The organism is Cloacibacillus sp., assembly GCF_020860125.1.
Classification (GTDB): domain Bacteria; phylum Synergistota; class Synergistia; order Synergistales; family Synergistaceae; genus Cloacibacillus.
Map to the genome: position 1 here is coordinate 1 of NZ_JAJBUX010000007.1, position 52,180 is coordinate 52,180.

Below are 52,180 nucleotides of genomic sequence, written 5' to 3' on the forward strand. Positions count from 1 at the left end.
CCGACACTTTCGGCCCACTCAAAAGTCATAAAGCCACCACCTTTCTATGAAGTTTATCCCAGTTTGGTACTATTTAAAATAGGACGAAATGGGATTAATTATCTTCCCGTTTTGGATACACGGGACTTTAGGCCTATTGATATTTTCCCAATTTGGTAATATATTTTATTTGTTGAAGGAGGTGATGTTATGGATGGTCTTAAAAAAATGAGAATAGCCAATAACTTATCTTGCCAAGCCCTTGGTTCCCAAATTGGAGTAGGCGCAAATACTATTTCACGTTGGGAAAGAGGGCAAAGGAGCCCTGATGTCGAAATGCTTGTGAGGCTATCTCAAATTTTTCATTGTACTGTTGACGACCTACTAAACCCTACGCCACCCCTGCCCCAAGTGGAGCAGGGGGAGACGGCAACGGCATAGAGGAGGCCAGGCGGCTGCAGGCGGCGTTTTCTTCTTTCCGCTTCGGAGTGGAAGAGGCTCTTGATCTGGGAGAGGACGGGCGGTTTGACGATCCGCTGACAAGGGAGAGTGCAATAAATTTGTACAATGCTCTTGAAGAAGCCCTCAAGTAGTTGGCAGAGCGTCGCTCTTTGACAAATGAATATTGGCGACAAGATTAAGTGACAGGAAGGTGTGATTGGCTATGGCGTTGAAGGTATCTCTGGAAATTGCCAATAACTCTTCTTCTCTATGTGTACAGAGGAGGATTTCAGTTTTCGGTATGCTGGCTATTGATACTGCTGAGGAGGAAGCGCTTGAGTTGTTTCGTCTCTCTTGGGAGAGGGTAGTCACTCCGATTCAGAGAGGACTAGGCTTGATAGATGACGCCGCGGACCTTTTACCAGAGGACGACGAGGATTTTGAACTTTTTTAGGAAGCTCTCCGGTAATGATCTGAGGGATAACGGCCGCATTGACGCCCCAGAGGTGCGGGCGAAGATTGAAAGGGGGATTCACGTTTTACAGGAGGCGCTTGTTTAAAGGCGCGCTGAACCTTGAAAACTCAATATGGGAGGCAAGCTTTTTGTAGAAGGAGGCGTAAGTATGGGCAGGGCCCGCATCGAGGAATACAAAGTAAATGTCTTTTTCCCCTCGATTGAGGATCGTCGTAACGAGGATCCCGGACAGGCAGCAATCAGGGAGGCCAATCTGAGAAGGGCCCGCGCCTGGTTTGATTCGCTGTTCGATATGTACTATGAGAGCTGTACTTGCAGGAGTAAAAAGGAGGTTGGTTTATGAAACTATCGTGGTACTTGGTATTTATTGCAGTAGTTTTTGTGTTTTTTCATGGCTTGGGAAGAGGGGAGGCAAAGCGTGCTGATGCACTAAAGAAAAATTTTTTCTACGACAAGTCGTATGCTGAAATGTATCGTCATCTTATCCACCTCGGCATGAATGAATTAACGAAAGACAAGAAACAGAACGCTTAGCTACCTACGCTAAGAGCTAAGCGTTTCACCAGCACCATGACAATCGAATACCGGGCATATGAAATTTTTTGAAATAAGGATGTGGTTTACGTGGAGTCCATGAAAGAGACGGAAAAATCTTTTCCTCCCAATGTAATGGCCATAAGTCTTATAACTATGGCGATTACTGGAGTCTGCCATATGATGTTTTCCGCAGTCTGCCTTGTTTTAGCTGTTGCTGCTGCAAAAGGATGGTTGGCGGCTTTTCTCTACGCTGCAAGTCTCATGAATTTTATGTTCGCGGTGATACACCTGGGCAATCCTTTAACCGGCTTGTCCGGCATCCGCAACACAGGAGTCAAGAAATAAGCAGCCTAATTCTGTAAGTCTGAATTTGTTGGGGTCTGGCGGAACAAGTGCTGTGTGTTGAAAAAACACTCGCGAGCCTGTTGTCGCGCCGCCTATTTGTTTTGCTTCTCAAGGTTCAATTTTCTGCATTACGGGAAGGTCGTCTATGAGAGAGCATCGCTTGAGATTTTGTATACTGACCCTAACGTCAAAATCTTCTGCGTCTGAAGTCTTTGCTAGGACTCGGGTGTCAAAAAACATAACTAATGGCGTAGGGGCGTATGGCATAAACGGGGCTTTTGTCGTTGCTCTCCGTGCATCTTTATACACCTTGTTTAGTAGCTGCGCATCCAATGGTGATAAGTCTTTTATTATCGAGATAAATGCCGTCCTGGGTTCCGGTTTATTTGGATTAAGCTCATTCGCTAACAGATTTGCCCATAAATCCCTTAGCGAAGGATCTTCTTCAAGCGACGCCCACTCTATCCAAGGTAGGCCAAGTTTTAATGTGCATGCACGCTGACTTTCCAGTGAAATGCTGGCCGCTCGCAGTTTTTCTTGAGATGCCTTGCATGCCGCGAGCAAGCATTCAGCTTGGCGGCTCGCCACGTATGCCGGAATTTGCGGGAAAATGAGAGATAGTCCAGCATACACACCCCCGCAGATTTCTTTCATTACAGAATAGCTATCTTTGATTGGCCCAATATGATTATCAGCCATGTTGGTATTCACCTCTCTAGTGTGTGCCTGTGCCCGATATTCGATTGTCATGGTGGGGTGGTGCATCAATTATATCAGCACTATAACAACTTAAGGAGGTGGTAAGGAAATGGAAACACTTGAAACCAAGCTCGAATATCTGATCGAGCTACTTGAGAAAGAGCGCAGCGGCACGCGCCGATTCCTCACGAAAGAGGAGGCCGCCGAGTACATGGGGATGAGCTCTTATACGCTGGATGAATACCAGCGGCTGGGTAAACTGAAAATCCCCTCTGTGAAGATCGGCAAAATGGTGAGATATGACTTGAAAGACATAGAACGGTATTGCGACGAGCTGCCGCGGCGAGAAAGGAAGGAGGCATAGCCATGAAATCATATTGGTACTGGATATTTATCTCTCTGGTCTTTGCGTTCTTTTACGGTCTGGGGCGTTTGGAAGCGCGGCGCAGAGAGATGGAGCGGATCGAGCTTCGCGAGTGCGCGGCCAGGGAGGAGCGGCGGCGGTGCTGGAATCAGGAGGGCGAGTGATGGAGCAATTTGCGCAGAGCGAGTTTTTCTTTTACCACATCGCGCCTAACCTAACGCTGACCAAATTTGTGTTTTTCTTTGGGATCTTCGGGCTGGTCGGCGTGGTGGCGCAGTCGGTGCGGATTGGGCTGGAAGCGGAGGAGAGAGAGGAGCTTGAGCGTGGGGAAAAGGTACATCTACCGAGGTAAAGAGCTGTTCGTCGCGGACCTCCTCACCGGTTGTTTTAGAACCGTATGGGTTTCGAGTTCGGGCGAAATTCATATCGTCAAAGTACGGGAGCTGCCATTACGACGAACAGTTAAGACGGCGCAGCGAGATTTAGATCGCTTTGCTGAGAAGAGAAAGCTGAAGGAGGCATAACGATGAGCGTTAAGTATTTTTGTGATGTATGCGGCAAGGAGTTCGATTCATGCCAAGGAAGGAAGCGGAGGTCTATCGCCGTTTTAATGACAATCGACGACGAGGAGCAATCTATAGGTTTTTATACCTCAGACACTTGCGACGATTGCCAAACGAAGATTACAGAGCGGTTTGAAACATTTGCGGACGAACTTGATAGTGAATGTGTACATACCGAAGATTAGGAAGGAGACCACGACAATGGAAGAGAAGAAAATCAAGAAGGTTATAGTCGTTTTTGAGGATGAAGAGCCGTTTCTCTATGAAGCGAAGGACGAGGATGACCGCAAGTCCGCCATGCTCATTTACTCCGCGCTTCAAGATGCTGTCAGAGACGGAGGCCTTTCCGCGTTTTTCCTTGCGTATAAGACACGGCGCTCTATGGGGAGCAACGGAGCTTACGGCAACGCAAACGATTGCTTTCAGTTGATGTCCTGTACTCTCTCGGATATATGCTTTAAAGCCAGCAGTGTTCCTAGCGCTGCGATGGATAGTATCGTGACAGTTGCAAAGAAGTTGCTGTTGGGGGAGATGTTGGAAGAAGCGATTAAAAAGCTTGGAAAGGTAAAATCCGCCTCCGAGGAAAAGGAGGTTTTTATCCACGTTCTCAAACTTTTGGCGGAAGAAGAGCCCTCTCAAAAGTGAGAGGGCTTGTCGAAAAGAATTTTGGCGGCAGTTGGCGCTGCCGCCTCTATTTTAGCACAGGAGGCTGAAAACATGAAAAGGTATTTAGTTACTGAAAAGCAGCTCGAAGAATTGAAAGAAGCCTTTGAGATGACGTTGTTTGTAAACCATAACAACGAGCGTTTCTTGAAGTTCCTCGTTGAAGATATAGAGGCGCAAGAGCTCGACATCCGCTGCGAGGATGAAATCAAAAGCTCCGACGAAGTACGCCGGAAGGTTTTCGTTGCAACCTATACCCCGAGGGGGAGTATGTAGATGACGATTACAGCGTCTGAGTTTAACAAGCGCCGCGCAGAGCTGATCCAGCTCCATGAGGAGAACTCCGGCAAGCGCGGTTTTGGCCGCGAGGCTACGGCGAGGAAGATCGCGGCGCTGCTGGGGTATACGGAGGAGAACTGCAGCGGATATTGGGGCGATAGGAAAACTTATTTCGGACTGGATAAGGACAGCCCCGCCCCGATGTTTCCCTGTCCTGTAAATAAGCCTTATGTCCGGCAGAGCTTCCTGCATGTGAAGAGCTGTCCCGCGGGGTTGTGGTCGCCGATGTTGAATTTGCAGATCGGCAATTCCTGGGACGGAAAGTCTACATACGATTTTTGTCCCCGTTTCACCTTTCCCGACGTATGGGCGGACAACGTGCTGGCTACGGCCTTTGATGTCATGGTCTACGATACAAAAAAAGAGGCGTTGAAGGCGGCGCAGCATGAGGGCTGGCTTTGGCTTGACAGAGAGGTAAGTAATCTGGATATGCTTCTCAGAAACCCAAATGACGCCTGTCCAGTATCGGCCGATAAGCTCCGCAAGACTTTCGAGAGCGCGCTGAAGATGTTGACCTGGCTCGGGGAATATGAGCTTGGAGCGCAAATTGACCGGGAGTGTGAGGAGACTGTGAGTCTGGCGGCAGTAAGGACCGAATCGGGGCTTGCGGTACCAGAGAGCGCCATTGAACCGGTTCAGGATGGAGGCAGCAGGATTCTTTACGAATTCCGCTGCTCTAAAGGCCCCTACTCTGTCTCCGCCGACGCGCTGACTTTTGGTGATGCAAAGGCTAGTTTTGGATGCGAAAGCTGTAACTTTTTCCCATGCAGTGGCCCTACATGGGTTTGCCGGACCGTTGGGTGTAGTGAGGACGAAGCGACCGATGTCGAGTTTTCAAAAGGTGAGAAGAATACCTCTTCGGGACAACAGCGGCTGGCGGGCGAGGACGTCATGCCGACCGCCGAGCCGGTCAAAGGAGATCCCGAATTGACGAAGGTCAAGGACAAGTACGACGAGATCCGCCTCAAAATTCAGACTGAAAAGCAGGCAATCAAGGAGATCAAGGAGGAGGCTCTAGCGCCTCATAAGAGCGAGATCAGCGAGAAGGAATCGACGATCGAGCTGATGTCCTTTGTCATGACGCTGTTTGAGGTCCAGACGGCCAAGGCGGAGGCGAAGATCAAGAGCAAGCACGAGGACCCGACCTTTTGTGTGTACGCCTATACGCTGACGGGGTTCAAGGGGGTCCGCGTGCAGGTAGGTACGAAGCAGGATATCCGCGATCTTGAGTATCAGCATGACGGCGTTCATTCTTACGTCCTCGCCGAGTTTTTGAATGGCGAAGAAGTTACGGACAGGGAGGAATAGAAGATGACAAAGGAAAAGATTATGGAGTTTTTGGTTTCTGACGAGGAGGGGCTCGACATTTGGTGTGTGGATTGCCCGGAAAAGATAGAGTATCCCGGCCACTGCGAGGGAGGCTTGCCGATCGAACCCGACGAGGTGAGCTGCCCCTGCGACCTTGAAACCGGAGAAGAGGGCTGCATTATGAGGGCCGAATATAAGGAGATCGAGAAGAAGGCGGCGGAACTGGCGGAATTGGTCAGAGCCTCATTGAAGGGAGGCTGCACAGATGATTGAACCCGGTCTGTATGACGATATCAGCAACGAGGAGTATCACAGCGGCCCAGGGGTGAGCAAGTCGGCTCTGGATATCATTCATCGTTCGCCGGCGCATTATCAGGCGTCGCTATTGTTGCCGCGCACCGAGACACCGGCAATGGTGATCGGCACGGCAATTCACGCCGCGGTGCTCGAACCGGAGACTTTCGAGGCGAAGTTCGTCGTGGCGCCGGAGGTGAATCGGCGGACAAACGCCGGGAAGGAAGAGTGGGAGCGATTTAGGTATTCGGCCTTGGCGGCGGGGATGCGGATGTTGACGCAGGAGCAGTACGACGCGGCGAGGAATGTCCGCGACGCGGTATACGCCAACAGGATGGCGGCGAATCTGCTCTGCGGCGGAAAGGCGGAGCGGTCGGTGTATTGGAATGAGGTGGTGGATGGCGCGGAGGTCCTGTGTAAGTGCCGCCCCGATTATCTGCGCGAGGACGGTATCTGTGTGGATCTCAAGACGACGGAGGACGCCCGCTCAGATCATTTCATCCGCAGCGTCGTCAATTACCGGTATCACGTGCAGGCCGCCTGGTATGAGCGTGGGATTGGCGAGGTCCTGCCGGCGGCGAGGGATTTTGTCTTTCTGGCCGTGGAGAAGGAGCCGCCGTATGGCACGGGGATTTTTACGCTGCCGGATGATTTTATCGACGTCGGAAATTACGCGGCGATGGCCGATTTGCGTACTTTCGCGCGCTGTAAGGCCGCGGATCACTGGCCATGTTACGCGGAAGAGGTTCAGGTGCTGGAAGCGCCTAAATGGTTCAAGGGATAGAAAGGAATGATTGTGATGATGGAGAATAACAATTCTGCGATAGCGACGGTGGCCGAGAATGAGGTTCCGATCAGTCCGTTTACATCGATAAAGACTTTTGAGACGGCACAGCGTATGGCTAACATTTTGTGCAGTTCGAGTCTTGTGCCTGTCCAGTATCAGGGTTCGAAGAATCTGCCGAACTGCGTGATCGCGCTTGAGATGGCGAACCGCGTGGGCGTCTCTCCATTTCTTATTATGCAGAACATGCACGTTATTCAGGGACGCCCCTCGATGAGCGCGCAGTATTTGATCGCTATGATCAACGCAAGCGGGAAGTTCAGCCCGCTTCGTTGGAAGGTCGAGAAACGCGGTAAGAAAAAGATCAATAACTTTGAGATCGAAGATTGTACTTATGTTGCTTGGGCGCGTGAACTGTCGACCGGCGAAGTGCTGGAGGGGCCGGAAGTTACCACGGAGATGGCGGTCAGGGAGGGCTGGTACGGAAAAAACGGCAGTAAGTGGCAGACGATGCCCGATCTGATGTTTAGGTACCGTTCCGCCGCTTTTTTCAGCCGCATGTATTGTCCCGAAATGGCGATGGGGCTGCATACGACTGAGGAGATAGAGGAGATGCCGCCAACTCCGGAGATGAAGAAGGTGGACGCGGTTTCGCGCGCGGAGGAGCTGACGAAGAAGCTCGTCGGCGAGACGGTCTCCTCCAAGGATGATTTTCCGCCGGTCGTTGATGTGACGCCGAAGGCAATGGAGGAGAAGCGGCCAAAGCAGACGCGGCCTGTGGAGGCAGAGCCTGTCTCTGAGGTCAAGGAGGCGGTACCGGATATTCCTCAAGAACCGGCAGTTCCGGAAGCTACGGTGCGTGGACAGCAGTCTATGGATTTTGGCAGTCCAAGCGACGACGCTTTTGAGATCCCCGGCGTCAGCGTCGGGGATGAGGAGCCCTTCTAATGAAGATCCAAAAGTTGAGTATTGAGCGTTTTAAGCGCATTTTTGAGGTGGAGATCACTCCCCGGGGGAACACGATCGAGATCTGCGGCCGCAACGGCCAGGGGAAGAGTAGCATCCTGGACGCGATCTGGCTGACGCTCTCCGGAAACTCCGCCGCCAAGAACAGCGGGACGAGCAAGCCAGTTAAAGACGGGGAGAAGGACGCGGTTGTCCGTCTTGATCTCGGTGAGATTATTGTTACGCGCAAGTGGACCGCCGAGGGAAGGGGGTCGCTGACGGTGGCGTCGGCGGAGGGGAAGAAGTTCTCCTCTCCGCAGGCCCTTCTCGATACGCTGGTCGGCGGTCTGGCCTTTGACCCGCTCGCCTTTTCGCGGATGCCACCGAAGGAGCAGCGCAAGGCGCTGTTGGATCTCGTGAAGCTGGAGATCGACCCGGACGCGATCGACGCCAGGTATAAGGAAATTTACGACGAACGCACGATCATAAACCGTCAGCATAAGAATTTTCTCGCCGCGCTTGCCGAGATAGAGACACCGGCGGCGGATACTCCCACGCAGGAGCTGTCAGCCTTGGAACAGGTACGGAAGCTCGAAGAGGCGCGGCGTCGAAAAGCTGAGATAACGGGCAAGCAGGAGCGGCTGGAGGGGCTGCGCGAACGTATGAAACGGCTGCAGGCGGAGCTTGAGAACGTCATTGCAGAAGGTAAGGAGCTCGCCGCCGAGGTAAAGCAGGCTGTGATCCCCGATGTCGAGGCGATAGAGAAGAGCCTGCTGGCGATTGACCAAGAGAATAAGAAGATTTGGGAGAAGCAGCGGTACGCTGATCTTGTCGTCAGGGCCGAGACGGAAGAGAAGAAATCTCTTTCTCTCACGAAGCAGCTGGAGGATTTGGAGCGGAGTAAGCGCGAAGCTTTCGCTAACGCGAAGATGCCCATCGAGGGGCTGTCTTTCGACGAGGAGGGCGTGCTTTTCAATGGCGTGCCGTTCCGTCAGTGCTCCAGCGCGGAGCAGATGAAGGTCTGTATCGCGATCGCCGCGGCGCTTAATCCCAAGATTCGGGTGATTCTAGTCAAGGACGCCTCTTTGCTGGATGAGGAGAGTATGGAGCTCGTCAACCGCATGGCGGAGGATCTGGATATCCAGGTTTGGCTTGAGCGGGTGAGCGACGACGACAGCAGCGACGGTGTGAAGGTGATTATCGAGGACGGCGCAGTAAGGAGCTAAAAAGATGTATTTGCTGTCCGACGTAGAAAGCAGATTGTATGAGGCTATGGACGAGGCAGGGGCTCCCCCTGCCTCCGGACAGCATTTTGATCTTCAAGATGGAATGATAGTTCGCTATCAGCTGGACGGGGACAGGAGGGGCACAAAAAACGGCGCGTTTCTGGTGCATCTTGACGAGCGGCCTGCCGGCTGGGTTGAGAACTGGAAGACGCAGACGAAGGTCACGTTTACGTTAAAGAATATGCCGCCCCTCTCCGCGGCCGACAAGGAGAGGTTTCGTCTTGAGATGGAGCAGGCCCGTGTGCAGCGCGCGGAGGATGAGGTAGCGCGCCACGCGCACATCGCGCAGAAGGCAAAGATGATGTGGGAGGCGGCTGCCGCCGCCGATCCGAAGTATCCCTATCTGCAAAAGAAGAGGGTGCCGGGATATACGCTGAAGCACGGCTTCGACGAGATCAAGGAGCAGTCTGACGGCACGACGAAGGGCGGCAAGACGGATGTCCTGTATGTGCCGCTTTATGACGGCAAGACTAAGAAGCTGATCAATCTGCAGCAGATATATCCGGACGGGAAGAAGTATCCGCTGTCGGGCGGCAAGATGAAGGGCGTCTTTTCCCCCATAGGCAATAGGAAGAGGGCAGACGGCCCGATCCTCGTCTGCGAAGGGTGGGCGACGGGAGCAAGCCTTTTCCGGCTTACGGGGTTTAATGTGGTCTGCGCGATGACCGCCGATAATCTTATGGAGGTCGTGCGTATGGTCAAGCAGACGAAACCCGACCGGGAGATCGTGATCTGCGCCGACAATGACCTTGATACGGAGAAGAGGACGGGAAAGAACCCGGGACGGGAGGCGGCGACGAAGGCGGCTCTCGCCGCAAACCTCGGCGCGCCGATTTACCCTGATTTCCTGGAGGGCGAGGACGGCACGGACTGGAACGATTATATGGTGCTCCACGGGGAGGACGCGGCGCGGGCGCACTGGAAGAAGAAGTACGACGAATCCCATGTTATGGCGGAGCCCGTTCAGACGGGGGCGATGTCAACGGCTCTTTTCCCGGATATCAGCGCGAAGAGCGGTAAGCCTCTCGGCACGATCGAGAACGTAGAGGCACTGCTTAAGTTCTACCGGATTCAGGTGCGTTATAACGAGATATCCAAGGATCAGGAGATTTATATCCCCGGCCACGACGGGCGCACGGACAATATGCAGGAGGCCAACAATAACCGGATAGTCTCGCTGGCGGCGCGTCATGAGATACCTGTGACCAGGATACCGGCTTTTGTAGACGTTATTGCGGAGCAGAACCGCTATAATCCTGTGCGCGACTGGATTTTATCCAGGAATTGGGACGGCATTCCGCGGCTGATGAAGTTTATTTCTACGGTGCGGCCGCACGATGGTTTTGACACACATACTAGCGACATGATGATACGCCTGTGGATGATCTCCGCAGTGGCGGCGGTATTTAAGGAGCCGCGGGAGGGAGAAGCCCCTTTTTCCACCGCGGGTGTGCTTGTTCTGCAGGGAGACCAGGGCTGCGGTAAGACGACCTGGTTTCGTAGCCTTGCGCCGCGCGGCTCGGGCTGGGTCGGAGAGGGGCGCAGCGTAGACCCGACGAAAAAGGACACGATGATGGGGGCGCTGCGCTTCTGGATCGCCGAGCTGGGGGAGCTGGAATCGACGCTGAGGCGCGATATGGCGATGCTTAAGGCGTTTATCACGGACACGCAGGATGTGATTCGTATTCCCTATAGCAAAAAGCATAGTGTTTTCCCGCGCAGGACGGTGTTCGGAGCTTCGGTCAATCAGGCGGAGTTTTTGTCGGATATGACCGGGAACCGGCGTTGGTGGTGTATCCCGGTGAAGGCGATAGACAACGCCCATAATCTTGATATTCAGCAGGTATGGGCGGAGGTTTATTCGATGTATGAGGACGGCGCCACCTGGTATCCGACGGATCAGGAGAACGAGATCATTCTTAAAGCGAGCTGGCAGTTCACTTTCCCCGATCCGATCATGGATCTCATCCTGGATAAGTTTGACTGGATAGGGTACCCGAATGTGCCGATGGCGGGCATGACGGCGACGGAGGTGCTGAAGCTCTGCGGGATGGACAAGCCGACGCCGCAGGACGTCAAGACCTGTGGAACGGTGCTTAGACGTCTTACGAATAGAGACCCGCACAAGGGTACAGGAGGACAGAGGCTTTATTATCTGCCCTCAACGAAGTATCTGGCCGGTGGCAGATAGGTGGCGAAGCCTGACATGAAAAAAGTCAGTCATATCAACATAAAGTGGCGCACAGTGGCAGAGAAGTGGCAAACAAGATAGTCTAAAAACTCGGTGATACCAACGGAAAGTGGCGATCTTATTAAAATAATATATATAAATATATATATTATGGGTATAAGGGGTATAGGGCAGTGTTCTATTCCGCTTATCTCAAAAAAACTTTTCAAAAACGCGAAAAAAAGCCATCTGCCCAAAAAGCATTGGTATTACAGGGAAATAGTGTGCCGATAGCGTGCCACTTGCGTGCCACTCAATTTAGACACAATTCGGAGGCGATAGCGGATGAAAAGCCGGGAATTGCTGGACTACATCAGAGAAAACGGCATAAAGGTAGAGGTTCGGAACGGTAAGTTGTCCGCGACGCCGAAGGAGAAGGTCGCGCCGCTGGCGAATGATTTTATCGAGCACCGAAAGGTTTTGTTGTTACGTGCCCGCGGGCAGTTTGTGGACTGGCAGGGGTACCAGCGAAGGGTACGCGACGAATGCGACGTACATCACTGTGTCACCTGTTTGGGATGGGTCCCGGAGATAGAGGACGGAGAACGGACGGGGCTGTGTGTGTCGAGGGTGGAGCCCTCGGTGATTTTGGTCGGGAGGAGATGAGGTCATGATAAAACCGAGACCATATCAGACTGAAATAGTAAATACTGTCTGTGCGGAGTGGCGGAACGGCGTAACGCGGCAGCTGGTGAGTTTGCCGACGGGATGCCACGCGGCAGGGACAGAGATTTTGATGTATGACGGTTCCGTTAAGAAGGTTGAAGATGTTCGCGTCGCTGAATTGCTAATGGGGCCGGATTCAAAACCGAGGCTTGTATTCAGCCTTATTCGTAATAAGGGACGCATGTATAAGATTACGCCTGTCAAGGGCGAGCCGTTTGTCGTGAACGAAGAGCATGTGTTGAGCTTGGAGAAGACTAACGAAAGGTCGAATCCTGGCCGCGTTTATGAGAGTACGAGGCGCAGGCGCGAGAATATCTCGGTGAAAGAGTATCTCGGCAAGAGCAAGACTTATAAGCATACGCACAAGCTGTATCGCTGCGCGGTGGATTTTCCGCACGACGACATAAGGATACAAAAGGAGGATATCTCGCCTTATTTTCTTGGCGTCCTTTTAGGCGACGGTTCTTTTGTGAACGGAAATCTTATGGTCACGACGCCGGACAAAGAAGTGAGCGCGGCGTGTTACCGCGAGGCCGCGCGTTTCGGGCTGGATGTGAGGCGCGAGGATATGCCGGGGAACGCGGCGAGAAATTATCACTTTGTCCCCGTTGAAAGGCAAAAAGCAAAGAAAAATTCAAACGGCATCAGAGAGGCGCTGAAAAGACTGGGGCTTTTGAATTTGCGCTGTGGGGAAAAGTTCATCCCATACGCATATAAGACGGGGAGCCGTGCGGCGCGTCTTGAAATTCTGGCCGGGCTTATTGATACAGACGGTTCGCTTGGCCACGGGTTCGAGTTTTCCAGCAAGTCGCTGAGGCTTGCGGAGGACGTCGCATTTGTGGCGCGCAGTCTCGGATTCGCGGCCTATAGGAGCGTCAAGACCGTGAATGGCGAGGAATACCAGAGGGTGTCCATCTCCGGGCGGTGCGAGATTATCCCGACGAAGGTCGAGAGGAAGCAGGCGTCGCCTCGCAAGCAGAAGAAGAGCGTCCTTTTGACTGGATTCTCTGTGGAGTATGTCGGTGAGGGTGATTATTACGGATTCCACATTGGCGGCGACCATCTCTATCTGATGGGAGATTTCACGGTTACGCACAACAGCGGCAAGACGATATGTTTTGCCCTGCTGGCGCAGAAGCTCGGCGTGCCTACGCTGGTGCTCGCGCACCGCGAGGAACTGCTGCTGCAGGCGAAGGCGAAGATCCGCATGGTAGATCCGACGGCGAATGTTGGGATTCTCCAGGCGCAGACGCTGGATGGGCTGTACAGCCATATTTGTGTGGCGAGCGTACAGACTGCGGTGCGGCCGGCGCGGATAGACGCGCTTCGCCGGCGCGGCTTCCAGATGGTGATCGTGGACGAGGCGCACCACGCGACGAGTATAAATACTTACGGCACGATTTTGGACGCGCTCGGCTTTATGGGCGAGGACAGGGAGAAGCTGCTTGTCGGGGTGACGGCCACGGCCTTCCGCGGCGACGGCATAGGGCTGGGCGGCGTCTTTGACAAGATAGTTTATGAGCGGACTATCCTGGCCATGATACGCGGCGGATATCTGTGTGACGCGCGCGGTCGCAGCGTAAAGACGTCGGCGGACCTTTCCGGCGTGCATACTAAGGCCGGAGACTTCGCCACGGCGGAGCTGTCGCTCGCGGTGAATACGGAGGAGCGGAATAGGATTATCGTTAAGTCGTATCTGGATCATGCCGCTGGCCGTAAGGCTATCGTCTTTTGCTGCGATATAAAGCATTCGCAGGATTTGGCGGCGGCATTCCGCGACGCGGGGGTAGCCGCAGAGGCGGTATGGGGCGCGATGGAGGGACGCAGGGAGATCCTCGACGGTTACGCAATCGGCCGGATAAGGGTCATTTGTAACTGCAATGTGCTGACGGAGGGCTTTGACGACCCGACGACGGCGGCGGTGTTGCTGGCCAGGCCGACGAAGAGCCGTACTTTATATATACAGATGGTCGGGCGCGGCTTGCGGCTGGCGCCTGAGAAAACAGACTGCCTGGTGATGGATTTCGCGGACATGGCCGGGAAGCATAATTTGTGCAGTCTGGCGTCGCTCTCCGGAGCGAATGCGAAGTTCAAGGTCAAGCAGGGGCAGACGCTTACTGAGGCGATGGAGGAGATCGATGCCTCCGAGGTGTGGAAGAAGGAGCGCATCGGCGACATAACGAGCGAGGAAGTTGAGCTCTTCGAGCGTAGCCGCTTTGTTTGGACGCCGACATCCGACGGGCATTATAAGCTCGTGATCGGGGCGGAGACGCTTTGGATTCGGAAAATGGCTGGCTTGTATGTGCCATTTACGTATCCGCAGGGAGCCGAGAAGGCCACCGCTTTGGCCGACACGCCGCTGCCGTTGGGGTATGCCCAGGGTGTCGCGGAGGATTACGCGAGGATCAACGCGAAGAACACGAAGTTGATTGACCGCACGTCGAAGTGGCGTAAAGAGGCTGCCAGCGAGAGGCAGCTTGCGCAGCTGAAGAAGTGGCGGATTCCGCACGCGGAGGGTATTTCCAGAGGAGAGGTGTCGGAGATGCTTTCTTTGGAGATCGAGCGGCGGACGGCGAAGAATAACGGCCCGGCGACGGCGAAGCAGATCCACCATATCCGCTGCAAGCTGGGCATCCCGGTTCCGGAGACGATTACCTTTGCGGAGGCCAGGCGGCTGATCGTAGAGGGAGAAAAGCAGAAGGTGGTGGCATAGATGGCGGAGTTTGATATGCCTGGAATAGGCAGGGTACGGATGGCGCTTACTAAGTTGGCGAATGAGCCGTCCGTTAAGGGTAACGAGGATATTAAAAAGGCGTTGATAAAGGCGCTGTATACGGAGATTCGCGCCGCGAGGATAGCTGGCCATTCTTGGAATAAGGTCAGGGAGGCGATTCTCGCTGATGTAAGTATACGACTCTCGGAACAAGCACTAGTGAGGTATTTTGCGGAGGTCGATAAGGAATACGAAGAGAGAACTGGCGTCAAGGCTCTGCCGATGCGAGTGTCACAGATTCGGCGGAAAAAAGCTGTCGGACGACCGCGCAAGATAAAGGATGAGGCGTGCACAGATGTCTAAGATTGTGATTGGGATTGATCCCGGGGCGAAGGGCGGTATCGCGGTGCTTGAGACGGCTGCTGACGGCAGCTTGATCGTAATGGCGGCGGAGGCGGCTCCGACATGCGCCTTTGAGCTGCATATGTTTGGCAACCGGATGGGGTTCTTTTTCCGTGAGCACGAGTGCCACGCCTTTCTTGAGCGGGTCCACGCGATGCTGAAGCAGGGGGTCTCGTCGATGTTCACGTTTGGGCGCAGCGTCGGGATGTGGGAGGGATTTCTCGGCTGCTGGGGGATAAAGTGCGACTACGTGGAACCGCAGGTCTGGCAGAAGATCACGGCCCCGATGGCCGGGCTGACGACGAAGGATAGGTCGATCAGGTTCGCTTCGGTGGCGTTCCCGGATACGCCGCTTGTGCCGAAAGGCGGACGAAAACCGAGTGACGGAATCGCGGATGCGCTTTGTATTGCGTATTATGGGGCGAAGAGGGTGAGGGCAAAATAATGAGCAGTATGCTGATATACCTGTTGGCCTGGCTGTGTGTTAATGCGGCGCTGTACCTTTTTGCAATGTGGAAAGAGGCTGGGGGTCTGGAATATGTGGCTATTTTTGTTTTTATGATCACGTCTGTCCCGTGGAAACAATGGCCGCAGTGTTAACCGAAAATTTTTAAGAAGGAGCTGAGGGACTTGTCCAGAAAGGTGAGCTATATACCCAAAGAGGTGTTGCGGATAGAGGATATAATCTGGCTGTTTGCGGAGTATTGTCCCACTGGGCTAGCTTGCTTTTTTGGAGATGCAGATATGCCGGACATGGAAGAGATGGCGGCGATGGTACTGGCGAAGTATGCGACGGCGGAGGATATAGGCCCTGTAGATGGCGGTAAGGGAACGCCGCAGCAGCAGATCATCGTGGAGACTGGCGAGAGTGTCGTCAATGTTATTGCTTCCGTTGGTGGGCTTGACGCGATACGGCGGGTGTTCTTCCTTTATGGCGAAGAGTTCCCTCACAATGCACAGCTATTAAGAGAGATGGATTATATTGGCCGCAGCTTTCGTTATCCCTCGATCGAAGTGTTTGCCTTTAAGCATCATCTCACGGAAAAGCAGTTTTACCGCAAACGCCGGAAGGCATTACTTGAAATCTCTTGGGAGATATACCGGCGATATAAGATGTCCGAAAAGATGTCCGAAAAAGTGTCCGAAATAATGTCCGAAAAAATGGCATAGATTTATCTCAAAACGGGCGATATCATATCAGCATCGAATCAGCGCGTCCGCGGGAGAAATCTTGCGGACGCCTTTTTGTTGGGCGGTGAAGTAATGGCTCGAAGAAAGTTTTATAATTCCGCGAAGCGATACCACCTATCACGGGCTGACGGGGCTGAACCGCCAGACCGCGACGGGAGATTTACGAAACACGCGGGCCGCGCGCATGACTCCCTACCCAAAAGGAGCATGATAAAAAATGGAAAAGACGAAAGAAAACAGAATTAAAAAGGAGCAGCGGCGCCTATCATCGATTTTTAAGATACGCCCGACCTTTAAAAGTCGGGCGTGTTTGCTTATAAGTAAAAGGGAGGCGGCGTAAGTGTCTAAGCAATACCACACCATTTATGCCGATCCTCCTTGCTGTTATTGAACCCTGAGTTCCTGCTTAAGTGCTTGTTGCAGGAGCGCCGAGTAGTTGAGCTTCTGCTCTTCCGCAAGCTCCGCAAGATAGGCTGGGATCGTAAGGGTCTTTTTAACAGCTTTCTGGCTCCATGCCCGGCGAACTGGGGGCATGAAGGCAACCACGAGCTGAGTGACGGAATCATCGCTTTGATTTAACGGTATATCGCTGGGGGCAGGTATATCCTCCTTACCTTTTTCCAGAAAATAGAGACAGTCCTCCAGTGTATATTTCGCCTGGTCGATGGCCTCCTCCAGCGTATCCGCCGAAGTATAGCAATTATCCAGATCAGGGAATCTTACGTCCCACATTCCCTCCTCATCCTTAGAAAAGATGGCGGGGAAAATATAGCGGTCAGGATACTTTTTCATGTTATCAACTCCTTTATTTATCTTTTTGTCCAAAGGGGCCGGGGCTATTTAAGCCCCAGCGCCTTCTTTATTGCTTGATCCACTCCGATGGAGATTTTATAGGGGATTGGAAAACCTCTTTGTCCTTCTTTGGAGGCCCAGTAATGGCTTCCTTTTCCCCGGCTCTCTGTTACCGTCCAGCCAAGTTCTCTTGCTATTTTTACGAACTCGCTTTGTGTGTATCTTTTATTGGCTGGATATTCTTTTTTCACTGTTGAGCCGCCTCCTTTCGATGAATTAATTATAGCACAAATATGACACGTGTCAATACGTATCGATAAATAATTTAGCACAATTTTCCCAGACAGGAGGGATGAGAATGCGAAAGACTGTACCTATCAGGACACAGCCGGAAATACAAAGTTTCCTCAAGCGGCTGAGAGAATGGAATCAAAACTACTACATGGGCGCCCTGATCGGTATTCAGTGGGGGATTCGCTGCTCCGACATTCTTGCCCTCACCGTTGACGACGTACTCGCAGGAACGGGTAAGCGGGTACAGATCATTGACCGAATAGAGATCAAAGAGATCAAGACAGGCCATGAGCGTACCATCCTGATAACCGACGACATGAAAGACGAGTTGTACATGCACATAAAGGGTATGGGCAAGAATGTGGATAGGAATTGCCCCCTTGTCCTGTCGCGCAATAGAAATGAGTTTGGAGAGTGCAAGCCGATATCACGACAAAGGCTTTGGGCCGTACTTAAACAGGTTGCGGACGAGCTGGGGATAAAAGGCCCTATTGGCATGCACAGCCTCAGAAAGACCTGGGCTTTCCAAGTATGGCAGAAGGGCGTGCGAATAGATGTTATACAGAAAGAGTTTGGGCATGCCTCGGTTGCAACCACTCATAGATACGCATGTATACCAGATGAGAGCAGGGACGCGCTCTATGAAAAAATAAACTTTGCCCGCACATCAAGGTGGAAGAGCACCTCAAACCGAAATGGGTAAGGCGCGATTTTTGCGGAAAAGTCCAAAAGTCGAAAGTTTTGAGCGCTTCGACATCTTTTTGAACCATCGTTTTTCAAAAAGCCCGACTGGCACAAGGTTTCTGACGCACTGTTGAACGAGACACAATGCTAGTTATGTCTTGTTCATTTAAGGGTAGGGCAGAGGGGCAGAAAATCCGCTGATAGAGCGCATTTATGGGGTGACATGGGTCCTCCCGGCAGGGGGGCCCCGAAAGCGGGTCAGCGAGCCGCGGCTTTTATGTAGTTTTGTTCAGGAATTACCCCATTTCGGTTTATTTTATCTTGATATACATACACGTAGTATTCAAAAAAGGAGGGCGAAAATGGACATATCTGATATCAAGTTGACAACAAAAGAAATTGCCGACCTTTTTCGCCTGACAGAGACGCGCGTTCAGCAGCTGGCAAAGAAAAAGATCATCCCGAAATTGGGACGAGGCGAATTTGAATTAAAACCTGCGGCTCAATCATATATACAGTATCTGCAGGGGCAGATCACAGGCGCGGTTATCGCCGATACCTCCGAGTTGGAGATGCGCAAGCTGGCGGCGGAGGCACAGGAGCGCGAGGCAAAGGCCAAGATGGCGCAGCTAAACCTATCGGTCATGCAGGGTGATCTTCACGAGTCACGGGTCGTTGAGCAATTCATGACGGACGTAATCATCGCATGCCGTCAAAGAATGCTGGCAATCCCGTCACGAGCGACGGGGCTGCTCGTAGGTAAAAAAGACCAGACGGAGATCGCGTCAATACTGCGCGAATTGCTTCAGGAGGCATTGGAATCGCTAGCTGACCTGGACCCGGCTAAATTGACGGAACTGAACGAAAAATACGTGCCTCCGAGGAGCGAAGAAAATGCACTACCCTCGGAAGAGCGCTGACCTTTTTCGGCGGATATTATGCGCTTTCCGCCCTCCTCCGGATATTAGTGTCTCTGAATGGGCCGAAACATATAGATATATACCGGAGGGAGCGGCGGAACCGGGACGTTGGCGCAACTCGCGAACGCCTCACCTGGTGGGAATAATGGACGCATTAAGCGACAGCTCCGTATCCACCGTCGTAGCGATGCTTGCCAGTCAGACGGGGAAATCGGAGTTCCTGCTAAACACAATCGGACGTTATGCGCATGTCTCACCGGCCCTGATTCTGATGCTCAGACCGACACAGGATGACGCACGTACCTTTTCCAAAGAACGCATCGCGCCGATGATAAGCGCGACGCCTGAGCTAAAAGATAGATTCGGCTCGCCGAAAACGCGCGATGGCGATAATACGATCCTAAACAAAAAATTCCCCGGCGGCTTTCTGTCCATAGTTGGCTCTAACGCTCCGTCTGGGTTGGCATCGAGGCCGATAAAACTGCTGCTTGCGGACGAGGTTGACCGCTACGAGGCAAGCGCCGGGACCGAAGGAGACCCGATATCACTGGCAGAAAAGCGCCTGACGACCTTTTGGGATCGTAAGATGGCTCTTGTTTCCTCGCCTGGTGACGCAGAGACAAGCCGGATAGAACCGGCGTATAAGACAACCACGATGGAACGCTGGAATCTGCCATGCCCGAAGTGTGGAGAATATCAGCCGCTTGAATGGTCTGGGCTGATTTATAAAGATCTGTCCGCGCCTGTTTACCGTTGCCGCGTATGTGGGGAGACCAGCGAAGAATACGAATGGAAAGGTGGTACGGGCCGCTGGATTGCAGAATTTCCGGAGCGTAAAGACAGAGGCTTCCATGCGAGCTCGCTTATCTCTTTTTTTATTGACTGGCCGGAGTTGGTAAAAGAATGGCTCTTCGCCAGTTCGGAATCGAAAAAGGGCAATAACGAACCTCTTAAGGTTTTCATCAACACCAGGCTTGGTGAGACGTGGACCCAGCCAGGGCAGCAGGTCGAAGAAGATGAGGTCACCAAACGAAAGGAACCTTATGTATATCGCAAGCCGGACGGCAGTTATATCCCCTGTGAAGTGCCGGACGGAGTGTTATTGCTGACGGCTGGTGTAGACGTACAGGATAACCGCTTTGAGGTGGAGGTCGTTGGATGGGGGCCGGAATGGGAATCATGGGGAATCGAGTACCGGGTGATCATGGGCAATCCCAGCACACAAGAGGCATGGGACGCTCTGGATGAATACCTGCTCCGCAGATGGCGTTATGGCGACGGTACGGAGTTAGGCATCGCCGGGGCGGCTATCGACTCGGGCGACGGTGGCCACACTTCGGACGTATATCGTTTTACAAAACCGCGTGAGTCCCGGCACATTTTCGCCATAAAAGGACAGGGTGGCGTCGGCGTGCCGATGGTGGCCAGAGCCACGCAGAACACCCGCAACCGCGCGACCCTGTTCGTCTTAGGCGTTGATGAGATAAAGGGAAAGATACTCTCCGACCTGAAAAGAACGGAGCCCGGCGCGGGGTACTGTCATTTCCCACTTTCGGCAGACCTCGACGACGCCCACAGGCGGGGGTATACGGATACCTATTTTAAGGGGCTCGTTTCGGAGCGTCGGGTTTTCAAATACAACAAAGGCTACAAGAAATACGAGTGGATAAAAGAGTCGGGCGTACGCAACGAACCGATTGACTGCCGCGCCTATGCGCGCGGTATAGTCGCAATCATCAACCCTAACTTCTATCGTCTGCAAAAATTACGTGAAAAACAGCGCGGCATGAGGGGCGCTAATGCTCCCATAACGGTCGCGCCAGTGGCAAAACGTAAGAAAAAGAGCCGTGGAAGCAAGGGAATATCCATCTAAGGAGGGTGAATTATGGCGCTGACACAGGCCAGACGGCAATACATAATACAGCGGCTTAACCTCTATCTTGATGCCGAAGAGATGGTTCTCAAGGGGCAGTCATACAGGATCGGCTCGCGGTCGGTGACAAGGGCCGACCTGCCCGCGATACAGGCAAAAATTAAAGAGTTGGAAAGCGAGCTGGACAATGACGGACGTAAAAAACGCACGGTGCGGATAGTTCCGAGGGATATCTAATGTGTCCGGCTGAAAAACGGGAAACAAAAACGAAGTTGGATAAGGTGTTCGGCAGACCATATTCGCGCGGCAAATACCACATCCTTAACAGCGGTTATTCGCATCACGGGGCCAATATGGTGAAAAAAAGCCTCATCGGCTGGGACTCGACCAGCTTAGGGCCGAAATCTGATATTGACGACAATATAAATCGGCTGCGGCAGCGTTCACGTGACCTTTATATGGGCGGGGCGCTTGTTGCCACCGGCGCGATTAAGACCATACGAACCAATGTGATTGGCGCTGGGCTGAAAGTTAAGCCAGCAATACACGCCAACGTCCTTGGCCTTTCCGACGAAGAGGCGGAGGAATGGCAGCGCCGGGCGCAGCAGGAATTTAATCTTTGGGCCGGTTCCAAAAACAGCGACGCCGCAAGACGCAATAATTTTGCGGAGCTCCAGCAGCTTGCATTCATCAGTTGGTTGGTCAGCGGTGATGTTTTTGTCGTCCCTAAATTCAAAAAACGTATAGATACTCCCTATGAGACATGTGTGCTGCTGGTCGATGCTGACCGGGTCTGCAACCCTCAGATGTCAGATGTCGGAGACCGTACGATCATCGAGGGGCTTGAATTTTCGGACGATGGAGAGGTGGTTGCCTTTCATATCTGCAATCAGCATCCCTATGATTCAGTAAATAGTAAAATCCCTCGGAAATGGACGCGCGTCGAAGCATATGGAAAAAAGACGGGCCGTCCCAACGTTCTGCACATAATGGAGATGGAGCGGACGGGGCAGGCTCGCGGGGTGCCGATGTTGGCCCCAATAATCGAGGCGGCGAAGCAGCTGGGCCGGTATACGGAGGCTGAACTTGTCGCGGCGGTCGTGGCGGGAATGTTTACCGTTTTTCTCTCGACCGAAACACCTAACGAGCCGCTTGGACAGAGTGCCGTACCCGATGAAGAGCTGATAGATGAGGACGACGAGAATACAGTTGAGCTTGGGAATGGTGCAGTCGTAGATCTCGGTCCCAACGGAAAGGCGCAGACTGTGAATCCCGGACGCCCTTACGCGGGATTCAATGATTTTGTCGTCGCCGTCTGCCGCCAGATCGGCGCTGCTCTTGAGCTCCCTTACGAGGTGTTGACGAAACAGTTCACCTCCAGCTACAGCGCTTCACGCGGTGCTCTGATTGAGGCGTGGAAAATGTACAAAATGCGCCGTAGTTGGTTCATAAGTGATTTCTGCCAGCCAATATACGAAGAGGTGATCTCCGAGGCGATAGCTTTGGGGCGGATAGAGGCACCTGGTTTCTGGTCTGACCCGCTTATACGCTCAGCATGGCTTAACGCGGAGTGGTACGGTCCGACTCAAGGACAGTTGGACCCGTTAAAAGAGGTCAATGCGGCGGCCAAACGAGTAGAAGAGGGCTTTTCGACAGGCGCGCGTGAAACCTCAGAACTCACTGGCGGCGAGTTTGAAGCCAATGTCGAGCAGATAAAACGTGAAAACCGGCTCAAGGAAATAGCTGGAATGAAGAAAAACGGAGGTGGAGACAGTGCGGTTTTGGGAGATGAACAAGACCCGGATAAAGAATGAAGCTGGAGAATCAGAGGAAATCGGCGAGATATTAGTCTATGGGCCGATCTCCGAAGATTCGTGGTGGGGCGACGAAGTAACGCCGAAGGAATTTCGCGATGATCTGAAAACGCTGGGCGACGTAAAGAATATACAGGTTCGCATAAACAGCTACGGCGGGCACGTTTCGGCAGGAACGGCCATATATTCGCTTCTTAAGCAGCATCCCGCGAATGTGACGGCCTTCGTTGACGGGTTCGCTCTTTCGGCGGCTTCCGTAATAGCGATGGCGGGGGATAAGATCGTCATGCCCGGCAACGCGATGATGATGATTCATAATCCTTCGTCGGTGGCGGTGGGCGATTCTCACGAGATGCGAAAGGTGGCGGACATACTCGATAAAATCCGCGAAGCTATGCTCTCCGCCTATATGCAAAAGACCGGGCTCGCGAAAGACGAATTGATAAACCTCCTTGATGAAGAGACATGGATGACCGCGGATGAAGCAAAAGAAAGGGGGTTTTGCAGATGAGGTGATAGAACCGCTTGTGGCAGTTGCCGCAGTAAAACCGGGAAATATATCTATCAATGGGCAGCAATTTGACCTATCCGGGTATAAGAGAGCCCCGAAAGGGTTACTGGAAAAGATAGAAAGAGAGGTAAAAAGCATGACGGTAGAAGACAAAACACTGGCGGGTGCACCTGCCACAGATCCCACTTCTGTAGCGGCAGAGCCACAGAGTCCCCCTGCAAATGTAGAGGAGCTGATCGCGAATGCAGTATCGGCGGCTGTCGCCGAAGAGCGTGCGCGAGTAGCCGCGATTGAGGATCTGGCAATTTCAGGGGCGGAGGAGATTATAGCAGCCGCAAAAGCAGACGGGACGCCCGCCGCCGAGGTTGCGGCAAAGGTTGTGAAGGCGCTTAAGACCCAGGGAGCCGTAGCCTTTATGCAGCGTAAAGAAGATGCAATGAACAGCGGTGCTGATGGCATCAGTGCCGCCTCTACCGCTGACGGGATAGGAAATCCAAAGCCTACAGACGAAGAGAGTAAAAGGGCTGAGGCTCTGAAAAAAGAACTGAAAGAACGGAGGGAACAGAAATAATGAGAGATCTTTATACGAAACTGGGAAGCGTCGATCCAACGAACCTGATCGCGGGTTCAAGGTATCCCATCGACCATATAGGCGTTACGCTGGCCGAAGATACCGGAGAGATAAAAAATGGGACAGTCCTTGGAAAGATCACGGCAACGGGCGTATATGTGCCCGTTGACAGTACCGCTACGGATGGCTCTGAGAGTCCTGTCTGCGTATTAGCGGAGGATATCGATACGGCAATACTGACGGATGCAGTCGCGTACCGTTGCGGATATTTCTACCGCGACGCGCTCATCTTTGGCGGCAGCGACACATATGAGAATCACGAGCTGGAAATGCAGCGGTTGGGGCTCTACATGACCAAAGGCGTAAATGAGAAAGGAGCAGTGGCATAATGGCAGGAACTATAGACATCACCCGCACGAGGGCAATGCTGGAAGCGGTAAGGGATATACGCCCGATCCCATCTTTTTTTCGTGATACCTTCTTCGGCGGCGCGCCGAAGTATTTCACTACGGAAAAGGTGGATTTTGACTATAAGAAGGGAAACAATGTAATGGCCCCCTTCGTAGCGCCGCTTGTCGGAGGCATTCCGATGAAGCGCGACGGTTTCACGACCAGAACGCTCACCCCGCCTAAGATAGCGCCTGAACGAGTAATCACGGCGGAGGATCTGAAAAATCGTGAAATGGGTGAGGCCGTATATTCGAGCAAGACGCCCGCAGAGAGAGCTCGTACTCTGGAGGCCGACGACTACGACGAACTGGACAGGGCGATAAGCCTCCGCGAAGAGTGGATGGTACGCGAGCTGCTATTTAACGGAAAAATCTCCATAAAGGCAGAGGTGCCGATGGGGACGGCGCTTGAGATGCAGATCGATTACCAGTTTACGAACAAGGAGATACTGACGGGGACGGACCTCTGGACCTCAGACAGCGCGAAGCCTATTGACCAGATGGTAGCATGGAGGGCTGAGATCGTAAAGAATAGCGGAGTAGGCCCGGATATCATCCTCACCGACTCCAATACTGCGCTGATGTTCCTGCACCATGCAAACGTAAAGAATATGTTCGATATTAAGGATTATAAGATGGGAGAGCTGGCTCCTGCTATACGGAGTACGCTCGTAACATATATCGGCAGACTGCCTATCGTCGGTTGTGACCTATACGCCTACGACGGAACGTATGTTGATCCTGAGACGGGCAACGTAACGCCGTTTGTTCCCGAAAAAACCGTGCTGATGGGCTCGCGCGCTGCGCAGAATAAAATGTACTATGGTGCGATCACCCAGATGGACGACAACGGCGCGTTCCAGACCGTCGCGCTTGGACGAGTTCCGCTTGTGCTCTTCGACCAAGACGCATCGACGCGGACTCTGCGCCTGCAGTCTCGCCCGCTGCCGATGCCGGAAAACGTCGATGGCTGGGCTGTAAGGCAGGTGGCATAAATGCCCTTCATCGTTGCGCCGAAGTGGCGGTTTTTAGACAAAAACGGCAAGATGAGGTATGCAGGAGAGAGAATAAAGGCTACCGATCTTACCAAAGCGGATAAAGATCGTCTGCTTGCCGGCGGCATCTTGCTCCGAGAGCCGGAGGAAGAAGATGATGACGATGGAAAGGAACCTGGAAGCGGTATTCCCGGCAAAGAAGCAGAGCCGGGGACCGGCTGCGACGGAACCCCTCAAGACGCTTAAAGGATATATCGCCGACGACCTTATCAAGGGTGCCGTTTGGTTCACGGACACGGAAATGGCAGAGTATCACGACATCAACGGTGCGCGTATACTCTGCCTTTTTGATAAATATGAAATGGCAATGGCAGCTGCGGGAAATAGCCGCTCGACAGTATCTGTCGAGCAATCAGGTATCCAGGCGGATATGTATTTGCTTTTCATACGTGCCGACGAATACAACGGCACGCCAAGGCGTGAACAGGAGATAAAGGTTGACGGCAGAAAATTTTACATTGTCGGCGCCATCGAGTACAACGGAGTGTATGAGATTACCTTGTCTGCGAGGTTGGTTAGATGATTCTCCTTTCTTTTGAAGTTCCCGATGAAGAGTTTAAGCGTGCGTATAATGCGCTGCAGCACATTCATGGAGGAGCTCCTAAAGCGATCATGAGGGCCCTGAATCATGCCGCGTATAAAGCCAGAAAAGAGGCAGTAGAAGCGGTTTGTGCGAACTACGCGGTGAAGCCTGCAGAAGTTCGCAGGACTATGGTGATAAAAAGGGCAACTCCGAACAATCTGTTATGCGAAATAATATCTGAAGGCTCGCCGCGTCCCCTGATAAAGTTCAATGTGAATCCCAAAAAGCCACCTGTCCAGTCGGGCAAACGCATATCGCAGCGGAAAAAGATTGTCGCCGGTGTAAAATTTGGAGTTCAAAAGGCGCTTCCGTTTGCATTCATCGCTAAGCTGGATAACGGACATATCGGAGTATTCTCCAGAAAGGAAGGCAAAAGCCTGCCCATAAAGCAGCGCTATTCGCTGTCGATTCCGCAGGCTTTTGGAAATGATTCCATACGGGAATTTCTCTTGGGTCAGGCGATAATGAATTTCAGTGTTGAACTCGACCGACAGATAGATTTGATTTTAGGAGGCGGCAAGTGATGATCCCACTTCATACTGTCTATGCTATCAGAGATTTTCTGCGGGAGCATCTGGGGGATCTTAAATTACCTGCGCCTGATGAAAAGACGCAAGCAATTCATTTTTACACCATGGCGTTACCGCAGCCCGGAGCCCAGACGATGATGCCGCGCACGGAAGACAAAGACGGGAACGAATTGCCTCACAAAATAGCAGCTGACGATGATGATGACGAGCTGGCGGATGGTGAGAGCGGCTACACGCGTAAAGAGGCGCGAGAGATATTTCCTGCCATTATCATACGTCCGCTTAAATGCTCTGGTGACGCAGACAGTGAGTCAATGCTGGATGAACTGACAGTATCCATCACAGTTGGTGTCTACGAGGATTCAAATTCATGCTATGAGGGGCTGGAATGGGTCGTCATAATTCTTGAGCGCATGCGTCAGCTCTTTCAAAAATACAGGGTGCTTGACGAAAGGTATGAAATACAGCTTCCTCAGACATGGGAGCTGTACGACGAAGTTGTGCGTCCATTCTGGTTTGGTGAAATGGTTACTGTATGGAGCATACCGCGCCTGTTCAACGAGAAAGAAGGTTATTAAGAAATGGCAAAAAAAATTAACATGTCTAACGATGAGCCAGTTATTTACTGTGGTCCGAGCATTCCTAAGTTTGGACTCGTGCAGTTTGCAATTTACAGGGGATACTTGCCTGAAAACGTAAATAATGCCGCTGCACGGATTGAAGAAATAAAAAAGGTAATAGTCCCGATCCACAGGCTGAACGCTTTTCGCCGCGAACTTGCGAAGATAGGCAGCGAAGCACATAGGCTATACAACTTAATAGCAGAACAAGCAAAGGAGCGTGATATATAGTGGTATATAAGCATGGTGCATACGCAAGAGAGGTCCCGACCTCCATACTTCCTCCTGTAACAGTAGATTCTGCGTTGCCTGTTTTTATAGGCACGGCTCCGCTGCATCTCAGCAAAACCGGAGCGGGGGAGGATCTGGCTAAAAAGGTAAACATGCCGATACTATGCTATACGTATGACGAAGCGTGCGACTCGTTGGGGTTCGTCAGCGATTCAGCAAGATGGGGAGATTACACTCTCTCCGAATGCATTAAAGCGCAATATGCGCTTTTTGGAATTGCCCCAGCGATATTCATCAACGTGCTCGATCCAGAAAACACATCGCACATAGAGGTAAAAACTATCGCAGCGATGGCTGTGGATGATAAGGTAATAAACCTTGGTGCCGATGTCATCTCCAGTACCGTTACAGTCAAAGCCAGCGAATCTGGAGAAGCGTTGACGGCAGGTACAGACTATTCCGTGGCCTACGATGCTCATGGTAACTGCGTAATAAACGTACTGGAAGGCGGAACAGCGGAGAACATGACGGAGTTGTATGTCGGTTATACTGTGCTAAAGCCTTCGTCCGTAAGTAAAAATGACATTATAGGTGGATACGATACAGCAAGCGGAAAGTACAAAGGGTTGGAACTGGTAAATCTCATCTATCCAAAATACCAGCTTGTCCCCGGTTCTCTCGTGGCCCCCAAATTCTCGCAAGATTCCGGTGTAGCCGCCGTTATGGAAGCGAAAGCTGAATCAATATCCGGCTGCTATAAGGCTCTTGCGCTGGTGGATCTCGGCTGTGGATCGGATGGAGCGATATCATATACCGATGCTCCCGCCCTCAAAACCAGCAAAAATTTCGTGAATGAGCTTCAGGTTGTTTCGTGGCCGATGGCGACGCTGGGTGATGACCGATACCATCTTTCTGTATTGCTCGCTGGCCTTTTGGGGAGTACGGATAATAAATGGAACAATATACCAGTAAAGTCGCCGTCAAATATGACACTACCGATTGATGGAATATGTGACGCTGCAGGAAACGAGATTAACCTTACTCAGGAGCAGGGTAATTATTTGAACGGTCAAGGAATAACAACCGCGCTGAACAATGGTGGGTGGCATTTTTGGGGTAACCGCACAGGGATATATCCGTCTAGTACGGACCCTAAAGATACGTTCATTCCGATACGTAGGATGTTTAATTGGATCAGCAATACGCTTATCACAACATGGCTCCAGCGTGTAGATTATCCAATAGTTAACCGCACGATAGAAACTATGGTTGACTCCATCAACATCTGGCTAAACGGACTTGCCGCCCAGGAGTGCCTTATCGGACACCCCAAAGTGAAGTTTATCGAAAGTGAAAATCCAACAACAAGCCTCATGGACGGTATAGTGACATTACACGTCTATGTGACACCTCCAAGTCCGATGCGGGAATTGGATTTTGTGTTGGAATATGATGTGAGCCAGATTAAAAGCCTTTTTGGAGAGGAATAGAGGTGGAATAGATGCCTAAAATACCGGACAAAAATATTAACTTCAACATCTATAACGAAGACAATATCCTCTATGGAGTAGCGGAAGTAACCCTGCCAGACTTTGAAGCTATGGCGGAATCAATGTCTGGAGCAGGCATAGCCGGAGAGGCTGAAATCCCTGTCATCGGGCATTTTGGCTCAATGGGGCTCTCTATGAAGTGGAGGACTGTTACCAAAGAAGCCAGTGACTTAATGGCTCAAAAGGCGCATAGCTTGGAATGCAGGGGATCTGTGCAGCGATATAACGCCGGAGAAGGCAAGCTGGAGAGCTATCCAATAAAAATTACGACAAAAGCGGTGCCTAAAAAATTTGGTCTTGGTTCGCTCAATGTTGGCAAATCATCTGACAGCGAGAGTTCTTTTGAGATACTGTACATAAAGGTAGTTGTTGACGGAGCGGAAGTTGTAGAGCTTGACAAATATAACTATATATTCCGCGTCAACGATGTGGACTATCTTGAGTCGATACGCAAAGACCTTGGGCTTGGAAACTAAAGGAGGATTTAAAGAATGAAGATTATGTTATCTAAGGAATTTGTTTTTGAAGGAAAAACCTATAGTGAAGTTGATTTAAATCTTGAAAACCTCACAGGCGCGGATCTTGAAGCGGCAGAGAGGATCGCCATATCCGAAGGCGGGGGCTTAGGAAATTTTGCTGAACTGTGTAAGCCTTTTCAAGCGGCTGTAGCGGCGAGAGCCGCCAAACTGCCGCTTGAGTTTTTTCATAGCCTGCCGGCGAAAGACTACTCTCTTATTACTTTGTCGGTTGGCAATTTTTTGCTAAAGTAGACCTTTCCCTTCCTGTCAGCGGCATAAAAAAAATAAGGAGGGCGGCACTGTGGTGCTCCAGCTCCGAAACCTATACGCCAGTTACGTATTGGATGAATATGCCGTTAAACAGCCTTATGATGTGGATAGAGGTAATTAACGAGATGAAAAAGGAGGCGGAAAGTTGAAAGCCTATCAAATTGCAATAGAATTGACCGGAAAGGTGAACGGAAATATCAGCTCCGCCTCCAACTCTGTGGCCACATCGTTGGGAGCTCTTTCCGACAAGGTAAAGACCCTGAATGCAGCGCAGAGCAAATTGTCTGACGCGCAGAAATTAAAGGGATCTCTTTCTGAAACGCTGCAAAAATATCGAGAATCTCAATCGGCGATAGCAAATCTCAAAACCGCATATTCTGAACAAAAGGCGAAGCTGCAGGAAATGCAAAACGCATATAAAGCAGCCTTAGCAAATACTGTTGCGTTACGTGACGCACTCGGCGCTGAAAAGATAACGCTTTCGGAACTACAGCTAGCCTATAAAAGCAACACCGGCGACAGAGCGTCTTTACAGACACAAATTGTTGCACAAAAAGAAGCGGTAAGGAAGGCAACGGATGAATACAAGAACTCGGTATCCGTTGCCAAGGAAGTAGGCGTCAGCCTTAATAATGTGCGCGTTGAAACTTCGGCTAGCAAAAAAGAGTTAGATGGTGCGAAAAAGTCATCCCAAAAATTAAGGGAGGATTTTAGTAAACAACATGAAAAACTGAGTGCACTGCGTACGGAGATGGCAAAGGCTGGGATCTCAGGTAAGAACCTGGCCCTTGTCCAGAATCAAATTGCAACCGCGGCACAGAGGGCTACGGCCGCACAAGAGAGGCTACGCAACTCACAGGCCAAGCTAAATGCGGTAAGGGAAAGGATGTCGCTCAACAGCCTTCAGGCTGAGGTTGCGCCTGTGATGGCGCTTGGCGGAGCTCTTTATACGACGGTTAAGTCAGCGGCGGCATTTGAAAGCACAATGGCCGGAATAAAAAAGGTTGTAGATTTTGACAGCCCGGAAGAGTTTAAACAGACAAGTAAAGACCTTCAGGAGCTTTCCTTACGCATTCCGATGACCACCAAGCAGCTGGGAGAAATCTATGCAGCTGGAGGCCAGGGCAATATTGCTAAAAAAGATTTGCTCGGATTCACGGAAACAGCGGCGAAAATGGGTGTAGCTTTCGATGTCTCTGCAGAGCAAGCTGGCGCTTGGATGGCAAAATGGCGCTCCGCATTGGGAATGAATCAAGAGCAGGTCGTAGAACTTGCCGACCAAATCAATTATCTGGGAAATAATTCTGCGGCAAATGCCGCACAGATATCGTCGGTAGTAAGTCGCATTGGCGCGCTGGGCAAAGTTGGCAACGTAACAGGGAGTCAAATAGCGGCAATGGGAGCTACGATCATAGGCGCGGGACAATCTGAAGAGATTGCAGCTACTGGCATAAAGAATTTTATGCTTGCGCTTACATCCGGGGCCTCAGCGACAAAAACGCAAGTGGGAGCATTTGCACAATTACGAATAGATCCTGAAAAACTTGCTGGAGAAATGATGAAGGACCCAGAAAAAGTTATGGTTGGTGTCCTTGAGAGAATCGCGGAGGTAAAGCCAGAACAGCGTGCATCTCTACTAGGTGACCTTTTTGGCAAGGAAAGTATTGCGGCGATAGCACCAATGCTTTCAAATATTGGTGCGTTCAAGAAAAACTTAGCTCTTACAAAAAATGGTTATGCCGGCAGTATGGAAAAAGAGTTTGAATCCATGGCCGGAACTGCGACCAATTCGTTTGAGTTGATAAAAAATTCCGCTGATGTTATACAGCAAACATTGGGTACTTCGCTGTTGCCAGTAGTAAAAGAGCTGTCGGCAGGAGCGGTAAGCGGAGCGAGGGCTTTCGGAGAATTTGCCCAAGCGCATCCCAAACTGATCGAATATGCTGTAAAGCTTGTGGCCGCCGGAGCTGCGCTAAAAGTGTTCCGCGTTGGCGGCGGCTTTGTTGCTGACTTAATAAGGCTGCCATACCTCACCGCTGCCAACAGTATCAATAAGTTGCGGGCCGCATATGACCTGGCGAACGGATCTCTTGTGCAAATGGGTAAAAATACTACGGCATATAAGCTTGCTGCCAAAGGGGCATCTGCAGCTCAATGGCTATGGAATGGGGCAATGACCGCCGGAAGGTGGTTGCTAGATGTAGGAAAACTTATAGCATATAAGGTATATACACTAGCCGTCAGCGCCGCTACGAAATTATGGTCTGCAGCGCAATGGGTGTTAAACGCAGCTTTAAACGCCAATCCGATAGGACTCACCATTACGGTAATTGCAGGGCTTGTAGCCGTTATGTCAGTGCTGTATCAGAAATTTGAAGGCGTACGAAACGTTGTAGACGCGACATGGGGTGTTCTAAAAGGAGCAGGCAACGCGGTTGTAGCCTTCTTTGGCGGCGGAGGAGAGATTTCCGCTCCGAAGATGGCAAGCGTGCCTGCCCACGCTGCCGGAGGAATATTCAACCGTCCACACATTGGAATGGTGGCAGACGGCAAAGAACCCGAATCCATCATTCCGTGGAATAGTCGAGGGCGCTCTATCTGGGAGATGACAGGAGAACAAAATAACTGGAATACCCGAACGTCAACTTTTTCGCCAAACGTTACAATCAATGTACAAGGAGGTACTCCGGAAACAGGGAAAAATGTCGCTAACGAAGTTGAACGTGCGCTACAGCGACTGGCGCATGAACGCGAAAGAAGGAGTTTTGCATGAGCACTTATACGACCAAGCAAGGCGATATGTGGGATATGATCTGTTATCGGCTCTTTCCTGATGTCGGCAAAGAAATGTGCATGGACAAGCTCATTGACGCGAATCCAGAAGAAATAAACAGAACCGTATTCCCGGCTGGGGTTGTTCTTCGCGTACCTGAGATATCAGTCTCTGTCGTTAACGATTTGCCTCCATGGAAGAAATGAATTATAATTGTACTACACAAAATGGAGGTGAGGAAGATGCGCCCAGTTACTGAAACTGAGATCGAAAGTGCAGCACGGAGGGAAAAGTTGCGTTGTATTGCTCGTTATGAAAGGGAACGTGAACTGAATCGACCTGGTATAATCTGGACCCTGATCCAGCTTATTGTCGGATTGTATCTTCTCAAACTTCTGTTTTTTTCAACGCCGTTCAGCTTGATAGGGGCGGTAATTGGAGTTGTGGCATCCTTATGCTGGGTATTCTTTCTTTTTTCTGAAAGACTTTACTAACGATAAGATAAGATAAAATGAATAGTAGATAAATGGGCCGCCCTTTAGGGCGGCTTATTTGTTGTGAGTGAGGTATTCGATGTCAGAATTTTACACAGCCTGCTACACTGCAATAAAGATAATTTATGAAGGGGTTAATATCTCTGCTGACATTGCCCCATATCTTTTATCCTTTGACTACACAGATAAATCTTCGGATGAATCAGACGATATCCAGATTACGCTCGAAGATAAAAACGGCAAATGGCTTTCCCCATGGTTTCCGTCCAAAGGGGATAAAATAAAAGCTTCTATAGAATTTTACAGCTATGGCAAAAATAGGAAAACTCTATCATTACCCTGTGGAAGTTTTGAAGTTGATGAAATTGAATTTTCCGAACCGCCGATGCAGATCACAGTCAAAGCCGTGGCGACTCCCATTACTAGTTCTGCTGTTGGTCAGCTTAAAACAAAGGCGTGGGAAAATATCAACTTAAAAAATATTGCACAAGAAATAGCAAATAGCAATGCACTCACGCTATTTTTTGATTCAACAAGGAATCCAGTTTATACACGCAAAGATCAGATAAAGATATCAGATCTAAATTTTCTCAAGGGGCTTTGTCGCGATGCCGGATTTGCTTGTAAATGCACCGCTGGCCAGATAGTAATTTTTGAAGAAAGTCTTTACGAAGAAAAACAACCTGTCTGTACTGTTCATCGAGGAGACAGTCGAATAATAAGCACGTCTTTTCGTAGCAAGACTACCGATACTTATAAGGCAGCGAATGTGACCTATCATGATTCGCTTTTGGACGAAACACAATCCGCAACGGTAAGTGCGGACGACGCACCGGATAATGGCAAAACACTGGAAATAAATCAATCTGTAATTTCAGTAGCGGAGGCTGAGTCACTCGGAACTGCGCGACTGAGAAACGCAAATAAGAGAGAAAACAGTGGCCATATCACATTGACGGGAATGCCAGGTGCTGTTGGCGGCGGTGTGATCGAGTGCTCTGGTTGGGGTGAGTTCGACGGGCGATACTTTATAGTATCTGCGAAGCATAGCTATTCCGAGTCTGGATATCAAGTCGAACTTGAAATAAACGAAACAGCTTCGTCAAAAAGCTCGAAGAAAAAGAAGAAGAATAAGCAAAAAATCGTTGTACAACATGATAGCCTTTTATAAGAGGTGGGAAGATGAATGAAGAAAGCAGAATGCGGGTTGGCCGCGTCTCTTCAGTCGATGAAAATAATTGTACTGTGCGAGTAGTGTTTCCCGATGCCTCCAACCTCGTGAGTGGCCCATTGCAAATGATCATTCCATTTTCACAAAAAAATCATGCGTATTACTTGCCCGATATTAATGAGCAAGTGTTCTGCCTGCTAATGGGAAATGGTGTTGAGCGTGGAATATGTCTTGGGGCTGTTTATAGCAAAAAGGACCAGCCGATATGCAAAAACAGGGATCGTTATTACATAGAGTTTGAAGGCGGCGCGCACATACTTATTGACCGCAAAGAAAAGGTTGTGCAGATACAAGGCTTTTGCGGAGAATTCTTGAAATTTGACAATGGCAGTATGTTTCTTGATTTGCCAGGCGTGATTTCATGGCTTAACGGGGATATGCCTACACCGCTAGAGGAGGAGTAAGATGCCAGCTGTAACACGAAAAGGGGACATGTGTACTGGACACGGCTGATGGCCCCCGCGACCTTCGGTCGAAGGGACAACAAGATTTATTTTGAGTGGGAAAGAGGTGCATCTCCAGGGCGATGCATGGGCCCCTCATACATGTCCCAGTATTCCGGAAACTCATGGGAGCCTACTTGCACGAGGCGCACCTCGTTTTCGTATCCATGGTAAAGAGGTTGGTAGGGTACGTGATCCTGTGGCCTGTGGTTCCAGCGTTGCCACAGGTGAAGACAGGTTTAAAGTAGGTGACTAAATATGGCAACCGTAGGGACTTTTGGCGATGTGGTATTTGAAGCAAGCGTTGAGACGGTGCGAACTTTCTCTGAATTACAACGCACAACGGCGGCTCGTTGGGGGGTGCATAGTGTCCTCGGTGCGAAACCTATTGCAGAATTTGTTGGGCCAGAAACAGATGAGGTCTCACTTCCTGTTCGCCTAAATGTCCTTTTTCTTGGTGGTGCGACGGTAGAAGATGAGATAAAAAAGCTGAGAGACATTGTGCTGCAGGGAAAGGTCGGAGTGCTAACTATCGGCGAGGATATTTTTGGAAAATATTATCTCGAAAGTTTATCAGAAACGCGAAAATATTTTGGTAAACGCGGGGAAACGCTCTTTGCAGAACTTACTTTATCGTTAAAAGAGTACGTAGAGAGGAAATAGTATGAATACGTCAATTCAAACATTGAGATTGTCAAAGTTGGAAGCAGACGTTTTTTCACATCGAGATGTGATAGAAGATGTGTGCCTTTGCCTAACAACATTGTTCACGACACGGAAGTATTCCGTACCGCTCGACAGGGATTTTGGCCTAGAGATGGATGCGCTTGACGAACCGTCACCTCGTGCTATGGCTCTGATACGGAGTGCTATATATAGCGCTGCTGATAAGTATGAGCCGAGGGCAGAGATAATAAGCGTTGCTTTCGAGGTAATATCAGACGCCGAAGACGATAAGGTTGTACCAGTCATTTCTTGGAAGTTAAAGGAGGAGTATCTCTGATGAACTCTTTGACGACTCTGCCGGACATTAGTTTTACGGATAAAGACCCAGAATTGATTCTTTCAGAGATAATATCTAGGTATGAAAAAACCGCACAGGTTACTCTTTATCAAGGAGATCCTGTGCGGCTTTTTCTTGAAGCAATCGCCTATATTATTGCTCACCAGCGCAGCCTGATTGACTATGCCGCGAAGCAGAACCTTCTCGCTTATGCCACGGGGTATTATTTGGAGCATTTAGGTATATTGCTCGGTGTAGACCGCCTGAAAGCAGCCGCCACGACAACGACGCTGCGATTCAAACTTTCCGCGCCGTTAGATTTTCCCGTGCTCATACCTGCCGGTACGCGCGCCAGCGACGGCGGCAACGGGCTGATGTTTGCCTCGGTGGAAGATGTGCTGATATATAGCGGTGATACATACGCCGATGTACAGGCATTTTGCACCGAAACTGGAGAAGCTAGAAATGGCATGATAGCCGGACAGATAAAATATCTGGTAGATCCTGTCCCATACATAGCCGGAGTAGAAAACAGATCCGCCACAACTGGCGGCGCGGACGAGGAGAGCGACGAATCTCTGCGCGAGCGCGTGCAAATGGCCCCGGAGAGCTTTTCCGTTGCGGGGGCGTCGGGGGCCTATGAATATTGGGCCCGAACCGCGCACCAGGATATTATCGACGTGGCCGTCATAGGCCCGGAGGATGAGCCCGGAAACGTATACGTATACCCGCTTATGGCAGACGGAAAACTACCATCGCAAGAAATATTAAATCTTATCGATGGGGTCCTAAACGATGAAAAAGTTCGTCCGCTAAGTGACCATGTTTTTGTGCAAGCCCCGGACGAGATAAATTATCATACCGAATTAATTTACTATATTGCGCACAAAAGCGCGACATCTGCCGCGTCGATACAAAAAGCCGTCGCTGCGGCTGTCGCAGATTTCGAGCTCTGGCAGAAGTCAAAGCTCGGACGGGACATCAATCCCAGCGAGTTGATAAGAATGGTAATGTCTGCAGGCGCTCTGCGCGTTGAGGTTACGCAGCCCCAACATACCGTATTGACCGGCTCACAGGTCGCCATTGCAGACAGCGAAGCAACGGTGACTTTCGGAGGGTTGGAAGATGGCTAAAACGGCGAGGGATATCCTGCTCGAAGATATACTGCCATCGTCAATCGGCATATATCAGGAGGTCTTGCAGGCAGCGCGCGCAATAGACCCCGACCTGCACTATCTTAGCGGCCTGATAGGTCAGCTGCCCATTTACAGCCGTATCGACGAGCTGCCCTCTGATTGGCTGGATCATCTTGCGTGGCAATGGCACGCCGACGTATATGAGCCTGTAGATCTTAGCTTGGAGCAAAAACGCTACATAGCCAAGACCTCCCTCATGATACACCGCTATAAGGGTACACGCTGGGCCATCACCACGGCCTTGAAAACTCTGGGCTTTCAGCGCATAGACATACAAGAGCACTGGCAGCTGGACAGCAAACCTTACACCTTTGCGATTCAGCTCGCGCCACTTGATGAGACTTTGATTCATGACGCGAAAAGGTTCATTGAAGCCTACAAACCAGCACGAAGCCAGTTGATATCATTAGACTTAAAGCTCTATCTCAATGATGAAGAGAAAGCCGAGGACAAGTTTTCGGCAATGTTATCCCCTCAGCTCTCCGATACCGTACCTCTCGACGACGGCGAACAGTTCTATGCGGTGATACAGCCATTTTTCAACGAATCGCCGTGGTTCCGTCATTACTACGGCGAGGACGGGCTGGCCTACGACGGAACAATTCGCTACGACAGCCAGGATGAAGAGTCCGAATTAATTAAGGCCAGGATCGCAACACAAATCGAAGATGTTGTCGAGAGCAGCGAACGCACCATCACAACGATAAAAATAATAGTCTAGGAGGCAAATCATAATGAAAACAATAGCAGCGGCGGAATATCCGCAGGTAAAGGGGCGGCTCGTATTTCGCGTCATCCGCGATGGGCAGATAATCCACACGGGAAAAGATAACCTAATCGTAACCAGCGGGCGCAACGCGCTTGCAAAGCTGTTGAGCGGTCAAACCGGCATGCACATCGCGCAGGTGGGCGTTGGGACCGGCGGCTCTCCGACAGATGCTAGTGATACCGGCATCACCGGAGCCGTAAAGGTCAATGTCTCCGAGGCGCGTGTCGGTGTTGGGCTTGAAGCAGAGGATGGCACAATCTTTGATGATCCCCGCGTCGTACAGTTCCATTTTGTGTTCGGCATAGATACCGCCGTTGGTATGGACATCGCCGAATATGGCCTTTTCTGCGCCGACGGCAGCCTCTTCTCGCGCGTCATCCGCGAAAAACCGCTGCCCAAGAGCAACACCGACAAGATCATCGGCTTTTGGCAGATCACGTTCTAAGGATTGACTGAAGATGGCAAACATAATTGAAAGCTCCGTATGGGAGGAGGGCGTGCGCGAAGTCGGCCAGAACGAACCGGTCACGGGCGGGCGCACCGGCACGGTAAACCTATCCCTGCAGGACATCGCCAATCGTACCGTATGGCTAAGAGACCAACTTAAAGCCCTCGGTGACGATCTGGCCGCGCTCGAAGTGGCGACAGACGAAAAGATAGATACCACTCTCAAAAAGGCCAACGACCTGAGCGATGTGCATGACGTCCCGACGGCGCGGAAAAATCTCGGTATCGCCACGCTGGCAGAAACCCTGCAAACAATCTATCCGGTTGGCGCGATATACATCTCCGTCGCCGCGACCAGTCCGGCGACGCTCTTCGGCTTCGGCAAATGGGAGCAGATACAGGGCCGATTCATCGTCGGAGCGGGGCAATCCTATGCGCCGGGGGCTACGGGCGGTGAGGATAAACACATCCTCACCGTGAATGAAATGCCGGAACATGGGCACAGCGCGACCAGCACCCAGAACGACGGGCATACTCATTCCGGGTCGGCCAGTACCACCGGAAGACACCAACACGGCACATACGGCGAAGCGGGAACCGGCCCGTGGGGCAACTACATGGGAAGCCCAGGAAACAGACATGGCATTGACGGAGGAGACAACGACAACAACTGGTACAACACCTCGCCGGACGGCGACCACTCGCACATAATCACCATTGGAAAAAGCGGCGCGCACGCCCACACAATAACCGTTAAAAACACCGGCGGCGGTGAGGCGCACAACAACATGCCGCCTTACTTCGCCGCTTACATCTGGCGGCGCACGGCGTAAGAAAGCAGGTGACACAATGCCCGAAATACTTGAAGCAAAAGACGGCGGCGTAATAGAAAAAAGCCTCGTGATGCGCTTAGTTATCCTTGACTACTATGATACCGAGGCGGAAATGAGGGCGGCCCATCCCACCGGAGCCGACGGCGACTGCTATAAAGTAGGCGACGACCTCTGTCTATGGGGACCGGCAGCCCAAGGCTGGATAAACATCGGTCCCTTGCGGGGTGAAGCTGGAGGCAGCTCCTATCTACACATCCGCTATTCCGCCGTCGCCAATCCGACAGACACACAAATATCAACCACGCCTAACGACTACATGGGCACCTGTGTAATTAGCTCGCCCACAGCGCCCACCACAGCAGCAAGCTATGCATGGTACAAAATAAAAGGAGACGCACCGGTACTAAACGAGGCGTCGGTCTCACAGGCGGGCATAGTTACAACCGGCCCGCAGTCCTTTGCGGGGGAAAAATCGTTTCCCGGCGGCATCGTCGGGAATCTCACCGGGGTCGCCTATTCGGCATATAGACCTGAATACCAGGCAATACCTGAGAACGCTGACCTTAATACATACAAGACAGCAGGACACTATACTTGCGGTGGAAATGCAGTTGCAAATACCGTTACTAATACTCCTAGTTCAGGTTCTTTTAATATGGAGGTCATATATACTGTTGTTCCTACTGGTAGTTATATAAAACAAACAGTGAATATGTATTATACTGGTATTGTATTCTATAGAGTGTTCGATGCTGATGCAACCCAATGGTCTACTTGGAAGCAAATGGCGACTATGGATGATATCCCCGCCGTCGCAGACACTTCCATAGTGAAGGAAAAAATACAAAATTTAGGGACAGTTGGGTCAATCGAAGTAAATCCTGATAATGGACAGGTGATAGTAGCTACACTAAGCACAACTGGAAATGTTCCAGCAGATGTATCATTTGAAATTCCATTAGACCCTGTAGAACCAGAAGGACCAGATGACCCTGACGCACCTGTTCCCCCAGTTAGGGCTGTGTCTGAACCACTAGCACGTACAGTTACATTAATTTTGAAACTGACCTCTACAACGCCCGGTGTCGAGTGGTGGGGTGATATTCTGTGGGCAAATGGAGAAGCGCCTGTACTGAAACCGTCTACAACAAATATCATTACGTTAATTACTCTTAATATGGGTACGTGGTACGGAGTTTCTGCTACAGAATTTGCGTAAGGGGAAAAGGATCAATGGCCCAATCGGGATTGAATCTGTTGATTGTAGCGATAGCTATATTCATAGCGGTTTACACGGTGAAAAAAATTAAGGAGCTGGCTGAAATGAGACGATTTATGATACAAGATAGTGGTGGGGGGATTCCTCCTCTTCCTGATACAGCATTTGACGTATGGGATGGGACTTTTCCTACAACTGACCCTTTCCTAAGTGGGCCTGATGCTGATGGTTGGTACATAATAGATTCTGCTAGTAAAATGGCGGCCTTTACTATGAAAACTAATTATCAGGCGTATTCAGGTTGGACAGCATTTCCAATGTACGACGTTAAAGTAAAAGTCACTAAAAATATAGATATGAATAATAAAGTTACACTTCCTATTGGTACGCGGGCTTATTCTAAAAGTAATTTCGGATTTACAGGTTACTTTGATGGTCAAGGTCATACTATTAGAAATGTAAATATGATAAGTGATTCTGCTGATAGTGAAGTCGGGTTCTTTTGTTTTGTTAGAAAAGTAGATGCAACGCCTCAAGGAACCATTATTAAAAATTTTCAACTTACTGGAAGTATAACACCAACAGAATTAACTAATTATTTTGGTGGTGTTGTTGGTTTCGCTCAGGACACTAAAATACAAAATGTAGTTAGTAATATAAGTATGGTACAAGACCAAAACTGGGCCAGTCTTATGAATGTTGGAGGAATAGCTGGGGCTTATGTATCCAATTTAACTTTAGATGAAGTCTTTAATAATTGTGTTGTGTTAAATAACATAATAGTTCCTGTTATGTATAATCCCATGAACATTGGGGGTATTGTTGGGATTTTTTCAGGAGATAACATTATTAATAATTGTACTTTTAATGGTGATGAAATAAGTGTAAATGATGTGGAACATACTGTTGGTGGTATATGTGGTCTGGGTGATCCTGCTTCGAGTATAATTGAGTGTAGTGCTTATGCAATACAACCTCAAGGTTCTTCGTCATTTGGGGGGATAGTAGGTGGAGGGTCAATCCATGTAAATTCATGTTACTACAGTGATGGTAATGATAATGGCTATGGTGGTACTATGGTATCTGCTACTAATGTATTTCCTATTACCTCATGTATTTTAAGAGAGTATGCGTATCCCGCTAATAAAAATTGTTGGATGAAAGGTACAAACTACCCAAAAAATGTAGATTTAGCTTCTAATGATATTTATATACAAATACAAGATGGTACAGGTACAGAGATTAGGACTTTTAGCTTACCAGTGCAAAAACAAGCTAGTGACCCTGAATATACGTTAGTAGACTTAACTGGTGGTGTTAAAGGTTTAGCAAATGCACCTATGTCTAATGCAAATCCCGCTACTACAGTAATTGAGTTTAAGATTGGAGATGGGGGGGGGAAGTAACTCCTAGTATTACAGAAACAATAAACTGGACCATTCAAAATGGAGTAGCAACATTAAAGATAGGTTCTGCTTTATCAGGTTGGAAAAATAATGGTGCAGGAGCAGATTATGACTGGTTTAATAATATGCTTTGTATAACTTTAAATGAGTATACGTGGTATGAAGTTTTAATACCAGTAAATCAATTCTTTGCTCCTACCAATTCCTGCTCCATGACGGTAGAATTACAAGAGGATGATTATATGGGAGTAACTTTTACTCCCATAGTTAGACAAGGTAGTAATTATTATCAGGGTGACTCCGTTCTACCGTTAGAAGATATTGCTACAGGGAAAGTGTTGCTAGAATTTTCTTCAGGAGATATGCCTAATGTAAATATGGAAATGGCCAGTTATGTAGGACTTCATATCGATAATGGGGATACAATGATTGGTCGTAATGAGATTTATATTAAGTCTATAACGTTGGATTTTAATTAAGGAGCTATACGGATGGAGAAATTACTTTTAGAGGTGCTGATAAGCGCCGTGCTGGCCTGCCTCATGCATGAGGCGGGCCATTATTTTACGGCGCTGTGTTTTGGCGAGCGGATCGTTTTTCGGTTCGCCTGGGGTAAGCTGTGGGGCAAGGTGTCGATACCGCGTGGTGTCTGGTATATGCCGGAAGGTTTTTCGGTGCGGCATAAGAAGATAACGGCGGTTGCCGGGTTCGGAGCGGAGTTTTTAGCCGCTCCGATTTTTTATGCCGTGGGGCTTTGGGCGTACATTATTGTTGCGCTGCTGCACCTTATCCTCTACCGCTTTTACGCGGGCGAGGCGAGTGATTTTAAGTGGCTGTAGCCATATGGGAGGGATAGCTTAAATGGGAAGTTTTGAAAAGGCGCTCACCTTTGTATTTGGCTCCGAAGGTGGTAAAAGCAACCATCCCAACGACCGCGGCGGTGCGACCAACATGGGAATCACCGCTGGCACACTGGAGAGGGCGTACAAGCAGGGCATAGTCAAGCATCAGAATATCAAAGCCCTTACTCGCGCGGAGGCGGTGGAGATATATCGTGTGCTGTACTGGCGCCCATCCAAAGCAGATAAAATGCCGGAGCCGCTTTGCATGCTGCATTTCGACGCCGCGGTGAATCATGGACTGGGCGGGGCGGCAAAACTGATGCAAAAAACCATAAACAACTATGCCGCAAAAGCCGGACTAAAACTTTCTGTCGTCGTTGACGGCGAGCTGGGGCCCAAGTCTATGGCGGCGCTCGATGCCTGTATACGCTATAAAAATAACCTGCGCCTGATATGCGAGATATACATCAACGAGCGCGAGAAGTATTTCAGGGCGATTGTGGCGAACAACCCATCGCAGGCGTGTTTCCTGCGCGGGTGGCTGAATAGGATCGAGAAAAACCGGCGTCTGCTGGGATGAGGGGATGAAAGCAAAAATGAACATCACACTTGAAAACGCCATGGTATACATAGGCATAATAACCTTTGCGATGACGCTTGCGAAAATGTTAGTGATAACGCCGCTCAAAGACGCCATCTCCCGCCTTGAGGTAGCTATAGAAAAACTCGGCGCACAGTTGGCACGAATCGACGAACGTGTGGACAAGCAGTCTGAGCGTATCGCAGTGGTGGAGCGCGACGTAAAATCCGCACACCGCCGAATCGACGACATTATGGAGACGCACTAAATGACAATATTCGAGAAGATTGCTAAAGCGCTGGCCAAGCTGTTGAAAGACTTCGCTCTCATCTTCTACGACGATTTGGAGTTCAGGGCTATGAGCTTGCCGCGCGTCGCAGCGGGCGTGCTCACGGCGGCGGTCGGGGCCTCGTGGATAGGCACGCAGTTCTGTGGGAGGCGATTCGACGGTTTCGAGGCTCTCTGCGGGCTCTGCGGCGGTGTATGGGCGGCATATACGTTCAAACGCCGCCTCATGCCGCCGAGCGACGAAACGCACGGAGAAAGGAGAGTGGCCGACGATGGAGACGGAAGCACAGACGAAGACGCCGATCCTGACAAAAGCGGCTGACTGGCTCGGGCAAAACAAATACTGGCTGCTTGTGCTGGCCGTGCTCTTGCTCGCAGCGTTGTTCGCGCTCTGGGCGCTCGATGCGCACCACTCGGCGCAGCTCTCCGCATTGGGGGCCGAATATGCGGTCACAGCCGAAAAGCTCAGGGCGGCGGAGGCCGAAACGGCAGCGGCGCAAAAGGTGCTTGCGGAGAAAACGGCGGCGCTCGCGGCGCTGCAGCGGACCAACGACCGCCGCATACAGGAGGTGACAGCTGATGCGTACAAGCAAGCTCGTGCTCTGCCTGACGATAGCCTTGTTGACGCTTTTAATGCTCTCATTACGGGCGTACGCCAGCGCAACATTGACCGAGAGCGGACAGATACAGACTCCGAAGAGTGATATCCGCGAGATCGTCGCCGACAACGCCGCGCTGGTGGCCGAGGTTGCGGCGGTGCGTGAATCCCTTGCCTCTGAACGGCAGAGCATGGCGCAGCTGATCGCCGAGCTGGACCGCTACACGGCGGCAAGTGAGGAAGAAAGACGACTACTTCGGGAGCAGAATAGCATCCTCCAGCAGATGAACATTACTCTGCAGAAGCAGGCGAGGGCCGAAAAGCAGAAGGGCATAGGCAAGCTACTGCTGGGGCTGGTTGTCGGCGGCGCGGTCGGCGTGATCGCGGCGCAATGAAAACGATGAAAAATATTATATGTTTGGCAGGGGGCAGACGTTTGGTCGTCGGCCCCCCTTTTTTTTTATTTTGGATTTCGTAATATTTCCATGATTTTTTCGATTCTGGGGTTATTGCCTCTTGGAATAAGGTTTAGTGGGGGCTTAAGCTTTTCTATATATGTATCTTCTGCGGATTCAGCCTCTTTTCCTGTTTTACATGTTATATAAAGGATTTTTATGTTAGACTTTATCCATTCACTTAATTTTTGTTTGTCTTTTTTTAAAATAACAGAAAGACTCTTGCGTAATGTTGAATTTAAAGAATTACCGAGAACATGATTGAAGGCCCGAACTCTTACATCGTCTTTTCCTATGCCAACATATAAGATATTACCATTTTGTTTAAGTCTATCAACAACCAATTCTTTCAATTCGCTATTCTCTATATTATTAAAGGCGTAGAAGTTAGACATTACACAAAAATAATAGCCAGGTAGTGGGGTATATTCTTCACATTTTTCTAAAACAGATTTAATGTCAATACACATATCCTCATCTCGCTTATTTGCATTTTGTAGTCATTTAATAACAGATCAAAAACAAGACAATCATACTATAACTATAAAATCTTCTCTACGGTCTCTTTTTTCTCTCTGGGTGATGTGCACTTGAAAGAGCATTAAATCTTGAGTACCTTGTGAGTACCCAATAAAAAAGCCCCTCATAGAGGGGCAATTTCTTCAGTAATATGGCGCGCCGGACAAGATTTGAACTCGTAACCTTCGGATCCGTAGTCCGATGCTCTATCCAGTTGAGCTACCGGCGCGTTTGGCGTTTTTATGGCGGTGAGGCAGGGATTTGAACCCTGGAGGGAGATTTATGTCCCCCTACCCGCTTAGCAGGCGAGCGCCTTCAGCCTAGCTCGGCCACCTCACCAACGAGAAATATTCTATTACGCATCCCCCCTTTTGTCAACGCCCTCGGTCTCTCTTTTATGTTAAAAAGTTATTTACAGTCTATTTTAATAATTGAACAATGGCCGCGGGGTGAAATGCGCTACAGCTTTTCGCCCTCCGTCTTCGCGACGACGGTCGAGACGCACATGTCGCCGGTGATGTTGACGCAGGTCCTCGCCATGTCGAGCACCGCGTCGATGCCGGCGACGAGGGCCATTCCCTCAATCGGCAGCCCTGCGGAGACAAGGACCATCGACAGCATTATCAGACCGGCTCCAGGCACGCCAGCGGTACCGATGGAGGCGAGCGTGGCGGTCATGAGTATTCCAAGCTGCGCGCCGAAGCTGAGATCGATGCCGAAGGCCTGGGCGACGAAGAGCGCGCAGATGCCCTCATAGATGGCGGTGCCGTCCATGTTGATCGTCGCGCCGAGCGGCAGGACGAAGGCGGATACATCTTCGCTGACCCCGAGGTTGTCCTGCACGTTATTCATCGAGATGGGAAGCACGCCGGCGCTCGTTCTGGTGACGAAGGCTGCGAGCATCGCCTCACGCACGCCCCTGAGGAACCATAGGGGGCTCTTGTGGACGACGCCGGTGATGAGTCCGGAGTAGACGATGACCACCTGCAGGAAGCAGCCAAGATAGACGGCGAAGATTACCTTCGCGAAGGGGGCGAGGACGGCGGGGCCATATTTCGCCGCGGTTACGGCGATGAGCGCGAAGATACCGTACAGGGCGGTCTTCATGACGATCGCCGTGACTTTGAACATCACCTCGGCGAGAGACGAGTTGAACTCCAGGAAGGCCCGTCCCTTTTCACCGATGAGCGTCGCCGCGACGCCTAGGAAGAGCGCGAATACGATGACCTGGAGCATCACGCCTTCAACAAGAGCCTTCAGCAGGTTGGCGGGGAAAATATTGAGGATGACGTTGAAGACCGTCTCCGGCTCTTTAGCCGCCGCCTTGGCTCCCTCGATCGCCATGCCGACGCCGGGCTGGATGACGTTGCCGAGGACGAGTCCGATAGCTATCGCTACGATCGTAGTGCCGAGGTAGAAGGCCACAGTCTTGACGCCGATGCGGCCCAGCACTTTGGGGTCTCCTATTGAAGAGGCTCCCATTATCAGGCTGGAGAATACCAGAGGTACGATCAGCATCTTAAGCAGCGCGAGGAAAATATTTCCGACAAGCTGCAGCAGAGGGATCACGATATCCGCGATGAACGGTGAATTAGAGGCCATGGGTCCGATGATGAACCCAAGGATGAGTCCGATGATGAAGCCCACCCCAATTTTCGCGATGAGAGATAATTTCTTTTTCTCCTGCATAACATTCACTCCTTATAAGAATTGAGTTTGGTTTATAAAACAATAAAGAACAGACCGCTGCATGACTATTCTAGCATAATTATTACCGCGTTGTTTATTTATGGAGGGTCAACTTGTTGCGCTGATATATTTTTTATCGGAAAAAAGCCCTGACTCTTTGATATAATTGCTGTTGTGGTTTCCGGATTCGTGCCTGTGCCGCAGCGCGCGAAACACAAGTTATAAGAAATTTGGTGAGCCGATGAATTCTTTGCTGCTGTTTAAATCAATGCCGCTGCCGTTCCTCACGCTGATCCTGCCGCTTGCCGGCGCCGGCTGTTATGGACTGCTGCTTCTATATAACAGGTTTTTCTCCCGCTGGACGGGGCGCGTCCTGGTCCTGCCGAAGATATTGTACAAGCTGCCTTTCCTTGTCCTGCTCGTTGCGGGGACAGTGCTTTCCAGCCTCGTATGGATGAGCGTGAGCGGTTCTTACAGCCCGCTTTACGTCTTTACGAATACCGGCTGGTCCAACGTTCTCACCAGCGAGTCGGTTAAAAACGCGCAGGCGGTGCTGCGGATAGACGCCTTCGGGGCGATCTCGGCGGCGCTTATGAGCTTTGTGGCGCTGACGGCGGGCATCAGGGCCCTCGCCGACCGCCAGAATGTGATAACGCCGCGCAAGGTGGTTTTCTTCCTGCTGACCTGCACCGGCATTCAGGGGATATTTTATCTGAATAGCCTGATGCTGCTCTTTGTATTCCTGCTACTTACACAGCTTGGCGTGACGGGGCTTTACAGCAACTTCGCCACTAAGAGGCGGGAGGGCGGGGAGTCTGTCTTCTATTATGTCTCGCGTGTGCTGCTTTTGGTGATGTTCCTCGCCGGAGTTGTGATCCTGCGGGTGAAGTACGGCACCGACAACATCAATATGATCGCCACGAGGATCGCCCCCGCGAACGATACGCTGTGGGCCTTTATCTTTCTCGTTGTGCCGCTGCTCTATATCTTCGTGAAGCCGTCGCCATATCTTCCCGACGCCTCTCGCAACTGTTTCTTTGGGATAAGGACGCAGGCTTCGCTCTTTGTCGCTTTCCGCGTCATCTTTTCCCTTTACGGGCCGATGCAGGGGCTGCAAAAGGTACCCATGCTCTTCATCCTGCTCGGCTTCGCCTCCGTCATGCTTGCGCTGGTCCTTTCCTGCGGCGCTAAGGATCCTGAACGCTTTATGAATTCGATGGTCTTCTATATGAAGGGCATGATCCTGATATCCATCGGTATTGCGATGGACGGCACATTCAGCGCGGAGCGCGCCGCGCTCTACGGCGTGAGCGCGATCGAAGCGATGATCTCGCTCTGGCTGGTTTTCCTGCCTATCTCCGCCGCGCTGGCGATAATAACGGTATTTCTGAAACAGAGGTATGAGGAGCGCGAGCTCTGGCAGGAGGGAGCGCTGCTGAAACGTATTCCCTTCACCGCCTTCTCCCTATTCATCGTCATCGCGATACTCGGCGGGCTGCCGCCCTTTATCGGTTACAGCGGCAAGCAGCTGCTGTTCCGCTCGGCGAACTTCATGAGCCCCCTCGTACTCACGGCGCTTTTCCTCTTTACTGTGGCAATGTTGCTCACAGGGCTGCGCTTCCTTATCGCGCTGACGATCGGCAAGGTCTCTCAAAAGCAGGATTTCAGCTTCAGCGGCGAGGTGACGATCGCCTTCCCGCTATTTCTGCTGCTGATGCTCTTTATCACGACGACGGTGCTGCCCGGCGAGCTTTTTGAGGAGTCGGTTGCCCCCTCCGTCGAGTCGCTGATCAACCGCACGACTCCGGCCAACCTGTTCTCCGTGGAGGTAGACGAATAATGATGGCTTTCAGGATTTCAACGGGATTCTTTATCTGGGACGTATACAAATGGCTGCTGGTCTTTCTTCTCTCCGCGCTGGTCGCCTGGCTCGTCGTCAGTATTGCCGTAAAGCGCCGCGGCGGGAGGCTCTTCCCTGAACCGCGCCGTCGTGTGCAGGAGCAGGCCGCCGTCCTGCCCGTGGAGCGTTTCATCGCCGGTTTCAGCCGGGTATTCATCGAGCCGTGGGGTGAGCTTCCGTCATGCGGCCTCTTCGGGATCGCCGCGCTGACGATATTATTTGTGATTACGATATTTCTAGGGTGATTTTTAATGATAGATCTCTTTTCGATGGTTTTTAAGTATTTCAACGCCTGGCTGCTGATGGGGTTTGCGCTCGTCGCGGCGATCGTGACGGAGAAGCTCTATCTGTTGCTGGTCTCTGCCGTACAGAGAAAGCGCATGGGTGGGGTCCGCGTACCAAGGAGAGGGCTGCGCGCCATCTTCCGCCTGGAGATAGGGCTGCCGGAGACCGCCGCCGTCAATATCGCCCTTTACGGCCCATCGCTGGCGATAGCCTCGCTGATGACGGTCTGCGCGAGTCTGCCCTTCTGCACCTTTATCCCCATCATCGACAATGGCTCTGATCTCATCCAGCTCGTGCAGTTCCTGCTGCTCTCGGAGGTATTCGCGCTTATTTCGCTTTACGCGCTGGGAACTGGAACCGGTAACGAGGTTGCCCGCAGTGAGATGCGCAACATGCTGCGGCTGCTGGTGCCGCTCGTCGCCTGTTATGCCTCGCTGGCCTCCTTCTTTACGAAAAACGGCCTCGACAGCGACCCTTTCAGCCTCAACTCTTTTTCCATGACGGGACACTTTGCCTCTATGTCCGCCTGGGGGATCTGCGGCGTTCTGCTTCTGGTCTTCGTGATATTGAGCCAGATCCCGCATCGCAGCGTTACTGCCGGCAGCGCGCTTTTTATTCATGGAGAGTCTCCGGAGTTTGAGGGCGCGCCGAGGGGGATGCTGCAGATATGGTCGGTCTTCCGGGCCTTCATCGTGATATCGATCGTCACCTATATACTCTTTCCCGCCGACATGATCGCCACACTGAGCGAAGGGCTTGGCATCTCGTGGCGGGGGCAGGCGCTGAACTTTGTCATCTTCTGGCTCGCGGTCGTAGCCTCGCGTCTGGTACTGGTTCCAGCCTGCTGGCTCATCGTGCAGGCGGCGGAGAGCAGGATACCGAAACCGTTCAGGGGAAGCCTGATCCCGATCCTGACGGTGGCGGCGATGATGCTGCTCTGGTACGAAGGCATACTTCTCTCACAGGAGGCCGCGTCGTTCTGATGAAAGAGGTGCTGATAATCTCCACCGGCGGCACCATCGTCTCAGTCGACCATGGAAATGGCGCGGTGCCGGATTCAGATGCCGCTCTCGGCATTCTTCAAAGGGCGGGGGAGTTCCTCAGCGAAAAAGGATATTCTTACAGTGTGGAGGCTGTTTTTGGCGAGGCAGGATGCGACAGCTCCGACATCTCTCCCGCTGAATGGCTGACGCTTACGCAGAGGGTAAACGAAGCGGTCCTGCGCGGGGTAAAAAAGATTCTCATAATCCATGGGACCGATACGATGGCCTATACCGCCGCTTGGCTTTCGCTCACAGCCGACCCGGACGCCGCGGTGGTGCTCACCGGCAGCCAGCGGACGCCTGGGGCTCCCGATTTTGACGGAGAATCCAACCTCCACGGAGCGGCAAGGCTTCTCTGCGGCGTGAAGCGCGGCGTATTCATCCACTTTGACGGCCGGGATTACGAGGGGGCCTTTGTACATAAGGAGGACGCCGAGGTGCTCTCCGCCTATGTATCTACCGGATACGGCGCACTGCCGCGAAACGGGATATACCGCGCCCTCGATGGTAAAGAGACTGAATGGCGCGCCGCCGCAGCAGGGCTGTCGCTTGTCACGCTGCATCCCGCGGTCCTGCCGCGCTTTGATCTTTGTAAGATACTTATCCTAGCCGGATACGGCGCGGGGAATATGCCGCAGAGGCTGCGCCTGCAGCTGGCGGAAAGTTTTCCGGCTGGAGGCCGCAGGCCGCTCATCATCGCGGCCAGTTCGTGCGCCCGCGGCCGAAAAAACCCCGCCTTTTACGGCGGCGTCGGCATCGCGGAGCTGGCGCAAGAGAGTTTTTCCATTTTTAGTCAGGGAAGCTATTCCCTTGAGTTCCTGATTGCATTATCATATCTTTCATTATTAGTTTCACCGGAAGAGCCGGAAAATATTTTGCAATTATATTTGGAAAAATTTTAATAGATAATTGGAGGCGGCCTAATGGCTTCAGAAAATAAGAATCAGAATTTTATCGAGGAGATAATAACCAAAGACCTTGAAAACGGTACGGTCAACGAGGTGGTCACGAGATTCCCACCGGAGCCTAACGGCTATCTCCACATCGGGCACGCGAAATCCATCTGCCTTAACTTTGGCATGGCCGCGCAGTTTGGCGGCAGGTGCAACCTTCGCTTTGACGACACAAACCCCGCGAAAGAGGAGACGGAGTATGTCGAGGCGATCATGGAGGACGTCAAGTGGCTGGGTTTCGAGTGGGCCGAGCTGCGCTACGCCTCAGACTATTTTGAACAGTTTTATAAGTGGGCGCTCGACCTCATAAAGGCCGGCAAAGCCTATGTCGACGACCAGAACGCGGAGGAGATACGCGCCAACCGCGGCACGCTGACGAAGCCCGGAGCCGACTCGCCTTACAGAGACCGCAGTGTGGAAGAGAACCTTGAACTCTTCGCGAAGATGACGGCGGGAGAATTTGAAGAGGGCAGCCACGTCCTGCGCGCGAAGATCGACATGGCGAGCAGCAACCTCAACCTGCGCGACCCCGTTATCTACCGCATCCTCAAACGCGAGCACCACCGTACAGGCGCTAAATGGTGCGTCTACCCGATGTACGACTTCGCCCACGGCTACGAGGACGCCATCGAGGGCGTCACCCATTCCATCTGCACCCTTGAATTCCAGGACCACCGCCCCCTCTACGACTGGTTCATAGCCAACGTGGACGTTCCGCATGTGCCGCACCAGTATGAATTCGCGCGCCTTAACCTTACCTACACGGTGATGAGCAAACGCAAGCTGCTTGAGCTTGTCTCTCTCGGCATCGTCGACGGCTGGGACGACCCGCGCATGCCGACGATTTCCGGTTTCCGCCGCCGCGGCTATACCGCCGCCGCCATCCGCCGCTTCTGCCGCGAGATCGGCGTCGCGAAGGCCGACAGCATGGTCGAGGTCGAGCTTCTGCAGCACTGCCTGCGCGAAGAGCTCAACAAGACGGCGCGGCGCGGCATGGCGGTACTGAATCCGCTCAAGGTGGTGCTTGAAAACTGGCCAGATGGTTTTGTCGACGAGCTTCCCGCCGAGAACAATCCCGAGGACCCCGAGGCCGGCAGCCGCAAAGTGAAGATCGGCAAAGAGATCTATATAGAGCGTGAAGATTTCATGGAGGAGCCGGTGAAGGGCTTCTTCCGCCTGTCGCCCGGCAAAGAGGTGCGCCTCAAACACGCCTATATCATCAAGTGCGGCGAGGTGATCAAGGACGCGGCGGGGAATGTCACGGAGCTGCGCTGCTCGGTCGACATGGAGAGCCGCGGCGGTGACGCCCCCGACGGACGCAAGATAAAAGGCACGCTCCACTGGGTGTGGGGCGGTGACGCCGTGAAGGCGAGAGTCAACCTCTACGGACACCTCTTCACACTGCGCAATATGAACGACATGGAAGATGGCAAAGACTATAAGGATTACCTTGACCCGCAGTCATGTGTGGTCATGGAAGAGGCCCTTGTGGAGCCCACGCTCGCGCAGGCCGCGCCGCTGGATAAGTTCCAGTTTCTGCGTCACGGCTACTTCTGCGCCGACAGCGCCACCACGCCGGAGCGCCCCGTATTTAACCTCACGGTATCGCTGAAGGACTCCTGGGGTAAGGAACAGAAGCGGTAGCGGCAAGCCCTCCCTGTCTGTTGATGAAGAATATTCGACAACAAAGATGAGACGCCATAGGCAAGGCGTCTCATCTTCGTA

66 protein-coding genes, 2 tRNA genes and 1 pseudogene are annotated in these 52,180 nt (G+C 51.4%); 62 read left to right on the forward strand and 7 right to left on the reverse strand.

Going from position 1 to position 52,180, the window contains the following annotated elements:
- Window positions 1-189 precede the first annotated feature (189 nt).
- The 5 genes from LIO98_RS00785 (at window position 190) to LIO98_RS00805 (ending at window position 1,777) form a co-directional block, all read left to right on the forward strand.
- On the forward strand, window positions 190-420 hold the full coding sequence (locus LIO98_RS00785) for a helix-turn-helix transcriptional regulator (RefSeq protein ID WP_291952406.1): 231 nt from the start codon (window positions 190-192) through the stop codon (window positions 418-420).
- Between the two features lie 223 nt (window positions 421-643).
- Window positions 644-874: a hypothetical protein gene (locus LIO98_RS00790; protein ID WP_291952407.1), complete on the forward strand. Its 231-nt coding sequence runs from the start codon at window positions 644-646 to the stop codon at window positions 872-874.
- Between the two features lie 169 nt (window positions 875-1,043).
- Window positions 1,044-1,238, forward strand: a complete 195-nt coding sequence (locus LIO98_RS00795) for a hypothetical protein (protein WP_291952408.1) — start codon at window positions 1,044-1,046, stop codon at window positions 1,236-1,238.
- Window positions 1,235-1,429 (forward strand): hypothetical protein, encoded by a 195-nt coding sequence (locus LIO98_RS00800; protein ID WP_291952409.1) that lies wholly within the window; start codon window positions 1,235-1,237, stop codon window positions 1,427-1,429. Before LIO98_RS00795 ends, LIO98_RS00800 begins: the two co-directional genes overlap by 4 nt.
- Window positions 1,430-1,528: 99 nt before the next feature.
- Window positions 1,529-1,777 carry a hypothetical protein gene (locus LIO98_RS00805; RefSeq protein ID WP_291952410.1) on the forward strand — a complete coding sequence of 83 codons (249 nt, stop codon included), beginning with the start codon at window positions 1,529-1,531 and terminating at the stop codon, window positions 1,775-1,777.
- Window positions 1,778-1,885: 108 nt separating this feature from the next.
- Here the strand turns inward: LIO98_RS00805 and LIO98_RS00810 are convergent, their stop codons facing one another.
- Window positions 1,886-2,476 (reverse strand): Abi-alpha family protein, encoded by a 591-nt coding sequence (locus tag LIO98_RS00810; RefSeq protein ID WP_291952411.1) that lies wholly within the window; start codon window positions 2,474-2,476, stop codon window positions 1,886-1,888.
- A 109-nt stretch (window positions 2,477-2,585) separates the two neighbouring features.
- Between LIO98_RS00810 and LIO98_RS00815 the strand changes: the two genes are divergently transcribed.
- From LIO98_RS00815 to LIO98_RS00890, 16 genes are all read left to right on the forward strand, one after another.
- Window positions 2,586-2,840 (forward strand): helix-turn-helix domain-containing protein, encoded by a 255-nt coding sequence (locus tag LIO98_RS00815; protein ID WP_291952412.1) that lies wholly within the window; start codon window positions 2,586-2,588, stop codon window positions 2,838-2,840.
- Between the two features lie 2 nt (window positions 2,841-2,842).
- Window positions 2,843-3,004: a hypothetical protein gene (locus LIO98_RS00820; RefSeq protein ID WP_291952413.1), complete on the forward strand. Its 162-nt coding sequence runs from the start codon at window positions 2,843-2,845 to the stop codon at window positions 3,002-3,004.
- On the forward strand, window positions 3,004-3,192 hold the full coding sequence (locus LIO98_RS00825) for a hypothetical protein (RefSeq protein ID WP_291952414.1): 189 nt from the start codon (window positions 3,004-3,006) through the stop codon (window positions 3,190-3,192). Before LIO98_RS00820 ends, LIO98_RS00825 begins: the two co-directional genes overlap by 1 nt.
- A 412-nt stretch (window positions 3,193-3,604) precedes the next feature.
- Window positions 3,605-4,048 (forward strand): hypothetical protein, encoded by a 444-nt coding sequence (locus tag LIO98_RS00830; RefSeq protein WP_291952415.1) that lies wholly within the window; start codon window positions 3,605-3,607, stop codon window positions 4,046-4,048.
- A 6-nt stretch (window positions 4,049-4,054) separates the two neighbouring features.
- Window positions 4,055-4,342, forward strand: a complete 288-nt coding sequence (locus LIO98_RS00835) for a hypothetical protein (protein ID WP_291952416.1) — start codon at window positions 4,055-4,057, stop codon at window positions 4,340-4,342.
- Complete coding sequence (locus LIO98_RS00840; protein WP_291952417.1) at window positions 4,343-5,713, forward strand: hypothetical protein; 1,371 nt, start codon at window positions 4,343-4,345, stop codon at window positions 5,711-5,713.
- A gap of 3 nt (window positions 5,714-5,716) precedes the next feature.
- Window positions 5,717-5,986, forward strand: a complete 270-nt coding sequence (locus LIO98_RS00845) for a hypothetical protein (protein WP_291952418.1) — start codon at window positions 5,717-5,719, stop codon at window positions 5,984-5,986.
- A complete protein-coding gene (locus LIO98_RS00850) occupies window positions 5,979-6,791 on the forward strand; it encodes a PD-(D/E)XK nuclease-like domain-containing protein (RefSeq protein WP_291952419.1) in 813 nt (270 codons plus the stop codon). Before LIO98_RS00845 ends, LIO98_RS00850 begins: the two co-directional genes overlap by 8 nt.
- A gap of 15 nt (window positions 6,792-6,806) precedes the next feature.
- Entirely contained in the window at window positions 6,807-7,739 is a 933-nt protein-coding gene (locus tag LIO98_RS00855; RefSeq protein ID WP_291952420.1) for a hypothetical protein, read from the forward strand.
- Window positions 7,739-8,962, forward strand: coding sequence for an AAA family ATPase (locus LIO98_RS00860; protein ID WP_291952421.1), 1,224 nt, complete (start codon window positions 7,739-7,741; stop codon window positions 8,960-8,962). Before LIO98_RS00855 ends, LIO98_RS00860 begins: the two co-directional genes overlap by 1 nt.
- A 4-nt stretch (window positions 8,963-8,966) precedes the next feature.
- On the forward strand, window positions 8,967-11,213 hold the full coding sequence (locus LIO98_RS00865; RefSeq protein ID WP_291952422.1) for a VapE domain-containing protein: 2,247 nt from the start codon (window positions 8,967-8,969) through the stop codon (window positions 11,211-11,213).
- Window positions 11,214-11,537: 324 nt separating this feature from the next.
- Window positions 11,538-11,858 carry a hypothetical protein gene (locus LIO98_RS00870; protein WP_291952423.1) on the forward strand — a complete coding sequence of 107 codons (321 nt, stop codon included), beginning with the start codon at window positions 11,538-11,540 and terminating at the stop codon, window positions 11,856-11,858.
- A 4-nt stretch (window positions 11,859-11,862) separates the two neighbouring features.
- Window positions 11,863-14,631: a DEAD/DEAH box helicase family protein gene (locus LIO98_RS00875; protein ID WP_291952424.1), complete on the forward strand. Its 2,769-nt coding sequence runs from the start codon at window positions 11,863-11,865 to the stop codon at window positions 14,629-14,631.
- A complete protein-coding gene (locus LIO98_RS00880; protein ID WP_291952425.1) occupies window positions 14,632-14,994 on the forward strand; it encodes a hypothetical protein in 363 nt (120 codons plus the stop codon). It abuts the gene before it with no gap.
- Complete coding sequence (locus tag LIO98_RS00885) at window positions 14,987-15,478, forward strand: hypothetical protein (RefSeq protein WP_291952426.1); 492 nt, start codon at window positions 14,987-14,989, stop codon at window positions 15,476-15,478. The genes LIO98_RS00880 and LIO98_RS00885 overlap by 8 nt, the downstream gene beginning before the upstream one ends.
- Before the next feature lie 299 nt (window positions 15,479-15,777).
- Window positions 15,778-16,203 carry a hypothetical protein gene (locus LIO98_RS00890; RefSeq protein WP_291952427.1) on the forward strand — a complete coding sequence of 142 codons (426 nt, stop codon included), beginning with the start codon at window positions 15,778-15,780 and terminating at the stop codon, window positions 16,201-16,203.
- Window positions 16,204-16,608: 405 nt separating this feature from the next.
- Here LIO98_RS00890 and LIO98_RS00895 read toward each other — a convergent pair whose 3' ends face one another.
- Both LIO98_RS00895 and LIO98_RS00900 read right to left on the reverse strand, forming a co-directional pair.
- Complete coding sequence (locus LIO98_RS00895) at window positions 16,609-17,049, reverse strand: type II toxin-antitoxin system HicB family antitoxin (RefSeq protein WP_291952428.1); 441 nt, start codon at window positions 17,047-17,049, stop codon at window positions 16,609-16,611.
- Between the two features lie 11 nt (window positions 17,050-17,060).
- A complete protein-coding gene (locus LIO98_RS00900; RefSeq protein ID WP_008710032.1) occupies window positions 17,061-17,267 on the reverse strand; it encodes a type II toxin-antitoxin system HicA family toxin in 207 nt (68 codons plus the stop codon).
- Window positions 17,268-17,374: 107 nt separating this feature from the next.
- On the opposite strand from LIO98_RS00900, the gene LIO98_RS00905 reads away from it, so the two are divergent.
- From LIO98_RS00905 to LIO98_RS01075, 36 genes and pseudogenes are all read left to right on the forward strand, one after another.
- On the forward strand, window positions 17,375-18,013 hold the full coding sequence (locus LIO98_RS00905; protein ID WP_291952429.1) for a tyrosine-type recombinase/integrase: 639 nt from the start codon (window positions 17,375-17,377) through the stop codon (window positions 18,011-18,013).
- Between the two features lie 364 nt (window positions 18,014-18,377).
- A complete protein-coding gene (locus tag LIO98_RS00910; protein ID WP_291952430.1) occupies window positions 18,378-18,914 on the forward strand; it encodes a hypothetical protein in 537 nt (178 codons plus the stop codon).
- Window positions 18,889-20,787, forward strand: coding sequence for a phage terminase large subunit family protein (locus LIO98_RS00915; protein ID WP_291952431.1), 1,899 nt, complete (start codon window positions 18,889-18,891; stop codon window positions 20,785-20,787). Before LIO98_RS00910 ends, LIO98_RS00915 begins: the two co-directional genes overlap by 26 nt.
- Window positions 20,788-20,799: 12 nt before the next feature.
- Window positions 20,800-21,024 (forward strand): DUF6148 family protein, encoded by a 225-nt coding sequence (locus LIO98_RS00920; protein ID WP_291952432.1) that lies wholly within the window; start codon window positions 20,800-20,802, stop codon window positions 21,022-21,024.
- A gap of 44 nt (window positions 21,025-21,068) precedes the next feature.
- The gene (locus tag LIO98_RS00925; RefSeq protein WP_291952478.1) at window positions 21,069-22,601 is read left to right on the forward strand and encodes a phage portal protein; all 1,533 of its coding nucleotides are present in this window, start codon (window positions 21,069-21,071) and stop codon (window positions 22,599-22,601) included.
- Window positions 22,576-23,112, forward strand: coding sequence for a head maturation protease, ClpP-related (locus LIO98_RS00930; protein WP_291952433.1), 537 nt, complete (start codon window positions 22,576-22,578; stop codon window positions 23,110-23,112). The genes LIO98_RS00925 and LIO98_RS00930 overlap by 26 nt, the downstream gene beginning before the upstream one ends.
- Window positions 23,081-23,683: a hypothetical protein gene (locus tag LIO98_RS00935; RefSeq protein WP_291952434.1), complete on the forward strand. Its 603-nt coding sequence runs from the start codon at window positions 23,081-23,083 to the stop codon at window positions 23,681-23,683. The genes LIO98_RS00930 and LIO98_RS00935 overlap by 32 nt, the downstream gene beginning before the upstream one ends.
- The gene (locus tag LIO98_RS00940) at window positions 23,683-24,072 is read left to right on the forward strand and encodes a head decoration protein (RefSeq protein ID WP_291952435.1); all 390 of its coding nucleotides are present in this window, start codon (window positions 23,683-23,685) and stop codon (window positions 24,070-24,072) included. Before LIO98_RS00935 ends, LIO98_RS00940 begins: the two co-directional genes overlap by 1 nt.
- Window positions 24,072-25,127 (forward strand): major capsid protein, encoded by a 1,056-nt coding sequence (locus LIO98_RS00945; protein WP_291952436.1) that lies wholly within the window; start codon window positions 24,072-24,074, stop codon window positions 25,125-25,127. The genes LIO98_RS00940 and LIO98_RS00945 overlap by 1 nt, the downstream gene beginning before the upstream one ends.
- Window positions 25,128-25,281: 154 nt before the next feature.
- Window positions 25,282-25,710, forward strand: a complete 429-nt coding sequence (locus LIO98_RS00950; protein WP_291952437.1) for a hypothetical protein — start codon at window positions 25,282-25,284, stop codon at window positions 25,708-25,710.
- A complete protein-coding gene (locus LIO98_RS00955; protein ID WP_291952438.1) occupies window positions 25,707-26,294 on the forward strand; it encodes a phage tail protein in 588 nt (195 codons plus the stop codon). The genes LIO98_RS00950 and LIO98_RS00955 overlap by 4 nt, the downstream gene beginning before the upstream one ends.
- A complete protein-coding gene (locus LIO98_RS00960) occupies window positions 26,294-26,878 on the forward strand; it encodes a hypothetical protein (protein ID WP_291952439.1) in 585 nt (194 codons plus the stop codon). Before LIO98_RS00955 ends, LIO98_RS00960 begins: the two co-directional genes overlap by 1 nt.
- A 3-nt stretch (window positions 26,879-26,881) precedes the next feature.
- Window positions 26,882-27,151, forward strand: a complete 270-nt coding sequence (locus LIO98_RS00965) for a hypothetical protein (protein ID WP_291952440.1) — start codon at window positions 26,882-26,884, stop codon at window positions 27,149-27,151.
- Window positions 27,151-28,641 (forward strand): phage tail sheath family protein, encoded by a 1,491-nt coding sequence (locus tag LIO98_RS00970; protein ID WP_291952441.1) that lies wholly within the window; start codon window positions 27,151-27,153, stop codon window positions 28,639-28,641. The genes LIO98_RS00965 and LIO98_RS00970 overlap by 1 nt, the downstream gene beginning before the upstream one ends.
- 11 nt (window positions 28,642-28,652) lie before the next feature.
- The gene (locus tag LIO98_RS00975) at window positions 28,653-29,177 is read left to right on the forward strand and encodes a phage major tail tube protein (protein ID WP_291952442.1); all 525 of its coding nucleotides are present in this window, start codon (window positions 28,653-28,655) and stop codon (window positions 29,175-29,177) included.
- A 15-nt stretch (window positions 29,178-29,192) separates the two neighbouring features.
- Window positions 29,193-29,471 carry a phage tail assembly protein gene (locus tag LIO98_RS00980; protein WP_291952443.1) on the forward strand — a complete coding sequence of 93 codons (279 nt, stop codon included), beginning with the start codon at window positions 29,193-29,195 and terminating at the stop codon, window positions 29,469-29,471.
- Between the two features lie 163 nt (window positions 29,472-29,634).
- Entirely contained in the window at window positions 29,635-32,262 is a 2,628-nt protein-coding gene (locus LIO98_RS00985) for a phage tail tape measure protein (protein WP_291952444.1), read from the forward strand.
- A complete protein-coding gene (locus LIO98_RS00990; protein WP_291952445.1) occupies window positions 32,259-32,468 on the forward strand; it encodes a tail protein X in 210 nt (69 codons plus the stop codon). The genes LIO98_RS00985 and LIO98_RS00990 overlap by 4 nt, the downstream gene beginning before the upstream one ends.
- A 367-nt stretch (window positions 32,469-32,835) precedes the next feature.
- Window positions 32,836-33,927, forward strand: a complete 1,092-nt coding sequence (locus LIO98_RS00995) for a contractile injection system protein, VgrG/Pvc8 family (protein WP_291952446.1) — start codon at window positions 32,836-32,838, stop codon at window positions 33,925-33,927.
- Window positions 33,928-33,938: 11 nt separating this feature from the next.
- Window positions 33,939-34,391 carry a hypothetical protein gene (locus LIO98_RS01000; protein ID WP_291952447.1) on the forward strand — a complete coding sequence of 151 codons (453 nt, stop codon included), beginning with the start codon at window positions 33,939-33,941 and terminating at the stop codon, window positions 34,389-34,391.
- A gap of 79 nt (window positions 34,392-34,470) precedes the next feature.
- Window positions 34,471-34,686, forward strand: a pseudogene (locus LIO98_RS15375) (PAAR domain-containing protein); the annotation flags it as partial.
- Between the two features lie 2 nt (window positions 34,687-34,688).
- On the forward strand, window positions 34,689-35,093 hold the full coding sequence (locus LIO98_RS01005; RefSeq protein ID WP_291952448.1) for a phage tail protein: 405 nt from the start codon (window positions 34,689-34,691) through the stop codon (window positions 35,091-35,093).
- 28 nt (window positions 35,094-35,121) lie between these two features.
- Entirely contained in the window at window positions 35,122-35,433 is a 312-nt protein-coding gene (locus tag LIO98_RS01010; protein WP_291952449.1) for a GPW/gp25 family protein, read from the forward strand.
- Window positions 35,433-36,566, forward strand: a complete 1,134-nt coding sequence (locus LIO98_RS01015; RefSeq protein ID WP_291952450.1) for a baseplate J/gp47 family protein — start codon at window positions 35,433-35,435, stop codon at window positions 36,564-36,566. The genes LIO98_RS01010 and LIO98_RS01015 overlap by 1 nt, the downstream gene beginning before the upstream one ends.
- Window positions 36,559-37,350: a phage tail protein I gene (locus LIO98_RS01020; RefSeq protein ID WP_291952451.1), complete on the forward strand. Its 792-nt coding sequence runs from the start codon at window positions 36,559-36,561 to the stop codon at window positions 37,348-37,350. The genes LIO98_RS01015 and LIO98_RS01020 overlap by 8 nt, the downstream gene beginning before the upstream one ends.
- Window positions 37,351-37,363: 13 nt before the next feature.
- Entirely contained in the window at window positions 37,364-37,843 is a 480-nt protein-coding gene (locus LIO98_RS01025) for a hypothetical protein (protein ID WP_291952452.1), read from the forward strand.
- 13 nt (window positions 37,844-37,856) lie between these two features.
- Window positions 37,857-38,678, forward strand: a complete 822-nt coding sequence (locus LIO98_RS01030; RefSeq protein WP_291952453.1) for a hypothetical protein — start codon at window positions 37,857-37,859, stop codon at window positions 38,676-38,678.
- Between the two features lie 16 nt (window positions 38,679-38,694).
- On the forward strand, window positions 38,695-39,897 hold the full coding sequence (locus LIO98_RS01035; RefSeq protein WP_291952454.1) for a pyocin knob domain-containing protein: 1,203 nt from the start codon (window positions 38,695-38,697) through the stop codon (window positions 39,895-39,897).
- A gap of 14 nt (window positions 39,898-39,911) precedes the next feature.
- Entirely contained in the window at window positions 39,912-41,303 is a 1,392-nt protein-coding gene (locus tag LIO98_RS01040) for a hypothetical protein (protein ID WP_291952455.1), read from the forward strand.
- A gap of 125 nt (window positions 41,304-41,428) precedes the next feature.
- Window positions 41,429-41,782: a hypothetical protein gene (locus LIO98_RS01045; RefSeq protein ID WP_291952456.1), complete on the forward strand. Its 354-nt coding sequence runs from the start codon at window positions 41,429-41,431 to the stop codon at window positions 41,780-41,782.
- Between the two features lie 12 nt (window positions 41,783-41,794).
- Window positions 41,795-42,142, forward strand: a complete 348-nt coding sequence (locus LIO98_RS01050) for a hypothetical protein (protein WP_291952457.1) — start codon at window positions 41,795-41,797, stop codon at window positions 42,140-42,142.
- Between the two features lie 22 nt (window positions 42,143-42,164).
- Window positions 42,165-42,725, forward strand: a complete 561-nt coding sequence (locus LIO98_RS01055; protein WP_291952458.1) for a glycosyl hydrolase 108 family protein — start codon at window positions 42,165-42,167, stop codon at window positions 42,723-42,725.
- A gap of 16 nt (window positions 42,726-42,741) precedes the next feature.
- A complete protein-coding gene (locus LIO98_RS01060) occupies window positions 42,742-42,993 on the forward strand; it encodes a hypothetical protein (protein ID WP_291952459.1) in 252 nt (83 codons plus the stop codon).
- Entirely contained in the window at window positions 42,994-43,335 is a 342-nt protein-coding gene (locus LIO98_RS01065) for a hypothetical protein (RefSeq protein WP_291952460.1), read from the forward strand. It begins immediately after the preceding gene.
- Window positions 43,286-43,717 carry a hypothetical protein gene (locus LIO98_RS01070; RefSeq protein WP_291952462.1) on the forward strand — a complete coding sequence of 144 codons (432 nt, stop codon included), beginning with the start codon at window positions 43,286-43,288 and terminating at the stop codon, window positions 43,715-43,717. The genes LIO98_RS01065 and LIO98_RS01070 overlap by 50 nt, the downstream gene beginning before the upstream one ends.
- Window positions 43,680-44,006 carry a hypothetical protein gene (locus tag LIO98_RS01075; protein ID WP_291952464.1) on the forward strand — a complete coding sequence of 109 codons (327 nt, stop codon included), beginning with the start codon at window positions 43,680-43,682 and terminating at the stop codon, window positions 44,004-44,006. Before LIO98_RS01070 ends, LIO98_RS01075 begins: the two co-directional genes overlap by 38 nt.
- A 65-nt stretch (window positions 44,007-44,071) precedes the next feature.
- Here the strand turns inward: LIO98_RS01075 and LIO98_RS01080 are convergent, their stop codons facing one another.
- The 4 genes from LIO98_RS01080 to LIO98_RS01095 form a co-directional block, all read right to left on the reverse strand.
- The gene (locus tag LIO98_RS01080) at window positions 44,072-44,536 is read right to left on the reverse strand and encodes a GIY-YIG nuclease family protein (protein WP_291952466.1); all 465 of its coding nucleotides are present in this window, start codon (window positions 44,534-44,536) and stop codon (window positions 44,072-44,074) included.
- Window positions 44,537-44,737: 201 nt separating this feature from the next.
- A tRNA-Arg gene (locus LIO98_RS01085) sits at window positions 44,738-44,814 on the reverse strand.
- Between the two features lie 14 nt (window positions 44,815-44,828).
- A tRNA-Ser gene (locus LIO98_RS01090) sits at window positions 44,829-44,924 on the reverse strand.
- A gap of 120 nt (window positions 44,925-45,044) precedes the next feature.
- Entirely contained in the window at window positions 45,045-46,274 is a 1,230-nt protein-coding gene (locus tag LIO98_RS01095) for a dicarboxylate/amino acid:cation symporter (protein ID WP_291952468.1), read from the reverse strand.
- Window positions 46,275-46,524: 250 nt separating this feature from the next.
- On the opposite strand from LIO98_RS01095, the gene LIO98_RS01100 reads away from it, so the two are divergent.
- Genes LIO98_RS01100 through LIO98_RS01120 form a run of 5 tightly spaced genes read left to right on the forward strand, consistent with a single transcriptional unit; the run spans window position 46,525 to window position 52,099 of the window.
- The gene (locus tag LIO98_RS01100; protein WP_291952470.1) at window positions 46,525-48,114 is read left to right on the forward strand and encodes a proton-conducting transporter membrane subunit; all 1,590 of its coding nucleotides are present in this window, start codon (window positions 46,525-46,527) and stop codon (window positions 48,112-48,114) included.
- Window positions 48,114-48,419 carry a hypothetical protein gene (locus LIO98_RS01105; protein WP_066744202.1) on the forward strand — a complete coding sequence of 102 codons (306 nt, stop codon included), beginning with the start codon at window positions 48,114-48,116 and terminating at the stop codon, window positions 48,417-48,419. Before LIO98_RS01100 ends, LIO98_RS01105 begins: the two co-directional genes overlap by 1 nt.
- A gap of 6 nt (window positions 48,420-48,425) precedes the next feature.
- A complete protein-coding gene (locus LIO98_RS01110; RefSeq protein WP_066744204.1) occupies window positions 48,426-49,442 on the forward strand; it encodes a hypothetical protein in 1,017 nt (338 codons plus the stop codon).
- Complete coding sequence (locus tag LIO98_RS01115; protein ID WP_291952474.1) at window positions 49,442-50,404, forward strand: asparaginase domain-containing protein; 963 nt, start codon at window positions 49,442-49,444, stop codon at window positions 50,402-50,404. Before LIO98_RS01110 ends, LIO98_RS01115 begins: the two co-directional genes overlap by 1 nt.
- Before the next feature lie 21 nt (window positions 50,405-50,425).
- On the forward strand, window positions 50,426-52,099 hold the full coding sequence (locus LIO98_RS01120) for a glutamine--tRNA ligase/YqeY domain fusion protein (protein WP_291952476.1): 1,674 nt from the start codon (window positions 50,426-50,428) through the stop codon (window positions 52,097-52,099).
- Window positions 52,100-52,180 lie beyond the last annotated feature (81 nt).

Excerpts from the sequence above, each read along its gene's own strand:
- LIO98_RS00825 (WP_291952414.1), top strand. The coding sequence starts at position 3,004 with ATGGAGCAATTTGCGCAGAGCGAGTTTTTCTTTTACCACATCGCGCCT.
- LIO98_RS01045 (WP_291952456.1), top strand. The coding sequence starts at position 41,429 with ATGCTTTGTATAACTTTAAATGAGTATACGTGGTATGAAGTTTTAATA.
- LIO98_RS01055 (WP_291952458.1), top strand. The coding sequence starts at position 42,165 with ATGGGAAGTTTTGAAAAGGCGCTCACCTTTGTATTTGGCTCCGAAGGT.
- LIO98_RS00885 (WP_291952426.1), top strand. The coding sequence starts at position 14,987 with ATGTCTAAGATTGTGATTGGGATTGATCCCGGGGCGAAGGGCGGTATC.
- LIO98_RS00810 (WP_291952411.1), bottom strand. The coding sequence starts at position 2,476 with ATGGCTGATAATCATATTGGGCCAATCAAAGATAGCTATTCTGTAATG.
- LIO98_RS01105 (WP_066744202.1), top strand. The coding sequence starts at position 48,114 with ATGATGGCTTTCAGGATTTCAACGGGATTCTTTATCTGGGACGTATAC.
- LIO98_RS00905 (WP_291952429.1), top strand. The coding sequence starts at position 17,375 with ATGCGAAAGACTGTACCTATCAGGACACAGCCGGAAATACAAAGTTTC.
- LIO98_RS01025 (WP_291952452.1), top strand. The coding sequence starts at position 37,364 with ATGAAAACAATAGCAGCGGCGGAATATCCGCAGGTAAAGGGGCGGCTC.
- LIO98_RS00995 (WP_291952446.1), top strand. The coding sequence starts at position 32,836 with ATGTCAGAATTTTACACAGCCTGCTACACTGCAATAAAGATAATTTAT.
- LIO98_RS01035 (WP_291952454.1), top strand. The coding sequence starts at position 38,695 with ATGCCCGAAATACTTGAAGCAAAAGACGGCGGCGTAATAGAAAAAAGC.
- LIO98_RS00950 (WP_291952437.1), top strand. The coding sequence starts at position 25,282 with ATGATGACGATGGAAAGGAACCTGGAAGCGGTATTCCCGGCAAAGAAG.
- LIO98_RS00955 (WP_291952438.1), top strand. The coding sequence starts at position 25,707 with ATGATTCTCCTTTCTTTTGAAGTTCCCGATGAAGAGTTTAAGCGTGCG.
- LIO98_RS00965 (WP_291952440.1), top strand. The coding sequence starts at position 26,882 with ATGGCAAAAAAAATTAACATGTCTAACGATGAGCCAGTTATTTACTGT.
- LIO98_RS01005 (WP_291952448.1), top strand. The coding sequence starts at position 34,689 with ATGGCAACCGTAGGGACTTTTGGCGATGTGGTATTTGAAGCAAGCGTT.
- LIO98_RS00785 (WP_291952406.1), top strand. The coding sequence starts at position 190 with ATGGATGGTCTTAAAAAAATGAGAATAGCCAATAACTTATCTTGCCAA.
- LIO98_RS00860 (WP_291952421.1), top strand. The coding sequence starts at position 7,739 with ATGAAGATCCAAAAGTTGAGTATTGAGCGTTTTAAGCGCATTTTTGAG.
- LIO98_RS01050 (WP_291952457.1), top strand. The coding sequence starts at position 41,795 with ATGGAGAAATTACTTTTAGAGGTGCTGATAAGCGCCGTGCTGGCCTGC.
- LIO98_RS00890 (WP_291952427.1), top strand. The coding sequence starts at position 15,778 with ATGCCGGACATGGAAGAGATGGCGGCGATGGTACTGGCGAAGTATGCG.
- LIO98_RS01095 (WP_291952468.1), bottom strand. The coding sequence starts at position 46,274 with ATGCAGGAGAAAAAGAAATTATCTCTCATCGCGAAAATTGGGGTGGGC.
- LIO98_RS00790 (WP_291952407.1), top strand. The coding sequence starts at position 644 with ATGGCGTTGAAGGTATCTCTGGAAATTGCCAATAACTCTTCTTCTCTA.
- LIO98_RS00845 (WP_291952418.1), top strand. The coding sequence starts at position 5,717 with ATGACAAAGGAAAAGATTATGGAGTTTTTGGTTTCTGACGAGGAGGGG.
- LIO98_RS00800 (WP_291952409.1), top strand. The coding sequence starts at position 1,235 with ATGAAACTATCGTGGTACTTGGTATTTATTGCAGTAGTTTTTGTGTTT.
- LIO98_RS00840 (WP_291952417.1), top strand. The coding sequence starts at position 4,343 with ATGACGATTACAGCGTCTGAGTTTAACAAGCGCCGCGCAGAGCTGATC.
- LIO98_RS00980 (WP_291952443.1), top strand. The coding sequence starts at position 29,193 with ATGAAGATTATGTTATCTAAGGAATTTGTTTTTGAAGGAAAAACCTAT.
- LIO98_RS01070 (WP_291952462.1), top strand. The coding sequence starts at position 43,286 with ATGGAGACGGAAGCACAGACGAAGACGCCGATCCTGACAAAAGCGGCT.
- LIO98_RS00940 (WP_291952435.1), top strand. The coding sequence starts at position 23,683 with ATGAGAGATCTTTATACGAAACTGGGAAGCGTCGATCCAACGAACCTG.
- LIO98_RS01030 (WP_291952453.1), top strand. The coding sequence starts at position 37,857 with ATGGCAAACATAATTGAAAGCTCCGTATGGGAGGAGGGCGTGCGCGAA.
- LIO98_RS00915 (WP_291952431.1), top strand. The coding sequence starts at position 18,889 with ATGCACTACCCTCGGAAGAGCGCTGACCTTTTTCGGCGGATATTATGC.
- LIO98_RS00875 (WP_291952424.1), top strand. The coding sequence starts at position 11,863 with ATGATAAAACCGAGACCATATCAGACTGAAATAGTAAATACTGTCTGT.
- LIO98_RS00815 (WP_291952412.1), top strand. The coding sequence starts at position 2,586 with ATGGAAACACTTGAAACCAAGCTCGAATATCTGATCGAGCTACTTGAG.
- LIO98_RS00880 (WP_291952425.1), top strand. The coding sequence starts at position 14,632 with ATGGCGGAGTTTGATATGCCTGGAATAGGCAGGGTACGGATGGCGCTT.
- LIO98_RS01000 (WP_291952447.1), top strand. The coding sequence starts at position 33,939 with ATGAATGAAGAAAGCAGAATGCGGGTTGGCCGCGTCTCTTCAGTCGAT.
- LIO98_RS01110 (WP_066744204.1), top strand. The coding sequence starts at position 48,426 with ATGATAGATCTCTTTTCGATGGTTTTTAAGTATTTCAACGCCTGGCTG.
- LIO98_RS00805 (WP_291952410.1), top strand. The coding sequence starts at position 1,529 with ATGAAAGAGACGGAAAAATCTTTTCCTCCCAATGTAATGGCCATAAGT.
- LIO98_RS00855 (WP_291952420.1), top strand. The coding sequence starts at position 6,807 with ATGATGGAGAATAACAATTCTGCGATAGCGACGGTGGCCGAGAATGAG.
- LIO98_RS00935 (WP_291952434.1), top strand. The coding sequence starts at position 23,081 with ATGAAGCAAAAGAAAGGGGGTTTTGCAGATGAGGTGATAGAACCGCTT.
- LIO98_RS00920 (WP_291952432.1), top strand. The coding sequence starts at position 20,800 with ATGGCGCTGACACAGGCCAGACGGCAATACATAATACAGCGGCTTAAC.
- LIO98_RS00975 (WP_291952442.1), top strand. The coding sequence starts at position 28,653 with ATGCCTAAAATACCGGACAAAAATATTAACTTCAACATCTATAACGAA.
- LIO98_RS01015 (WP_291952450.1), top strand. The coding sequence starts at position 35,433 with ATGAACTCTTTGACGACTCTGCCGGACATTAGTTTTACGGATAAAGAC.
- LIO98_RS00960 (WP_291952439.1), top strand. The coding sequence starts at position 26,294 with ATGATCCCACTTCATACTGTCTATGCTATCAGAGATTTTCTGCGGGAG.
- LIO98_RS00850 (WP_291952419.1), top strand. The coding sequence starts at position 5,979 with ATGATTGAACCCGGTCTGTATGACGATATCAGCAACGAGGAGTATCAC.
- LIO98_RS00795 (WP_291952408.1), top strand. The coding sequence starts at position 1,044 with ATGGGCAGGGCCCGCATCGAGGAATACAAAGTAAATGTCTTTTTCCCC.
- LIO98_RS01040 (WP_291952455.1), top strand. The coding sequence starts at position 39,912 with ATGGCCCAATCGGGATTGAATCTGTTGATTGTAGCGATAGCTATATTC.
- LIO98_RS00990 (WP_291952445.1), top strand. The coding sequence starts at position 32,259 with ATGAGCACTTATACGACCAAGCAAGGCGATATGTGGGATATGATCTGT.
- LIO98_RS00870 (WP_291952423.1), top strand. The coding sequence starts at position 11,538 with ATGAAAAGCCGGGAATTGCTGGACTACATCAGAGAAAACGGCATAAAG.
- LIO98_RS01020 (WP_291952451.1), top strand. The coding sequence starts at position 36,559 with ATGGCTAAAACGGCGAGGGATATCCTGCTCGAAGATATACTGCCATCG.
- LIO98_RS01080 (WP_291952466.1), bottom strand. The coding sequence starts at position 44,536 with ATGTGTATTGACATTAAATCTGTTTTAGAAAAATGTGAAGAATATACC.
- LIO98_RS00865 (WP_291952422.1), top strand. The coding sequence starts at position 8,967 with ATGTATTTGCTGTCCGACGTAGAAAGCAGATTGTATGAGGCTATGGAC.
- LIO98_RS00820 (WP_291952413.1), top strand. The coding sequence starts at position 2,843 with ATGAAATCATATTGGTACTGGATATTTATCTCTCTGGTCTTTGCGTTC.
- LIO98_RS01120 (WP_291952476.1), top strand. The coding sequence starts at position 50,426 with ATGGCTTCAGAAAATAAGAATCAGAATTTTATCGAGGAGATAATAACC.
- LIO98_RS01115 (WP_291952474.1), top strand. The coding sequence starts at position 49,442 with ATGAAAGAGGTGCTGATAATCTCCACCGGCGGCACCATCGTCTCAGTC.
- LIO98_RS00930 (WP_291952433.1), top strand. The coding sequence starts at position 22,576 with ATGAACAAGACCCGGATAAAGAATGAAGCTGGAGAATCAGAGGAAATC.
- LIO98_RS01065 (WP_291952460.1), top strand. The coding sequence starts at position 42,994 with ATGACAATATTCGAGAAGATTGCTAAAGCGCTGGCCAAGCTGTTGAAA.
- LIO98_RS01060 (WP_291952459.1), top strand. The coding sequence starts at position 42,742 with ATGAACATCACACTTGAAAACGCCATGGTATACATAGGCATAATAACC.
- LIO98_RS00830 (WP_291952415.1), top strand. The coding sequence starts at position 3,605 with ATGGAAGAGAAGAAAATCAAGAAGGTTATAGTCGTTTTTGAGGATGAA.
- LIO98_RS00945 (WP_291952436.1), top strand. The coding sequence starts at position 24,072 with ATGGCAGGAACTATAGACATCACCCGCACGAGGGCAATGCTGGAAGCG.